The sequence below is a fragment of the Micromonospora sp. NPDC051227 genome, assembly GCF_044455385.1.
Lineage (GTDB): Bacteria > Actinomycetota > Actinomycetes > Mycobacteriales > Micromonosporaceae > Micromonospora.
On sequence record NZ_JBITET010000020.1, the window covers coordinates 1 to 57,089 of the forward strand.

Here is a 57,089-nt window from a genome sequence, read left to right on the forward strand (position 1 = left end):
CGGAGCACCCATGGCCAGATCCCGCCTGCGCGCGGCCGCCCTCGCCGGCGTCACCACGCTCACCCTGCTCACCAGCGCCGCGCCCGCGCTGGCGGGGGGGGGGGGGCCCCCCCCCCCCCCCCCCCCCCCCCCCCCCCCCCCCCCCCGGGCCCGCCGCCCCCCCCCCCCCCCCCCCCCCCCCCCCGGGGCGCCCCCCCGCCCCCACCCACCGCAACCCGGCCCCGAGCGCCCCCACACCCCCCAGAACGAAGTCAGCTCAGCCAACGACGGAGAACAACCGCCGCCGCGCCCCCAGCAACGCGACGGAAGCCAGCACCAGCCCGACCCCCATCGTGACCAGCAGCGGGCTGGGGTCGCCCGGCAGCAGCCCGGCCACCGACCGTGACGCGGTGCCCAGGGCGAGGTAGAGACCGGCCCAGGCGGCCGCGCCGATCGTCGCGCAGCCGAGAAACCGGCGGTACGACATCCGCAGCCCGCCGGCGGCCAGTGGCAGCAGCGCGTTGAAGACCGGCAGGAACGGCGCGACCACCATCATCCGGCCGCCGCCGCGACGCAGGATTCCTTCGGCCGCTGTCCAGCGGGCCTCGCCGATCCAGCCGCCGACGCGGCTGTCGCGCAGTCGGTCGGAGTAGCGACGGCCGACCAGGAAGCTCAGCGACCAACCGGCCAGGCAGCCGATCAGCACCGCGGTGAAGGTGGCCAGCCCGGTGCTCGGGCGGCCGACGCCCACGGCGGCAAGGATCGCGACGTCGCCGGGGATGAGGACACCCAGCAGGGGTACGGCGTCGAAGAGCATGACGAGCCCGAGCGCACCCATCAGCAGCAGAATCGGTAGTTCTCCGATCTGGGCCAGCCATTGCGTCATGCGTCGACGCTATGGCCGTAGCGCCACTTCGGACATCGGGTCGTAGCCCCCAGTGACCCCTGGTATCCGCCTCGGGGTCGCCCCTGAGTCGGGGTCCGCCTCAGTCGGGGCGAAGCACCTGCACGTGGCGTAGCGACGAGTCGACCGACGGTTCGGTGGTGGGCACCGGATAGTCGGCCAGCACGGTCAGGCGGTCCGCCGGTAGGTGTCCGCGGCCCGGGTCGCCGACCAGCACGTCGGCACCTGCGGCGGCGGCCCGCTGCAGGAAGGGCAGCATCCGGTCGGCCATCGCGCGGTCGTAGAAGACGTCTCCGGCGACGACCAGGTCGACCTTCGCTTCGGTGCTGTCGAGCAGGTCGTCCCCGGTGGCGTCGACGGTCACGTGGTTGGCCCGCGCGTTGAGGGTGACGGCGGCGACGGCGTACGGGTCGATGTCGTTGGCGATCACCTCCGCGGCGCCGGCGAGCGCGGCGGCGATGGCTACCAGTCCGGACCCGGCGGCGAGGTCGAGCACCCGGCGGCCGGCGACCAGCTCCGGGTGGTCCAGGAGATGGCGGGCCAGGGCCTGTCCTCCGGCCCAGGCGGACGCCCAGTACGGCGCCGGCAGGGCGTGCCCGACGGCGGCCTCCATCCGGGCCCACCAGACGATCGCGTCCTCGGCCAGGTGCAGCCGCACCTCGGGGACGAACGGGGTGGGCATCAACCGGAGCCGGTCCAGACCGGCACCAGGCGCGTGGATCTCGCGTTCCAGCTCGGTCAGCGCGTCGGCTGCGGCATCTCTCATCGGCGCAAGCATGCCCCAGCGACGGTTGGTCGGGGCGGGTTTCGAATGCCGCCGCGCAGAGTTCACCCGAGTTCAGTCAAATACCTACGGCACTTCGGCCAGCGGATCGGGGTTTTGCCAGTTACTGTCGAACAGGTACGGGCGATCATCGGCCACAGGCCGAGGGTCAGCCGCTTTGAACAGGGAGAGATGCATGGCAACCGGCACGGTTAAGTGGTTCAACTCGGAAAAGGGCTTCGGCTTCATCGAGCAGGACGGTGGAGGGCCGGACGTGTTCGTCCACTACTCCGCCATCGCTTCGAGCGGCTACCGGGAGCTCAACGAGGGCCAGAAGGTCGAGTTCGAGGTGACCCAGGGGCAGAAGGGTCCGCAGGCGGACAACGTCCGCCCGATGTAGCTCCGTGCCGGTGACGGCGGCCGGTCTCCGGCCGCCGTCGCAGTGCACTCAAGACGCCGCCGGGGCGGCGGGCAGGTCCCGCCGCCTCCGGATTGGCCCTACCAGCAGAATCAACGGGGTGAGCGCCAGCCAGGCGGTCATCACGACAATTGCCGTCCTGACGCCGTATCGTGCGCCGAGCGCACCGGCCAGCACGGCCGCCAGCGGGATCGTGCCGTAGTTGAGCAGGTGCATGCTCACCGTCACCCGGCCCAACAGGTGGTGCGGTGTGTAGGTCTGCCGGAAGGCGCCCTTGACCACGTTGCCGATGGCCACTCCCAGGCCGATCAGCAGACCGCCGAGGGCCGGCCAGGCCAGCCCGACGCCGGGTGCGGCGAGCGGGATGAGCAGCGCGGGCGGGCCGGTGAGCGCCGCGGCGATCAGCAGCGCCCGTGCGGTGCCGCAGCGCCGTGCCACAGTGGTGGCGAGCAGCGCGCCGATGATCCCGCCGGCGCTCATCACTCCGACGAGCCCACCCACCAGGCCCGGCTCGAGACGCAGTTCGCGGACCAGGAAGACCACCAGGACGGCCTGGTAGCCGGTCAGCCCGATGTTGCTGGCTGCGCCGAAGACCGTGAGCACCCGCAGGTACGGGTCTCGGGCGACGAAGCGCAGCCCCTCGGCGATGTCGCGGCGCAGTGACCGGGACTGGTCCACTCGGCGAACACGCGGTTCGACGGTGCGGATCCGCAGCAGGCACACCGCGGAGACCAGGAAGCTGATCGCGTCCAGCAGCAGAGCGGTGACCGCACCGATGAGCTGGGCGATCAGACCTGCGACGCCGGGGCCGACGACATAGCTCGCGGTCTGGGCGGCGTGCAGCTTCGCGTTGCCCTCCGGCAGTTGCTCGGGTCGCAGCAGCACCGGCAGGTACACCTGGTCGGCGGTTTCGAAGAAGACGCGGGCGACGCCGGCGCTGAGTGCCACCAGGAGCAGGTGCCAGACGGTGAGCCGGTCGAGTGCGGCGGCGAGCGGCACGCTGAGGAAGAGCAGCGCGCGGAACAGATCGCACGCCACCATCACGGGTCGGCGGGGCAGCCGGTCCACCCACGCGCCGGCGGGCAGGCCGATCAGCAGCCACGGCAGCCAGGCCGCGGCGGTGAGCACCGCCACCTGGAAGGTGCCGGCGTCCAGGACGGCGACCGCGACCAGTGGAAGCGCGACAGTGGTGACGTTGCTGCCGATGCTGCTGACCGTCTGACCGGTCCAGAGCAGCCGGAAGTCGCGGTGCCGCAGCAGCCCGCCGGCCTGGTGCACGGGGGTCGGGTCGCTGCGGGTGGCGGCGGTCACGGTCGCGCCGGCACGCCGTGGACGAACACGAAGACCGGTCGGCGCTCGGCGTCGTCGTCGGGCAGGTCCCGGTTGGCCCAGCGCGAGAGGATGCCGATCATCTCGCGGCTCAGCTCGGCCAGTTCCTCGGGCGTGAGGCGCAGCCAGTGGTCCGTGGAGAACGCGGCGTCGTGCCAGGATGCCTGCTCGGCCTCGTCGGCGGCGTGCCAGGCCCGGGCCAGGGCGACGTGCCGGTCCAGGTTGAGCGAGGTGGCGGCGTCGGCGACCGCCCGGGCGGCCGGGTCGGCGTCGAAGTCGGTGTTGGACCAGCGCAGCCCTCGGGTGACCAGGCGCCACCACCGCTCGCGCCGGTCGCGGGCCAACTCGGGCGCCTCGGTGACCAGGTCCGCGGCGGCGAGGACCTTGAGGTGGTGGCTGACGTTCGCGGGGGCCTGGTCGGTGCGCTCGGCGAGCAGCCCGACGGTGGAGGGCCCGTGCACCTTGAGCACGTCCATCAGCCGGCGGCGCAGCGGGTGGGACATGGCGGCCAGCACCCGGGAGTCGGTGATCTGGCGTACTTCGGAGCTGTCCATGTCCCGAGCGTGACACCCGCAACAGCCATTGCGCAAGAGTTATTGCTCAACAGCTGTTGCGGAATGCGCGGAGAGGGGCGGCCCGGCGGCCTCGGGCCGCCCTCTCGCTCAGGCGACCAGCCGGCGGGCCAACTCGTCGGCGACCTGCTTGGCCATGGTGGGCGGGATGGCCGCGGCGATCTTCTCCGGCGTCAGCGAGGCCAGCACGCCCTGGACGATCGCCGGCTCGTCGGTGAAGTCCCGGTTGGACAGCGCGGTCAGCGCCGTCTGCAACGCGCTGATCTGGGCGCCGAGCGACGTCAGCGTCGGGTGCACCGAGGTGAAGTTCGGGACGGTGGCATCCTCACCCATCGCCATCCGGGTGTAGATCTGCCCGACCGGGTTGCGGCCATCCAGCACGGTGAGGTTCTTGTGGACGGTGGCCAGCCAGTTGTGTTCTTCGGGGGTCATGTCGTCGTCCTCCAGGAGTCCGATGGAGCTGAGGTAGCGGCGAAACAGGGGCCGCTGGTCGCGGCCCGCCTTGATGGCGTCGCGGAAGAAGCTGAAGTGGGTGTGCCAGCGGTGCGAGCTGTCCCCGCTGGTGCGTTTGCCGAGGCGGTCCCACCGCTTCACAGTGCTGCCATCGGGGCTGTAGATGATCTCCCGGATGTCCCGGGTGTCGGCCGCGTTCGCGGCGCACTGCGCGACGCACCAGACCGAGAAGCTGGGCAGCGTGTTCGTACGACCACCGGAGCGGACATCGAACGGGCCGACGTCCAGCGCCGCCGCGTCGAGGGTCAGCCCGGCCCGGTCGCGGGGCGACTCGACCACGGAGTAGTCGTTGGTGACCACCCGGTCCGATCCGCAGTGGTAGCCGCCCCGGTGGGCCGGGTCGCCGACGATGCCGACCTCGCCCGGGTCGAGATCGTCTGGCCCGGGGGCGTTGTCGAGGTGAGTGAGGAGCAGGCTTCGGACGGCCAGAAGATTAGCCGGGGCCCGAGTCATGAGGTCCCCCTTTCCGAGAGGCGGGGACCGGGCACGACGTCACACCGCGTACGCGGTGCTGGGCTTCAGACGAGCCCGGCCTACTGGTGCACGGCGCCGGGCGTTGACCCAACCATAGCCCGCTTCTCAGACAAACGCCCAGCTCAGAGCAGGTCAGTTCAAATTGGAGATTACCGAGGGTCAGAGTGGACGATCGGCAACAGCAGGGCCGAGGGGTGGGCCGGATCGTGCAGAATCTGCCGCCAGCCGGCACGCAGCGTCACCGCCGTGCCGAGGGGTTCCCCGGTGCCGGGGTTGCGGGCCCATCGTGGATGGGCGCCGCCGGAGACCTGCAACCGCAGTCGGTGCCCGGCGGCGAAGCGGTACGCGGTCGGCCAGAGCGGCACCGGAATTCGCAGCGCCCCGGAAGGGTCGGCCGGGAAGCGCTCGGGCGTGACCCGCACCAGCCCGTCGCACACGTTCCACGAACGACCCTTACGGTCCACGTCGCACAGCCGGACGAAGACGTCCAGGTACGGCAGATCGCTGCGGACGTGGATCTCGGCGCGGACCGGGCCGATCACCTCGACCGGCGCGGTCAGTGGGGCGCTGGTGTAGGTCAGGACGTCAGCGCGGGCCTCGACACGCCGGTTGTCGACCGGGCCGGCCCGTTGGGCGACGAGCAGTGGACCGCCCAGCGACGGGGTTGGGTCGGCGGGGTCGTAGCGGAGTGCGTCCGGTGTTGAGGCGACAGGTGGGCGTTCCGCCAGCTCGCCACCGGGTTGCAGGTGCCAGGCGGTCTCGACCGCCGGGGGTGGCCAGTCCGGCAGGTCCCGCCAACCGCCGCCGGCGCCGCCGACGTGGATGCGTACGGGCGGCCGGGCTGGTCCCGCCGGGACGGGCGATCGCGGCGCGGCCGGTAGGTGCTCGTCGAGCCAGGCCAAGCCCTCGCGCAGCGCGGCCACGAACAGTCCGGGGCTGCCGTGCGTCCACGGGCCGATCACCAGGCGCGGCGGTGTGCCGGCGGCGCGCAGAACGGCGTGGTCGTCGAGCTGGGCGGGCAGGAAGATGTCGTGCCAACCGGTGACCATGACCACCGGCGCCCGTACCTTCGCGACCTGGTCGGCGAAGACCCGGGTCCGCCAGTACGCGGCCTGCGGGGTGTGGTGGCGCAGCCACTCCTGGAAGAACGGGATGGTCACGCCGGTGGCCACCCGGTCGGCGTCGGTCAGGGGGAGGTGCTCCAGCGCGGCGGCCAGCCGGGGTTGCCCGCGCTTGAGTTCCCACTGCCGGGCCAGCCACGGCACGGTCTGCGCGTGCAGCAGCTCCGCCCAGGTCAGCACGGTGTCCAGGGCGAAGGACTCCCCCGCGTACGTCGAGTCGCGGGTGGCCGAGGCGGTCACCACGGCGACCATCGCGTGCAGCTCCTCGCCGGCGTCGGCGGCCAGGGCCCACTGGGCGAAGCCCTGGTAGCTGACCCCGAACATGCCGAGTTGCCCGGACCACCAGGGCTGGCGACGCAGCCAGTCCAACGTGTCCGCGCCGTCGTCGCGCTCGTGCACCAGCGGGACGAACGTTCCACCGGAGCCCCCGGTGCCCCGACACGACTGGATCACCGCGTGTCGACCCCGGGCGGCGAGCAGCCGACCGAGCAACCGCAGCGGTCCACCCCGCCCGTAGGGGGTGCGGATCAGCACGGTCGGCGCGCCGCGGACGGCCGGGGCGTAGTGGTCGGTGCGCAGCACCACACCGTCGCGGGCCCGCACCGGGAGGTCACGGCTGACCCGCACCGGGCCGGGGCGGGTCGGTGGCAGGCGCAGCGCGGCGCTGGCGAGGCGGGTGACGAGGTTCGGCACCGCTCAGCCCGTCGGGCGGCGGGGTGACTCCAGCCGGGCGGCGCGCACCGCGTCGCGGTGCCCCCGCAGCGACTCGCTCATCTCCGCCATGAACCGGTGCACCACCTCCAGCTCGTCCTCGCTGAAGCGGGCCATCACCGTGTCGGTACGGGCGCCCAGCGGCCGGAAGAACTCCATGGCCAGGGCGGCGCCCTGGTCGGCGTAGTGCAGCAGCACCTTGCGCCGGTCGACGGTGTCCCGGTCGCGACGGATGTGCCCGGCCCGTTCCAGCCGGTCGATCAGGGCCGTGACCGAGCCGGAGGAGAGGTTCAGCTGCTCGCCGAGACGACCGGGGGTGATCGGGTCACCGAGCAGCTCGGCGTCCATCACCGCGATCAACGCCTGCAGGTCGGTCGGGTTGAGACCGTGCAGGTTGGCGAAGGCGTGGCCGACCTGCTGGGCGTCCACCGCGTACCGCCGGAGGTTGTTGGTGATCTCCGCGACCAGCCGCTCGCGGCGCGTGTCGCGCCGTCGGTACATGCCGTGAGTCGCCACCTCGCGCCGCTCTTCCCATCGTCGGTCCCCCGGGTTGCAGCATAGAACAGCCCCGGATAATCTCGGTTATCAAGATACTCGTCATTCGAAGGACCTTGAGGTCACCTGATGTCTGTGTTCACCAGAGTCGCTCGTGGCCGGCTGGCCGCCTGGCTCACCGTGGCCGCCGCGATCGTCGTGGGCGCGGCCGTCTTCGGGACACCCCAGCCGGACAACCCGGCCCCGGTCTCCGCCACCGGCCTGTCCGTGCGGTGGCAGTCGACCCAGGTGCAACGTCTCCAGGATCAACTGCCCTCGAGCGACGTGCAGCCGGCCATCGTGGTGATCAGTCGTGGTGACGGCGGCCCGCTGAGCGAGACCGACCGGCAGGTCGTCGGCGCGAGCGCCGACGACCTGCGCCGCTTCGCGGTGGATGGGCAGGTCAGCCCCGCCCAGGTCTCCCCGGACGGCGCGGTGGCCCTGGTCGCCGTGCCGCTGGACACCGCCGGCGGGCAGGAGGCCGTCACCGACACGGTGACCCAACTACGCGCCACCCTCGCGGACCTCCCCGACGGGCTGACCGCCAAGGTGACCGGTGCCCCGGCGTTCACCGCCGACCTCTCCTCGGTGTTCGACGGCGCCGACATCACCCTGCTCGTGGTGACCGCCGCCGTGGTCGCGCTGCTCCTGCTGATCACCTACCGCAGCCCGTTCCTGTGGATCGTGCCGCTGGTCGTGGTCGCCGCCACCGAGCAGCTCACCCTGCGCGCGGTGGACGTCATCGTGCCGGGCGTCGGCATCAACCTCCAACAGGGTCAGGTCACCGGCATCGCCAGCGTGCTGGTCTTCGGTGCCGCCACCGACTACGCGCTGCTGCTCATCGCCCGCTACCGGGAGGAGCTGCGCCGCGAGGAGGACCGGTTCGCGGCGATGCGCGCCGCGCTACGCCGCACCGCGGAGCCCATCCTCGCCAGCGGCGGCACCGTCGTGCTCGGCGTCCTCACCCTGCTGCTCAGTGAGCAGGAGACCAACCGGGCACTGGCCGTGGCCTGCGCCACCGGTGTGGTCCTCGCCATGCTCTCGGCCCTGTTCGTGCTCCCCGCCGTGCTGGTGCTCTTCGGTCGCGGCCTGTTCTGGCCGTTCGTACCCCGCGTCGGCGGCCCGGTGCGCGAGGGTCGGCTCTGGGGTCGACTCGGTGCCGCCGTGCAACGCCGCCCGGTGGTGGTCGCGACGCTGGCCACAGTGCTGCTCGGCGGCCTGGCACTGGGTGGGCTCGGCATCCGTACCGGCCTGTCCGAGACCGAACAGTTCCGGGCCGAGCCCGAGGCGGTGACCGGGGCACAGACCCTGGCCAGAGCCTTCCCCGCCGGCAGCACCCAGCCCGTCGCCGTGATCACCAAGCCGGCAGCGGTGCGGGCGGTCACCGACGCCGCCACCGCCGTACCCGGTGTCGCCTCGGCGCGCCCCGGCGACGCCGGCGCGGCCGTCGCCCAGGTCGACGTGGTTCTCGACGCCGAACCCGGCACCACCGCCTCGGACCGCGCGATCGAGGCGCTGCGGGCGGCGGTCGCCGCCGTCCCCGACTCCGCGCCGCTGGCCGCCGCCGGCGCCGACGCCCCGTCCGGGGCGATCGTCGGTGGCTCCGTGGCCGCCACGTACGACTCCGACGAGGCCAACGACCGGGATCTGCGGCTCATCCTGCCGATCATCCTGCTGCTGGTCGGCGCCGTGCTCGTGCTGCTGCTACGCGGTCTGCTCGCGCCGCTGCTGTTGGTGCTCACCGTGATCGCGTCGTACTTCGCCAGCCTCGGCGCGGCCTGGCTGCTCTTCGACCACGTGCTGGGCTTCCCGGCCCTGGACAGCGGTGTGCTGCTGCTCGCCTTCGTGTTCCTGGTGGCGCTCGGGGTGGACTACAACATCTTCCTGGTCACCCGGGCCCGGGAGGACGCCCGCAGCGCCGGCACCCGCGCCGGGATGCTCTCCGCCCTGCGGGTCACCGGCGGTGTGATCACCAGCGCCGGAGTGCTGCTCGCCGCGGTCTTCGCCGTGCTCGGTGTGCTGCCGCTGATCACCCTGACCCAGATCGGGATCATCGTCTGCATCGGTGTCCTGCTCGACACCCTGCTGGTCCGCACGGTCCTGGTGCCGGCGCTGGCGTTCCTGCTCGGCGACCGCTTCTGGTGGCCCGGCCGCATCACGCGCGACCCGGTGCAGGCCACCCCGAGCTGGCCCGAGCCGGTCGCCGCGCACGACTGACCGACTCGTCGGGGCCATGGCGAAGCCGCCACGGCCCCGACGAGGTCAGTACGCCAGGCAGACGCACTCGCTCATCAGCGCCCGCACGTTGCGCACGTACGACGGGTTGGGGATGGCCAGCGGCTTCCCCTCCTGCGCCACCGCACCGTGCCCGAAGTTGTACGCGGCGATGACGGCGTTGAGCAGGCAGGAATCCAGCTCGCTGGTGCACAGTGCCGGGTCGAGCCGGAAGTCGGACTCGAAGTACATGTCGCCGATGTACTTCGTCGCCCAGGCCAGGTAGGTGGCGCCGAGGTAGGCGTTGTCCTGGTAGGCGTCGATCTTGTAGCTCTTCTCGAACCGCTGGTTCATCCAGGTCGCGGTGTCCGGCATCACCTGCAACAGCCCGACCCCACCGTCGCAGGCGTAGATGTTGGACTGCCAGCCGCTCTCCTGCCACGCGGTGGCCTTGAGCAGGTTGAGCGGAATCTTGATGTCCGGTGCGGAGACCGGCCAGTAGGTGCGGTTGGCCGCATTGGTCAGCGCCGTCTTCACCTCGGACCGGGTCGCCTGGCTGCCCTTGTAGGTCGGCTTGCAGGAGCTCGGCGCCGGCTTCGGCGGCGCCGGCGGGACCTCGGTCTCGGTGGGCGGCTTCGCCACCGCACGCGGCTTCGGTGCCGTCCGCGGCGGCTTCTTCGTCGGTTTCGGTTTCGGGGTCGCGCTACGACTCGGCGCGGCGCCCATCGACTCCACGGCGCTCAGCGACGGGCTCGGTTCCCCGTCGACCTCGTCGGACGGGGCATCGGTCGACCCGTCGGTGACGGCGACCGGCGCGGCCAGGCCCGATGGGCTTTCCCCCTTGGCGGCGCAGCCGACCAGCGCGCCCGCCAGCAGAAGCCCGGCGAGCACGGCGGCGCCCAGCCGATCGGTGCGTCGAACCATGCCATTGCCTCCCCCGTGTGATTGTCGCCGCACCCTAACAAGGTTCGACCGGGCGGCGTTGTCCCTGCGACGGCCGCCGGGGGGCCTGGTCCACCGGGGGCTGACCGTTGCCCACCGCCCGGTCCCGGGTCGCCCAGGCGACCATGAACACCACAGTCCAGAGCACCCCGAGCAGCACCGCCGCGGCCGTCCCGCTCGCCGTGTCCAGTCCGAGGTAGAGCCGCGCGCCGCCGACCCCGAGCACCCCCGCCGCCGCGGCGGTCCAGGCGGCCACCGCCACCGGCCAGCGGGCGCTCCGCGACACCAGCCACGCCAGGGTGCAGAAGCTCGCCGCGACCACGGCGTTCTGGGTCGAGAGCGGGGCCGCCTCACCGCCGCCCGGGGCGGTCCCGTTCGGGCCGGTCAGTTCGGCCACCACGGCCAGCACCACCAGCGGCACGAACGCGCCCACCGTGCCGACCACGCTGAGCAGATCCGCCCGCCACGGCCGGTTGCGCCACGCCAGCACCGCCGCCACCAGCGCCACCAACAGGATCAGCACCGACCCGCGTACCACCGACACCACGACCAGTGTGGCGTCCGCGGCGTCCGGGGTACGCCGGGCGGCGAACCACCCCGCGATGGCGCCGTCCAACGCGGCCAGCCCACTGTTGCGGACCGCCACCGCGAGCAGACCGGCGATGGCGAGCCCGGCGGCGAACAGCAGCAGCAGCCCGGCGGCCAGATTGAGCAGCAGCGTCCAGGCCGGGCCGATCCGCATGGCCACCAGGAAGAACAACACCCCGTAGCGGGCGGTGAGCCACCGCACCGGGGGCAGAGCGCCGGCCCGGGACAGCAACGCGCGCACCGGGTCGGGGTTACGGCCCAGCCACCGACCCGCGAGCACCACACCCACCAGGCCGGCCAGCAGCAGGAACGCCACCCCGGTGGCCCTGCCGAGAAGCCGGGAGACCGTGTCGTACGACTCACCGGCCAGGTGACCGAGCAGCACCGAGCCGCCCACCCAGGTCACCACCCCGGCCAGGTTCCAGAGGGCGAACCGCCGGTACGGCATGCCGGCCGCACCGGCCAGCCGGGGCACCAGGGTCCGGGCGAAAGCCACCCATCGGGCGGCGAACACCCCCCGCCCACCCAGGCGGGCGAGCATGGCGTCGGCCCGGGCCCACCGCTGCGGCCCGACCCGGTGCCCCAGCCCGGCGCGCAGCCGGGACCCGTACCGCCGTCCGGCGCGAAAGGCCAGCCCATCGCCGAGAACGGCCGCGACGATCATCGCGAGCAACGCCGGCCCGAGCCGCAAGGTACCGTTGTAGGTGAGGAAGCCGACGAGCAGCAGGGTAGCCTCACCCGGCACGAGCAGGCCGAAGATCACCGCGGTCTCGCCCGCCACGATCAGCGCGGCGACCAGGTAGATCCACAGGGTGGGCAGACCCTGCACCCAGGTCAGCAGGTCGTGCACTCAGGCCCCCGGGACACGGGTGCCAGCATGCCAGCCGGGAGAACAACCGGCACAGCGGTTTCACCATAGATCAGGGGCACCTGGGGGTGACCCCGACGCAGCCTGCGCGAGCGCAGGCGGAAGGATAGAGGGTATGCAGCTTCGCACCGACCTCCGCAACGTCGCCATCATCGCTCACGTCGACCACGGCAAGACCACCCTGGTCGACGCCATGTTGCGGCAGGCCGGCGCGTACGGCGCACGCGGCGAGAACACCGAGCGGGTGATGGACTCCGGTGACCTGGAGCGGGAAAAGGGCATCACGATCCTCGCCAAGAACACCGGCGTGCGTTACCTGCCGGCGGACGGCTCCGACCCGGTCACCATCAACATCATCGACACCCCCGGCCACGCCGACTTCGGCGGCGAGGTGGAGCGCGGCCTGACCATGGTCGACGGTGTGGTGCTGCTCGTCGACGCCAGCGAGGGCCCGCTGCCGCAGACCCGCTTCGTGCTGCGTAAGGCGCTGCGGGCCCGGATGCCGATCATCCTGGTGATCAACAAGGTGGACCGTCCGGACGCCCGGATCAAGGAGGTCGTGGACGACACCTACGAGCTCTTCCTCGACCTGGACGCCGACGAGGAGCAGATCGACTTCCCGATCGTCTACGCCTGCGCCCGCGACGGCATCGCCTCGCTGACCCAGCCCGCCGACGGCTCGGTGCCCGACGACAGCACCTCGCTGGAGCCGCTGTTCCGCACCCTGCTGGACACCATCCCGGCACCCTCGTACGAGGATGGCGCGCCGTTGCAGGCGCACGTCACCAACCTGGACGCCTCGCCGTTCCTCGGCCGGCTCGCGCTGTGCCGGGTCCGCCAGGGCACCATCAACAAGGGTCAGACGGTGGCCTGGTGCCGCACCGACGGCAGCACCCAGCGGGTCCGCATCTCCGAGATGCTGATGACCGAGGGCCTGGAGCGCACGTCGGCCGAGACCGCCGGCCCGGGCGACATCATCGCCGTCGCCGGCATCCCGGAGATCATGATCGGTGAGACCCTCGCCGACGTCGAGAACCCGGTCGCGCTGCCGCTGATCACTGTCGACGAGCCGGCCATCTCGATGACCATCGGCACCAACACCTCGCCGCTGGTCGGCCGGGTCAAGGGCTCCAAGGTCACCGCGCGGATGGTCAAGGACCGGCTCGACAAGGAACTGATCGGCAACGTGTCGCTGCGGGTCCTGCCCACCGAGCGGCCGGACGCCTGGGAGGTGCAGGGCCGCGGCGAGCTGGCGCTGGCCATCCTGGTCGAGCAGATGCGCCGGGAGAGCTACGAGCTGACCGTCGGCAAGCCGCAGGTGGTCACCCGGGAGATCGACGGCAAGACCTGCGAGCCGGTCGAGCGGCTGACCATCGACGCCCCGGAGGAATACCTGGGCGCGATCACCCAGCTCCTCGCCACCCGCAAGGGCCGGATGGAGCAGCTGGTCAACCACGGCACCGGCTGGATCCGGATGGAGTGGCTGGTGCCGGCGCGCGGCCTGATCGGCTTCCGCACCGAGTTCCTCACCGACACCCGGGGCACCGGCATCCTGCACCACGTCTTCGAGTCGTACGAGCCGTGGTTCGGCGAGCTGCGCACCCGCAACAACGGTTCGCTGGTCGCCGACCGGGCCGGCGCGGTCACCGCCTTCGCGATGATCAACCTTCAGGAGCGCGGCCAGCTCTTCGTCGACCCCACCACCGAGGTGTACGAGGGCATGATCGTCGGGGAGAACTCCCGCTCCGACGACATGGACGTCAACATCACCAAGGAGAAGAAGCTCACCAACATGCGGGCGTCGACGTCCGACGAGACGGAGAAGCTGATCCCGCCGCGCAAGCTCTCGCTGGAGCAGGCCCTGGAGTTCTGCCGCGAGGACGAGTGCGTCGAGGTCACTCCGACCGCGGTGCGCATCCGCAAGGTGGTGCTCGACCAGCAACTGCGGGGTCGCGCCGCCGCCCGCCGCAAGCACGCCGGCTGACCCACCAGCCCCGACACCGGGCGCGTCGACCGCTTGCGGCCGGCGCGCCCGTCGTTCTCCCCCCGACGGGTACGCGAGCCCACCCACGCTTGATCCGCTACGGTCACCGGCATGACCTGGGATGATCTCGACGCCCACCTGGACCGGGTACCCGGCACCGTCTCCGCGTACGTGGGGCGGCTCGCCGCGCCGCCCACCTGGACCCGCCACGCGGACGCCGGCCACTACGCCGCGAGCACCATGAAGGTGGCGGTGCTCGCCGCGCTGCACCGCGCCGCCGAGGCCGGCACCCTGGACCTGGACGCCCCGGTCCCGGTCGTCAACGACTTCGATTCCGCCCAGCCCGGCGCACCCCGGTTCGCCAACGCGCAGCCCTACGACAACGACGACGCGGTCTGGGACCGCATCGGCGGCACCGCGACGCTGCGCTGGCTGGCCGACCGGATGATCGTGCGCTCCAGCAACCTCGCCACCAACCTCGTCCTCGGCCACGTCGGGCTGCCCGCCGTCGCCGAGGTCTGGGCGCTCGCCGGTGCCCGCAACAGCGTCACCGGCCGCGGCATCGAGGACTTCGCCGCCCGCGAGGCCGGCATCACCAACACGGTCACCGCGGCCGACCTGGCCGCCCTGCTCGGCACCCTGGCCACCGGGGCCGACACCCCCGGCCCGCTCGCCTCACCGGCCGCCTGCACCACCATGCTGGACGTCCTGCTCGCCCAGGAACACCGCGAGGACCTCGCCGCCGGCCTGCCCGCGGGCACCCGCATCGCGCATAAGAACGGTTGGGTACGCGGCGTGCGCCACGGTGCCGGCGTGGTGCTGCCCGACGACGCCCCGCCGTACCTGATCGCCGTCTGCACCACCACCGAGCTGGCCGGGGGCGACGACCAGGTGGAGGACGACGCCTGCGTGCTGATCGCGCACATCTCGGCGCAGGTCTGGGCCGCCCGCCACCGGCTCTGACCCGACAGTCTCGGCGGCGCGGTCAGCGCCGCCGACTGCGGCTAGGCTGCTCGCACCCCCACCCCGGAGCTGCCGATGCCCCGCAGTCGCACCGTGCTGATCGCCTTCCTCGTCGTGACGGCCGCGAACCTGCTGGCCAACGCCACCGGCGGCGGCCTGGCCTTCCTACTGACCAAGCCGCTGCTGATGCCGCTGCTGGCCGCGTACCTCTGGCGGGTCAGCGCCGAACGCGCGGCCCGACCGGACCGGCTGCTACTCGCCGCGTTGGCCTTCGCCACCGGCGGCGACGTCGCCCTCATGATCGACGGCACCGGCTGGTTCCTCGCCGGCATGGCCTGCTTCCTCGGCACACACATCTGCTACCTCACGGCCTTCACCCGACACGGCGCCGCGACGGCGCTGCGCCGCACGCCGCTGGTCGCCGTCCCCCTGGGGTACGCGGTGCTGACCGTCGTCGCGCTGACCTGGATGTGGGCGGGGCTGACCGACGTCGGGCTGGCCGTACCGGTGGCCGGCTACGCGATCGCGTTGGCCGCCATGGCGAGCACCGCCGCCACCCAGGGCTGGCGGGTGGGTCTCGGCGCCGCGCTCTTCCTCGGCTCCGACCTGCTGATCGCCGCCGGGGTGGCCGAGGTGGCCCAGCCACCCGGCGCGCCGGTGCTGGTCATGGCGACCTACGCCGCCGGTCAGGCACTGATCGTCACCGGCCGCGCCGCCCGCACCGGCACACCCACCGACGCACCGGTCACTCCAGCAACTGCGCCCGCAACGCCCTGAGGTCGGAGTCGGTGAGCCCCAGCCCCTCGCGCAGGTACGCGTCGAACGAGCCGTGCACCCGACGCACCTCGGCGTAACCGGCGTCGAGATACTCGGCGCGGACCTCCAGCACCGGCAACACCGCGTCGACGTCCAACTCGGGATTCCGCCGGCGCATCGCCTCGACGATCACCGCCCGCAGGCTGTCGGTCAGCTCGTTGTTGCGCAGGTAGTCGGCGCGAATGGCCGCCTCGTCCACCCCGAGTGCCGTCAACAGGATGACGGTCAGCCAACCGGTGCGGTCCTTGCCGGCGGAGCAGTGGTAGACCAGCGGCAGATTCTCCGGCTGGGTCGCCAGCCGCACCGCCTCCGCGAAACCGACCCGCGCCGACTCACCGGTGACGAACCAACGGTAGATCGCCGCCATCGCCCCCGCCGTGCCCTGCCGGGCCAGCTCCGCGTACGCGTTCAGGTCGTGGCCGAGCAGCACCGCCGAGACGTACGTGAAGACAGGGTGCTCCGCGTCGTGCACCGGCAGGCGTACCACCCGTGGCTCACCGGCGAACCGGTCCTCCGGCGCGACGGCGATCTCCGAGGCGTCGCGCAGATCGACAACGCACGCCGGCCCCAGCTTCGCCAGCACCGGTAGGTCCTCGTCGGTCAGCCGACCCAGCGCCGGAGTGCGGATCAACTGGCCGACGCGGACCCGCCGCCCGTCCGCGCCGACGAGCCCACCCAGGTCACGTGCGTTCGGTGCACCCACCAGCTCCCAGCCCTGCCCGGTCATCCGGTCTCCCCTCCCGCGGTGAATCTCCGTATAGGGTGCCCCACATGACGATCTCGGCGGTACGCACCCACCGGGTTTCCGCCCCCTTACACACCCCATTCGTCACCGCGCTACGCCGTACCACCACAGTGGACAGCCTTGTCGTCGAACTCGTCGACAGCGACGGCCGGTCCGGCTTCGGCGAGGCCCCCCAGGTCTGGCAGGTCACCGGCGCGTCCGTCGCCGGCGCGCAGGCGTGCGTCCGCGAGTTGCTCGGCCCACAGCTGATCGGTCGTGACCCGGACGACCTGGTGACCCGGTGCGCCGAGGTGCAGCGCGCGGTGGTCGGCAACGAGGCCGCGAAGGCGGCGGTGGACGTCGCCCTGCACGACCTCGCCGCGCGGCGGCTGGGCGTACCCCTGGTGCGGTTGCTCGGGGGCACCACGCTGCGGGTCCCGACGGACGTGACGCTCGCGGCGGGTGACGCGGTGGACCTGGCAACCGCGGCGCGGCAGCGGCAGGCCGACGGCTTCGGCGTGCTCAAGTTGAAGGTCGGCACCGATGCGGCCAGTGACCTGGACCGAGTGCGGGCGGTACGGGCGGCCGTCGGTCCGGGCACCCGGATCCGGCTGGACGCCAACCAGGGCTGGACGCCGCGGGAGGCGGTCCGGGTGATCCGCGGCATCGAGGACGCCGGGCTCGACGTGGAGTTGGTCGAGCAGCCGGTCGTCCGCTGGGACCTGGACGGGCTGGCCTGGGTCAGCGACCGGGTGTCCGTGCCGATCCTGGCCGACGAGGCGGTCTTCGGGGTCCGTGACCTGGTGGAGGTGATCCGCCGCCGGGCCGCCGACCTGATCAACGTGAAGCTGGCCAAGTGCGGTGGGCTGCATCCGGCCCGCACCCTCCTCGACCTGGCCACCGCGCACGGGCTGGGCACTGTGGTCGGCTCGATGATGGAGAGCCAGGTGGGCATCGGGGCGGCGGCGAGCCTGGTCGCCGCGTACGGCACCACCGCTGTCGCCGACCTGGACGCCGCCTGGTGGCTGGCCTGGTCGCCGGTGCAGGGCGGCATCCGCTACGACGGAGCGACAGTGGTGCTGCCGGACGCCCCTGGCCTGGGCATCTCCGGCCTCGCTGAAGCAAAAGTGCAGGCTCGTGGTTGATGGCTGTCGGTTTCTTTCATAAGGTTTCCCTGGACAGCCGACACGATCTGGGGGTTGACGTGGAGCTGCAACCGGGCTGTGAGGCCGTTGTCCGGGTCGCCGTGGCGACGCTGTGGACCTCCCCCGAGGCGGTGCGCCCGGTCGACTGCCCAGCGCTGACCGCCGGTGTCGACATCCCGACCTGGGTCTCCGGACTGGACACCGACCAGCAGGTCGGTGACTGCGTGCTGAGCCAACTCCTGCTCGGCGAACGGGTCCTCGTCAGCGAGCTCCGCCCGGACGGCTGGGCCCGGGTCGTCGCCGTCGAACAACCAGCCGCCAAGCTGGACCCGCGCGGCTACCCGGGTTGGCTCCCCGCCGGGCAGCTGGCCGTTCCCGACCCGGCTCACACCAGCACCGACCGCCCGCTGGTGGTGGTGGACGCCACGGTCACCGGGCTGCACGCCGCCCCGAACGGGCCGGTGGAGTTGCCCGGCGTCGTCGTCGGCACCCGCCTCGTCCCGGCCGGCCCCGCGCTCGACGACTGGCGGCCGGTGCACGTCCCCGGCCGGGCCACGCCGCTCTGGCTGCCGGACGGGCACCTGGTCCCGGCGTCGGCCGCGTCGCCGACCGCCGAGCAGGCGCTCGCGGTGGCGCAGCGACTGCTGGACGTGGTCTACATCTGGGGCGGGCTCTCCGCGCACGGCATCGACTGCTCGGGGCTGGTGCATCTGGCCTGGCGGCGGTTCGGAGTGCTGCTGCCCCGCGACGCCGACGACCAGGCCGTGGCCACCACCCCGCTGTCGTTGGGCGCGGAACGCCCCGGCGATCTCTACTTCTTCGCCCGACCCGGCCGCAAGATCCACCACATCGGCATCGTCACCGCCACCCCCGGCGACGGCGGCCAGCGCCGGATGCTGCACGCCTGCTACCGGCGGCGGCGGGTCATCGAAGAGGAGTTGCCGGCCGACCGGACCGCCACGCTGGTCGGCGCGCACCGGGTCTAGGGCGTGGTTCGAAAGTGTCGGTCGAGCCGAGCCGGAGTCCAGGCGTCGTCCGGCGGCTGGGCCCCGCGCAGGCCGGTCAGCACTTCCGAAACACGGCCTTCGCCGGCCGGGCGCGTGTCCGCACCCGGCCGGTGACCGGTCAGCGTCGGGCGTCGGCCAACTCGCGACGCCGGTCCCGGGAGGACTTGATCAGGCTGGCGGCGGTGGCGATGCCCAGGGTGCCGATGATGACCAGCAGCGACAACCAGATCGGGATGTGCGGTGCCCAGCCGACGTGCTCGCCACCGTTGATGAACGGCAGGTTGTTGTCGGCCAGCGCCTCCAGCACCAGCTTGACCCCGATGAAGCCGAGCACGACGGCCAGGCCGTAGCTCAGGTAGATCAGCCGGTCCAGCAGGCCACCGAGCAGGAAGTAGAGCTGCCGGAGGCCCATCAGCGCGAAGACGTTCGCGGTGAAGACCAGGTACGGCTCCTGGGTGATGCCGAAGATCGCCGGGATCGAGTCCAACGCGAAGATCAGGTCGGTGGTGCCGATCGCGATCATCACGATCAGCATCGGGGTGAACAGCCGCCTGCCGGCCACGTGGGTGGTGAGCTTCGCGCCGTCGTAGTCCTTTGAGATCGGCAGCGCCTTGCGGCTCCACCGGATCAGCACGTTCTCGGAGAACTCGTCCTCGTCTGGCTCACCCTGCCGGGCCAGGTTCACGGCGGTGTAGATCAGGAACGCGCCGAAGATGTAGAAGACCCAGGAGAACTGGGTGATCAGCGCCGCACCGGCGGCGATGAACCCGCCGCGCATCACCAGCGCCAGCACGATGCCGACGAGCAGCACCTTCTGCTGATACTGCCGGGGCACCCCGAACCGAGCCATGATGATCACGAAGACGAAGAGGTTGTCCACCGAGAGGCTGTACTCGGTGAGCCAGCCGGTGTAGAACTGGCCGGCCGCGCTGGCTCCGGAGGTCAACCAGACACCGACGCCGAAGAGCAGGGCGAGACCGACGTAGAAGCCGACCCAGAGGCTCGACTCCCGCACACTCGGCTCGTGCGGGCGCCGACCGATGATCAACAGGTCGACGAGCAGGACCGCAGTCAGTGCGACAAGCGTCCCCGCCCACACCAATCCGGACACGTCCAACGTTTCATTCCTCCGGCAGACACGCGGCGTCGGGCACACCGTACGCCCCTGCGGGGGCCGGCGTGCCGCTGTCGCTCACTCTGGTGACTGTCGGAGGTCTCTTCCGCCGTCGCCCCGGTGCGGGGCGGCGACCTACGGGGCCGGGTCGGGCCGCCGTGGTTCCGGCGATCGACCGTGCTGACGACTCCGTTGCGGGGGAATACTCCCCTCCTCGGTGACCATTGTTGCCCACCACGCCCCGTGATCACACCCCGGGCACCCGGTGGCGCTGGACACCGTTCGACGTGTCACACCGACCAAGGCTTCCTAGGAGGCTAGTGCAGGTCTGGTGCGGCGATCGGGTCGGCGAGCGACCAGCCGGCACCGAGCAGGTCGTCGCAGGCCCGCACCGCCCGGGCCAACCGATCGGCGTGCGACCCGGCCAACTCCACCACCGGCACTCCGCACCCGGTCAGCTCGGCCCGGAAGCGCTCGGTCATCCAGGCCCGCAGGTGCTCACCGTCGCGCAGACCGTCATCGGTGAACGGCACCCCCTGGTGATCGGTGAGCAGATACAGGGCCGGCCGACGCGCCGCCGCCCGTACCTCCTCGGACGTGCTGCCCAGGTAGCGCTCCTCCCACAGCGCCGTCGCCCGCGCGTCGGTGTCGCAGACCAGCAGCGGCCCGCTCGTCCGGGCCGCCGCGTCCTCGGCCGCCTGCTGCTCGCGGACCACCGCTCGGAAGTCGTCCCGGCCCCAGGCGACGTCGAAGACGGTCGCCTCCGGCGTTCGTTCCCGCAGCCGGGCCAGCTTGCGAGCGGTCAACTCCCGGCCGTACTCCGGCACCCAGGAGGTGCCGTAGTGCCCGGCGAGCGCCGCCGCCATCGTCGTGGTCCCGGTCGACTCGGCCCCGACCACCACCACCCGCCGGACGAACCACGCCCGCACCGGCGGGCTCAGCCACCGCCAGTGACCCGCCGGGTCCGCGCGCACCGCCGTTCCGGACACCGGCACGGTCCGCCGGTCCGGATCCACCGACACGGGTACGGCGTGGAAGCGGCGCGCCAGCTCGGCGCCGTAACCCTCGGAGGAGAAGACCGCGTCCACCGACCCCGACCCGATCGCCTCGCGGAACACCGCGCAGTGCGCGTCCCAGACCGCCGGATCGGCGTAGTCCACCGGGTGGTCGTCGTACCGGCCGACGAAACGGACCCACGGCGTGTCCGCGTGCACCTCGCGCAGCCAGTCCAGGCGCAGCGGGAGCGGAATGGACTCCCGACGCGAGGGCGCCACGACGACTGTCACCTCGGCGCAGCGGGCGGCGGCAGCCCGGATCAGTGCGTGGTGGCCGGCGTGCGGTGGATAGAACTTGCCCACCACCATCCCGTGCCCGAACTCCGGGGTCCGGTGCTGTGCCGGTGGACGGTCGGGCAGTTGGGCGTTCACGCGGTGACCGGGGCCGGGCCGGGCGGGACCGCGCTCGGCCGGTCGGCCCGACGCAGGTCGGCGCGCCAGGCCCGCAACCCGAGTACGCACAGGGCGAGGAAGACCAGGTAGAGGACGGCCGTCAGGTGCAGCCCCTTGTACGCGTACAACGGGATGTAGATCAGGTCGGCGGAAATCCAGAGCCACCAACTCTCCACCCGCTTGCGGGTCTGCCCGTACGTGGCCAGCAGGGACAGCGCCGTGGTCAACGCGTCCGGCAGCGGCACTGTCGAGTCGGTGGCCCGGTCCAGCAGTACCCAGAGCGCGCCGGTGAGCAGCAGCCCGACGGCGGCCAGCGCCAGCCACTCCCGCCGCCCCGTTCGACTGACCGTGAGCCGGGTGCGCCGCTCGCCCCCGAACAGCCAGTGCCACCAGCCGTAGCAGCCGAGCGCGACGTAGACGACCTGGAGCCCGGCGTCGGCGTACAGCCCGGCGGTCCAGAACAGCACCATGAGCAGCAGCACGTTGGCGATGCCGATCGGCCAGTTGGCGATCTTCTGCCGGGCCACCAACCACACGTTGAGCACACCGGTCACGAACCCCAGCAGCTCCGCCCAGGTGGTGCCCGTACCGGCCACCCGAAACGCGGTGCCGGTGAGCCAGTCGATGATCACGAGGCCACCCTAGGGTCTGTGTCAACGCCCCCGGTCGAGCCGAGGAGGAGTCCAGGCAGTGGTCTGGCACAGACCCGCGACACCCACTGCCCCGACCGCCGTGGGAGGCTGTCCGACATGGTGCTTGAGGTCGCGCTGATCGACGTACTTCCCGGACACGAGGACGCTTTCGCCGCCGCGTACGCCGAGGGTCACCCGGTGCTCGCCGGAGCGACCGGCTGCCGGTCCGTGCGGATGACCCGAGGAATCGAGTCACCGACCCGCTTCGTGCTGCTCGTCGAATGGGACTCGGTCGAGGCGCACGAGAAGAACTTCCGGGCCACCGAACGGTTCGACGAGTGGCGGGCGCTGATCGGGCCGCACTTCGCGGGACCACCCGTGGTCGAACACTTCCTCGACGTACCGGCCTGAGCCGAGCTGTCGTACCCCACGGTTATCGTGCCGGGCGCACGCGCCGGCCGCCGGTCCCGACGGGCTCGGGGGCGCCGGGCCCGGTGGCCGCGCGGCGCGTCACCGTCGGCACCGGTCAACCGTTACTCGCCGACGCGGCGGGCCAGCATGGTGACCGTCTCCTCCGGTGACAGCGCCGCGGCCAGCAGCGCCGCTGTCATCCGCTCGTAGCGGTCCACGTCGAGCACTGTGGCCAACCGGACGTCGGTGGTCAACGCCTCGAGCATGACGGTGCGCGGGTCCGCCGGGTCGGGAAAGGCGTAGCAGGAATACGGTGTGAGCGGATGCAGCCCGCCACCGGCCGCTCCGCGTGGCAACAGTCGCACCGTGACGTGGGACAGGCCGGTCACCGCGACCAGATGACGCAGCTGTTCACGCCACACCGCCACCGGCAGGTCACCCGGGTCGCAGACGGCCTCGGCGAGCACCGCCGTGTAGCGCGGCGGGTAGGCACGCCGAAGCACCTCCTGCCGCAGTGCCCTCGCGCGTACCTCGGCCTCCACATCGACCTCCGGCGTGAGCTGGACGCCGGCGGTGACCAACACCCGGGCGTACGCGGGCGTCTGGAGCAGCCCCGGCACCACCGACGGCTGGTACTCGACGATGTCGGCGGCACCCGCCTCCAACTCGGCGTAGGTGCGCTGCCGTTCACTCATCTCGCCCAGCGTCTTCCACCAGCCTCGACTGGTCGCCGCGTCCCGGGCGATGACGATCAGCGCCTCCCGGGCGGGCGTGGGCACCTTGTAGATATCCAGCAGATCGAGCACGTCGGCGAGGTCCGGGCGACTCTGACCCAGCTCGATGCGGGACAGCTTCGACGTCGAGGCCCAGCCCAGCCGGTCGCAGACCTGCTCCAGGGTCAGCGACTCGCGCCGACGGAGTTGGCGCAATTCTGCGCCGAGACGTGCACGTCGAATGACAGGACTTGTTGGCAGCGGCATCCCGGCCTCCCCACCGAGGGAGACTACGCAGGACGATCACCCAGTGCAATAGCTCGCTCGCGCACCGCAATCAGGGCATTCGACGCCGCCGGCCGGCCGGGCCAGCCCGAACACACCGTTTCCGCAGGTCAGTGCGGTTTGAAGCCACTGAGGCTGGTCCCGGTCGGCCGCCCGTCCCCAGTCGGCGTGGCGGCTCAGGGTCGATAGGTGCCGAAGGACCACACGTTGCCGACCAGATCGCGGGCTGAATAGTCACGGGAGCCGTAGTCGGTGTCGAACGGCTCACGGATGATCTCGGCGCCGGCCGCGCGGGCCTGGGCGCAGTGAGCGTCGACGTCCGGCACGGCCACGTAGACCGACCAGTCGTCGTCGGCCGGACGGGGCGGGGCGTCGGCCCGAGCACCCAGCATGATCATGCCGGTGTCGAGGACCAGCTCGGCGTGCGCGACCGTACCGTCCGGCGCCTCGTGCACGGCATGCACCCGGAAACCGAAGGCGGCACCGAGCCAGTCGATCGCGGCGCGGGGATCGGGATAACGGAAGATCGGATAGATGGTTCGCATGACCCGATTCTGCGGCCGGCGGCGCGGCTCCGGATTGGACGAATGTGACCTCGGCGGGTCGCCGGCCCGGCTCCGGTCGGCTCGGCGGGTCGCCGGCCCGGCTCGGGTCGGCCGGCGCCTGTCAGCGGCCGGAGAGCAGCGCGGCCGGCGTGGCCCCCGCGAACTCGTGGAAGTCCCGGATCAGGTGGGACTGGTCGTAGTAGCCGCAGCCCGCCGCCACGGCGGCCCAGTCGACTCCCCGCCCGACCCCGCAGGCCTGGGTCGACGCGGCGTAAGCCTGCTGAAAGCGCAGCAGCCGGGCGGCCATCTTGGGCGGCAGCCCGACCTCCTGCCGGAACCGGGACGCGAGGTGCCGGCGGCTCCAGCCCAACTCGTCGGCGAGCACACCGACGCTCCCCCGCCCACCGCTGGCAGCCAGCCACCGCCACGCCCAGTCGAGCCGCGGGTCCACCGGCGGGGACGCCGCCAGCCGCGCGGCGAGCACCCGGTCGAGCAGGTCGAACCGTTCCGACCAGCCGGTGGCCTCGGCGAGCCGGCCGCGCAGCCGATCCAGCCAACGGCCCGGGAGCTGCCCGACGCCGACGGCCCGATTGGTCAGCTCGCTCAGAGGCAGACCGAGAAGCCGGCGGGCGGTCAGCGGGGCGAGCAGCAACTCGACGCCCTCCCCCACGCCCACCGTGCGCGTGGTGCACCAACTGTCGAAGGTGCCGGCCACGAACGAATCGACAGCGGTGACGCCGCGCTGCGCGCTACGCGGGTCGGTCACGTCCAGCGGAGCGCCCCAGCCCAGGATCAGCACCACGAAGACGCCCGCCGACTCCCGGCGGACCAGTGGCACGTCCGCCCCTTCCCGGTAGCCCACGTACCGGTCGACGAACGGACGCAGGCTGGCGTCGGGCACCCCGAGGACCATCTCGCCGATCGGCGCCACCGCCGTCAACCGTGCCCGCCCTTCGCGTGCCCCGGCCGGCCGGCCCCAGCGGTGTGCTGGGCGGGGCCGACCGGGTGGCCGTCACTTCACGCCGGCGGCGTCCATGCCGCGCAGCTCCTTCTTCAGGTCGGAGACCTCGTCGCGGATCCGGGCCGCCAACTCGAACTGAAGCTCGCGTGCGGCGGCCAACATCTGGTCGTTGAGCTCCTGGATGAGCTGGGCGAGGTCGGCGCGGGCCATCCCCTCCCGCGAGGTGGTGCTCGCGGCGGACCGGCCCCGGCTGCGGGTCTCCTTGACCGGTGCCTTGCCTCGGGAAAGCTGACGCACCGCGCCGCCGACCCGGGAGTTTTCGGTGTCCTCCGCCTCGCGGTAGATGTCGTCCAGGATGTCGTGGATCTTCTTACGCAGCGGCTCCGGGCTGATGCCGTGCGCCTCGTTGTGCGCGATCTGCTTGGCCCGACGCCGATCGGTCTCGTCGATCGCCGCCGCCATCGACGGGGTGATCTTGTCGGCGTACATGTGCACCTGGCCGGAGACGTTACGGGCGGCCCGCCCGATGGTCTGGATCAGCGACCGGCCGCTGCGCAGGAAGCCCTCCTTGTCGGCGTCGAGAATCGCCACCAGCGACACCTCGGGCAGGTCCAGACCTTCGCGGAGCAGGTTGATGCCGACGAGCACGTCGTAGTCGCCCTTGCGCAGCTCGCGCAGCAGCTCCACCCGGCGCAACGTGTCGACCTCCGAGTGCAGGTAGCGCACCCGGATGCCGTTCTCCAGGAGGTAGTCGGACAGGTCCTCGGCCATCTTCTTGGTCAGCGTGGTGACCAGCACCCGCTCGTCCCGGTCGGTCCGCAGCTTGATCTCGTGCATCAGGTCGTCGATCTGCCCCTTGGTCGGCTTGATCACGACCTCCGGGTCGACCAGACCGGTGGGTCGGATCACCTGCTCGACGAACTCGCCCTGGGCCTGCTCCATCTCCCAGGTGCCGGGGGTCGCGGAGAGGTAGACCATCTGGCCGACCCGCTCCAGGAACTCGTCGAAGCGCAGCGGCCGGTTGTCGGCCGCGCTGGGCAGCCGGAAGCCGTGGTCGATGAGCATCCGCTTGCGTGACGCGTCGCCCTCGTACATGCCGCCGATCTGCGGGATGGTCACGTGCGACTCGTCGACCACGGTGAGGAAGTCGTCGGGGAAGTAGTCGAGCAGGGCGTGCGGCGGGCTGCCGGGCAGCCGCCCGTCCATGTGCATCGAGTAGTTCTCGATGCCGGAGCAGAAGCCCACCTGCCGCATCATCTCGATGTCGTAGGTGGTGCGCATCCGCAGCCGCTGCGCCTCCAGCAGCTTGCCCTGCCGCTCCAGCTCGGCGAGGCGCTCGGCCAGCTCCACCTCGATGTCACGGATCGCCCGTTCCATCCGCTCCGGACCGGCCGCGTAGTGGGTGGCCGGGAAGATCACCAGTTGGTCGACCTCGCGGACCACATCACCTGTCAACGGGTTGAGGTAGTAGAGCTTCTCCACCTCGTCACCGAACAGCTCGATCCGGATCGCCAGCTCCTCGTACGCCGGGATGATCTCCAGCGTGTCGCCGCGGACCCGGAAGGTGCCCCGCTGGAAGGCCATGTCGTTGCGGGTGTACTGGATGTCGACGAGCCGGCGCAGCAACTGGTCGCGGTCGAGCTCCTGCCCGATCTGCACCTTCACCGCCCGGTTGAGGTACTCCTCCGGAGTGCCCAGGCCGTAGATCGCCGAGACGGTCGCCACCACGATCACGTCGCGGCGGGTGAGCAGCGACATCGTCGCCGAGTGCCGCAGCCGCTCCACCTCCTCGTTGATCGAGGAATCCTTCTCGATGTAGGTGTCGGTCTGCGGGATGTAGGCCTCGGGCTGGTAGTAGTCGTAGTACGAGACGAAGTATTCGACAGCGTTGTGCGGCAGCAGCTCGCTGAACTCCTTGGCCAGCTGCGCGCAGAGCGTCTTGTTCGGGGCGAGCACCAGGGTGGGGCGTTGCAGTCGCTCGATCAGCCACGCCGTGGTGGCGCTCTTGCCGGTGCCGGTCGCGCCTAGCAGCACGGTGTTGCGGTCGCCGCGCCGAACCCGACGCTCAAGCTCATCGATGGCCGCCGGTTGGTCGCCGGCCGGCTGAAACTCACTGACGACCTGGAAGCGGCTGTCCAGCCGGGGAATGTCGAGCGCCATGCCATCAACGGTACGCCGGAGGTCCGACAGGAACGGCCGTCACGCCAGGTACGTGATCAGCTTCAATATTCCCATTGTGTGGCCCATGTCACCGGGACTACCCTCTTCATGTAGGCCGCTCGCGGCGGCCGACCGGGCCGGTGGCCAGGCCAACATCAAGGCCGGTCACCCCCGGCACTGCGGTCGCAGCACCCGGCTCGTCCGGCGTGCGCACCCGTGTGGTCGCGCTCGAGGCGCAGACCGGCCGCCGCGAGCGCCCCTGCTCGTCACCCCGGTGCCTCCCCGCCCGTTTCATCTCCGTGGACACCTCTCCGACCCCGGCGCCCGACACCGCCCGCACCGCCACACCCCGGCCGGACGACCCGAGCACCGCCCGCAGCGGGCGGCACCGCACCGGCCCGGCCGGCAGCGCCTCGGCGGCCAGCCGGACCCCCGGCGACACCGGAGGTAGGCCCACGGCCGGCCAGACCAGCGGCGGCTCGCGCCGAGCCACCGCCGGCCGCAAGACCGACGACACGCGGCGGGCCGTCGCCGAGCGAAGCCTCGCCGGCAACCGCGGGTCCACCCGCCGCGACGACACCCCGGCCACCGCCGACACCACCGAGGCCGCCGACACCACCGGGCCGCCCTCGGCCGGCCGTCGTCGGCGTACGGTGCTGGTGTTGCTCGGTCTGACGGCGGTGACATCCGCGACGGCGCTGGTGCTCGGGCTGTTGAGCTGGGCGCCCGACCCGCCCGAGCCGGCCCGGCCACTGACCCTGGGGGAAGGCGAGCGGCTGGCCGCCGTGCGGGTCACCAACCTGCGGGACCTGCGCGCCGGCGTACGGGTCACGGCCGGCACCGGCGCCGCCCGCATCGAACTGGTCGGCTGGGTGGACTGGTCCCGGTCACTGCTCTACCTCGACGTGGGCGGGCCAGGAGCGGGTGCCGAACGCGGGCTGTTGCAGAAGAGCGGTCCGGTGCTGGTGATCCGGCCCGATCCGGCGGCGGTGCCCACGCCCGCCGCCCCACCACTGATGCCCCCGACGGACCGGTGGCGGCTGCATCGGCTGGCACCCGGGTCGCACCTGGCACCGGTGCTCGACCTGCTCCTCGATCTCGCCGCCGACCGCCCCGACACCACGACCCGGACGGCACCGGCCGACGGGGCGCGCTGGATCGCCCGGGAGACCGTCCCGGGCGGCCCACTGGACGTCATACAGGCACCACTGCCCACCGGCGCGCCAGCCGCCAGCACGGCGATCGGCACCCCCAGCGCCGCGACGCCCGCCCCGGACGGGCAGACCCGGTACTGGCTCGATCAGGACGCCCGGCTGCACAAGCTGGTGACCCTGCTGCCCGACGCCGGTCCGGTCACGGTGATCTTCAACCGAGCGGACCGGCCGACACTACGGCCGGTCGACCTACTCGGCGGCCGCCCCGGTCTGCCCCGCGCGCTGACCGACGCCGAGCAGCGTCGGCTCGACCGGCTGCCGGCCCGGCTTCGCGCCCACGGCGGTGCCACGGTGACGCTGACCGCGCCGATGGGCACGGACACGAACCTGCGGGGTGCCGGCTGGTTGAGCTGGACCGCGCGTACCGCGTACCTCGCGGTCGCCGACCTGGGCGTACCGGACCGCCGGACCCTGCTGCGCCGCGACGCCGCCGGTCTGGCCCGAGCGGACCTGCTGGCGGCCGATGCCGGCGGCGGCACCGCGGAGGCACCGGCCCGGCCGCCGCTGCCGCCCCCGGCCGCCGGATGGCGGGTCTCCCGGCCCGGCCGGGACGACCTGAGCGTGCTGGTCGACGCCGCAGTCGCCGCCGGGTCGGTCGGGCAGCGCGGCGCGGCCGTGCGGGTACGCGAGGACGTCACCGCCGGACGGACCGTGGACGTCATCGAATCGGGTCCGGCCGACGCACGGCTGCGTTACTGGATCGACCGGGACGGGTCGCTCCGCCGGCTCGAGTTGCAGACCGACGCCGACGCGTGGGCACACCTGGATCTCCAGCCCGCCGTCGTGCCCCGACTGGCTGCCAACCCTCGGCCCGCCACCCCTCGACCTTCGGCCCCTCGACCTTCGGCCCCTCGGCCCACTGCCCGCTGACCGATGCCTCAGGGGTGCCAGCCGGTCTGCTCGGCCCACCGCTCGGCACGCAGGTACTCCTCGTCGAACCACGGGTTGCCGGCCGTGCCGGAATCGCCGGCCTCCGGCGCCGCGTCGGCCAGGTCCCGCTTGAACATCAGGTACGCGGCCCGCTGATCCGGGTCGGCACGCAGGTGGTCGCGCATCAGCAGCGCGTACCGCCAGCCCGGCGAATCCGCCAACCGCACGTGCAGACGAACTGGGCGGGCCGGGTCCGCGCTGCCGTGCAGCCGCTTCTCCCACCGGCCCCGGCCGGCCGGGCGCGGGTCGTCCCACCACTGCCCCGGCACCCGTGGGAACCCGGCGTTCGCCAGCCGATCGGCCAACGGCCCGTCGGCGTCGGCGAGACTGGAGACCGCCACCTGCACGTCGATGACGTTCTGGGCGGCCAGGCCGGGCACCGCCGTCGAACCGATGTGATCGATCCGTAGGGCATCCGCGCCGAGCGCGTGCTGGATCCGGGCGGCCAGCCGCGCATACTGCTCCGGCCAACTCGCGTCGGCTCCGGCCAACTCGGCCGCATCCGGCGGGACCACCCGCCGCTGGCGCAGGTTGTCCTCATAGGGCACCAACCGCTGCTTCCAGAGCAGGTCGACGGCGTCGTGCAGCGCCGTCAGGCTCCCGTCGTTGGTCAGCACCACGTCCGCCGCCGCCCGACGACGGGCGTCGTCGGCCTGCGCGGCGATCCTCCGCTCGGCCTCCGCGCGACCCATCCCCCGGTCGCGCGCCAGCCGCTCCAGTCGGGTCGACACGGCCGTCTGCACCACGACCACCAGGTGGTACGTCGGCGCGAGACCCACCTCGACCAGCAGCGGTACGTCGTTGACGACTATCGCGTCGGGTGCCGCCGCGGCCGCCAGCTCCGCGGTGCGGGCCCGGACCCGGGGGTGGGTGATCGCCTCCAGCCGACGGCGGGCGGTCTCGTCGGCGAACACCACCGCTCCCAGTGCGGCACGGTCCAGTGTGCCGTCGGCGTCCACCACCGCGTCGGAGAAGGCGGCGACGATCTCGGCCAGCCCGTCCGTACCCGGCGCCACCACCTCCCGGGCCACCCGGTCGGCGTCGATCAGCACCGCGCCCCGCTCGACGAGCCGCGCGGCCACCGCGCTCTTGCCTGACCCGATCCCGCCGGTCAACCCCACCCTCAGCACCCGAACAGTCAACCGGATCGACAAGCCCGCCGCCAAACCCACCTACGGCCCGGCGACCTCCCAAACCACCCCACCTCGGGCCGCGACCGCCCCCGCGCCCACCGCGCCCGCCACAGCGCCCCGGCCGCCGGCGCGCCGCGCCCGCAACTCGCGCCCCGGGGCACGCCCCGCCCGCGGCTGACGCGGGGCACGGCGGGTACGGCGAGGGCCCCGCCCCCAGCGATCCGGAGATCGCGGGGACGGGGCCCGTCGTCGTTCAGCGGGTCACTTACCGCCGGCGAGCTTCTCCCGCAGTGCGGCGAGCGCCTCGTCGGTGGCCAGCGTGCCGGCCGGCTCCTCGGCCTGCCGGCTCGGGGCCGGGCTGGACGAGGAGGTGGTGCCACCGCCACCGCCGCCGCCAGCGGCCGGAACGGCCGGAGTCGGGTTGGCGGCAGCCTCGGCGTCGGCGGCCCGAGAGGTCTGCACCTGCTTGGTGTGGGCCTCCCAGCGCAGACGAGCCTCGGCGTACTGGTTCTCCCAGGTCTCGCGCTGCTTGTCGTACCCCTCGAGCCACTCGCCCGTCTCCGGGTCGAAGCCCTCGGGGTAGATGTAGTTGCCCTCGGTGTCGTACGTCGCGGCCATGCCGTAGAGGGTCGGGTCGAAGTGCTCCTCGCCCTCGACGAAGCCCTCGTTGGCCTGCTTGAGCGACAGCGAGATCCGGCGGCGCTCCAGGTCGATGTCGATGACCTTGACCATGACCTCGGAGCCAACCTGGACGACCTGCTCCGGGATCTCCACGTGGCGCTCGGCCAGCTCGGAGATGTGGACCAGGCCCTCGATGCCGTCGTCCACACGGACGAACGCACCGAACGGAACCAGCTTGGTGACCTTACCCGGCACGATCTGCTGGATCGCGTGGGTGCGGGCGAACTGGCGCCACGGGTCTTCCTGGGTCGCCTTCAGCGACAGCGAGACCCGCTCGCGGTCCAGGTCGACGTCCAGGACCTCGACCTCGACCTCCTGGCCCACCTCGACGACCTCGGACGGGTGGTCGATGTGCTTCCAGGACAGCTCGGAGACGTGCACCAGACCGTCGACGCCGCCCAGGTCCACGAAGGCGCCGAAGTTGACGATCGAGGACACGACGCCCTTGCGGACCTGGCCCTTCTGCAGCTTGTTGAGGAACTCGGTGCGCACCTCGGACTGCGTCTGCTCCAGCCAGGCCCGGCGGGACAGGACCACGTTGTTGCGGTTCTTGTCCAGCTCGATGATCTTGGCCTCGAGCTCCCGCCCGACGTACGGCTGCAGGTCGCGCACACGACGCATCTCGACCAGGGACGCGGGCAGGAAGCCGCGCAGCCCGATGTCGAGGATGAGGCCGCCCTTGACCACCTCGATGACCGAACCGCGGACGACGCCGTCCTCGTCCTTGATCTTCTCGATCGTGCCCCAGGCCCGCTCGTACTGCGCCCGCTTCTTGGAGAGGATCAGACGACCCTCCTTGTCCTCCTTCTGGAGGACCAGGGCCTCGATGTGGTCGCCAACCGTCACAACCTCGGCGGGGTCCACGTCGTGCTTGATCGACAACTCCCGAGAGGGGATGACACCCTCGGTCTTGTAGCCGATGTCGAGCAGGACCTCGTCCCGATCGACCTTGACGACGGTGCCTTCGACAATGTCGCCGTCGTTGAAGTACTTGATGGTCTCGTCGATCGCGGCGAGGAATGCCTCCTCGGAACCGAGATCGTCGTGGGTGACCCGGGTGGCGCTCGAGGGGGCCTCGATGCTGCTCGTCATGTGGGCGGTTGCTCCGGTCGGTGGGTTGTCACAGCAGGCTGGTGTGTCGCAGTGACCTGTTCGCGCCAGCGGATCCGTCGCCGGGCACACCGAACGATCGCCTAGTGAGATCATGATGTGGCTCCGTCGACCGCGCACCTGCTCCCTGCCGAGGCAACGCGATCCGCGAGCGCATCGTCTAGCCTACCGTGCGCATTACCACAGCGTGCAAGCCCTCCCGGGTTCTCTTCGTGCGATGACCTGCGAAAGCCGAACAATCGCCCGGAAAACACCCCTGCTGTCTCCTGCGTCACAGCAGCCCCTCACGCCCGCCGACGCGCACCACGTGCCGCGCTTGATCGACCCGGCTTCCCGGATGTCGGTGCGGGGCGCCGGCTCCGACACCGCTACCTCACCGAAGACGAGCCGATCAAGCCGGCCCCGCGAGGGGTCGCGCAGCTCGTGGACGCGCGCCGCCGTACCCAATGGGGTGGGTGGGGCCTAGCGTGAGCGCGTGGATGACGACAGCCGGGTTACCCGGCGCCGGGTGGGTGACGCCGAGGCCCGGCGCGCCAACCGCGGCTGGTGGGACACCGACGCCGACGACTACCAGGCCGAACACGGCGCGTTCCTCGGCGACGTGGACTTCGTGTGGTGCCCGGAGGGCCTGCGCGAGGCCGACGCCCGGCTGCTTGGCGACGTGTCGGGGCGAAGGGTGCTGGAGGTGGGCGCCGGCGCCGCGGCCGCCGCCCGCTGGCTCGCCACCCAGGGCGCCCGGCCGGTCGCCTTCGACCTGTCCGCCGGCATGTTGCGGCACGCCGCCGAGGCCGCCGACCGCACGGGGGTACGCGTACCGCTGGTGCAGGCCGACGCGCTCGCCCTGCCGTTCGCCGACCGGTCCTTCGACATCGCCTGCACCGCGTTCGGCGCGATCCCGTTCGTGGACGACTCGGCGGCGCTGCTCGCCGAGGTGCACCGGGTGCTGCGCCCGGGCGGCCGGTGGGTGTTCTCGGTGACCCACCCGATGCGGTGGATCTTCCTGGACGACCCCGGCGAGGGCGGCCTGACGGCGGTGCACTCGTACTTCGACCGCTCCCCGTACGTGGAGCAGGACGAGAGCGGCGTGGCCACCTACGTCGAGCAGCACCGCACCCTCGGCGACCGGATCCGCGAGCTGGTCGGCGCCGGGTTCCGGCTGCTGGACCTGGTGGAGCCGGAGTGGCCGGAGGGACACGAGGGGATCTGGGGGCAGTGGAGCCCGCTGCGCGGACGACTCTTCCCCGGCACCGCCATCTTCGTCACCGAGAAGCCCGCCGGGTGAGCGCGCCGCACCCGTTGTCCGAAGTGCGAGCCATCGATCGCCGGTAGGCTCGGCCCCATGAGGGCCGAGCCCATCCCGACATCACCTGGCCCCTGGTGTCCGGATCCGATGCGGCAGCAGCGTGCCGACTACACGCTGGAGGACCTGCTCGCCCTGCCGGACGACGCCCCCCGCGTCGAACTCGTCGACGGAGTTATCCAGGTGACACCCTCCCCCACCCTGGGCCATCAAGACATCTCGTTCCTCCTACGTCTGTGGCTCCATTCGCATGTGCCGGACCATCTGCGAGTCGCCCAAGCTGTCGGAGTAGGGCTCAGCCACAACACCAGCCGACGACCAGACGTGCTGCTCTGCCGGGCCGGGGTGCCGTCCAACCGGTCCCTCGTGCCGTCGGAGGACGTCGTACTCGCCGTGGAGATCGTTGCGCCGGGAACGCGACGGATCGACCGGTTCGCGAAGCCCGGGGAGTACGCCGCCGCCGGGATCCCGTTCTACTGGCGAATCGAACAGGATCCGGTGCACGTCTACGCGTACCGGATCGGCGACCATGTGGGGCCGGGCGGTGAGCGGCAGTACGAGCTGGTCGCCGACGGCGCCGACCTGATCGAGCTGGCCGAGCCGTTCGACATCAAGCTGCCGGTCGCTGAGATCACCCCGTAGTCGTTTCTCCTCGGCCGGGTCGGGTAGCCGAGGACCATGGCCGAACAGAGATTCCACCAGGGCGATCATGTCTCCTGGTCGGCCCATGGCAGCCGCGCGTACGGCGTGGTGCAGGGCACGATCACCGAACGGACGCGGATCCGTGGGCGGGCCGTGAACGCGGCCCCCGACGACCCGCGGTACCGGGTCCGCAGTGACGGCACGGGCCACGACGTGGCCCACCGCCCCGAGGCGCTGCGCCATGACCAGAGGTGACGATGGCCGGGACACCTACCGAGAGTTCACCGAGGCGGTGAACATGAAGCCCGGTGAGCTGTCCACGTGGCTGGAAACCGACGAGTCGAAGCAGGTCGGCTGGCACAAGGGCGGTCGCGCTGGTGGTGGCGAGTCCGTCGGGCACGAATCCGGCCGGAAGATCATCAACCTGCTCCGCCGCAAACGCGGTGACCTGTCCGAGGGCGACTACAAGCACATGCGCAAGGTGGTCGGCTACGTACGCCGGCACATGGCGCAGCGCCCCTCCGGCAACGTCCGCGACACCAAGTGGCGCTGGTCCCTGATGAACTGGGGCCACGACCCTCTGAAGTAGGAAGCGGCCCGCTCACGCGGCTCCCGCCGCGAGATCCGCACAACTTCGGTGACGTTGCTGCCTCAGAACGCCACGACCGGCACCTTCCCCGAAGTTGCGCAGATCTTGAAACGGTGCGCCTCGATCCGAGTGCCCGGCCCGGTGCACGCCGGGCGGCGTGGGAACGGGCGGCCAGGGGCGGACGGTGCGGGCACGGGCGGTGCCGCGCGGGCACGAGCGGTGCGGGGGTGATCCGCTTGATCTGGCGGCGGCACCCACCACGCCAACGGCCGCAACCAGGACGACCCGGTCAGGGGTTCCGGGGCAGCCCGACCCACGCAGGGATCAAGCCTGACCGCCCGGAGTGGGTCGGGCTGCCCCGGAACCCCCACACCGCAACCACCAAAAACGCAACCAAAGAAACTGATCAGTGATCGGCGCTGTTCCAGTCTCGGCCCAGACCGACCGACACCTCCAGCGGCACCGACAACGGGTAAGCCTCGCCCATCTCCCGCCGGACCAGGGCCTCCAACGACTCCCGCTCACCCGGGGCGACCTCGAAGACCAACTCGTCGTGCACCTGCAACAGCATCCGTGAGCCCAGCCCAGCCTCGCGCAGCGCGGTGTCGACGTGCAGCATCGCCACCTTGATGATGTCGGCGGCGGAGCCCTGGATGGGAGCGTTGAGCGCCATCCGCTCCGCGATGTCACGGCGCTGCCGGTTGTCGCTGACGAGGTCGGGGAGGTAGCGGCGGCGACCCAGGATGGTGGAGGTGTAGCCGTCCTGGCGGGCCCGGGCGACCACCTGTTGGAGGTAGTCGCGCACCCCGCCGAAGCCGGCGAAGTAGTTCTCCATCAGCCCGCGCGCCTCTTCGGTGCTGATGCTGAGCTGTTGGGACAGGCCGAAGGCGCTGAGCCCGTACGCCAGGCCGTAGTTCATTGCCTTGATCTTGCGGCGCTGGTCGGGGGTGACCTCGTCGAGCGGCACCCCGAAGACCGACGAGGCGGTGGCGGCGTGGAAGTCGGCGCCGGAGTTGAACGCGTCGATCAGCGCGTCGTCCGAGCTGAGGTGCGCCATGATGCGCATCTCGATCTGGCTGTAGTCGGCGGTGAGCAGACTCTCGTAGCCCTCCCCCACCACGAAGGCCCGCCGGATCCGACGACCCTCCTCGGTACGGATCGGGATGTTCTGCAGGTTGGGCTCGGTGGAGGAGAGCCGACCGGTGGCCGCCACCGTCTGATTGAAGGTGGTGTGAATCCGCCCGTCGTCGGAGACCGACTTGAGCAGCCCGTCGACTGTCGACTTGAGCTTGGCCACGTCCCGGTGGCGCAGCAGGTGGGCCAGCACCGGATGCGGCTGCTGCACGTAGAGCCACTGCAGGGCATCGGCGTCGGTGGTGTAGCCCGTCTTGATCTTCTTGGTCTTCGGCAGACCCAGCTCGGTGAAGAGGATCTCCTGCAACTGCTTGGGCGAGCCGAGGTTGAACTCCCGACCCACCGCCTCGTACGCGCCCTGAGCGGCGGCCTTCACCTCGGCGGCGAAGTGGGCCTCCAGCTCGGAGAGATAGTGGGTGTCGGCGGCGATGCCGGTGCTCTCCATGGTGGCCAGCACCCGCATCAGCGGCAGCTCCACGCCGGCCATCAGCCGGGCGGACTGCTCGCCGTCGCGGGACAGCTCGGCGTCGATCGCGTCGGCCAGGTCGAGGGTGGCCCGGGCCTGGAGCATCAGGTTCTGCTCGACCACCCCTTCGTCGCCGAGGCCGTCGAGGGTGAGCTGGCCGGACTCGGGGACGTCGACCCGCAGCTCCCGGTGCAGGTAGCGCAGCGCCAGGTCGGTCAGGTCGTAGGACCGCTGGTCGGGGCGGGCCAGGTACGCGGCGATCTGGGTGTCCCGGACGATGCCGGCGAGCTGCCAACCGTGCGCGGCGCAGGCCAGCACGGCCGGCTTGCTGTCATGCAGAACCTTGGGGCGCTGCGCGTCGGCCAACCAGCCCGCCAGGGCGCCCTCGTCGGTCGGGTCGAGCTGCGCCGGGTCGACCCAGGCAGCCGCGCCGCCGGCGGTGGCCAGCGCGAGACCGGTGATCGAGGCGGTGTGCCGGCGGTTGGGGCCGGTGTCGAGTTTGACCGCCAACCCGACCGGGGTGCCGGTCGGAACGTGCGTGGTCAGCCAGCCGGCCAGCGCACCTGGCTCGGTGAGCACCTCGCCGGTGAGGTCGAAGCCGGACTCGGCCTCCGGCTCGACCGCCTCCAGGTACTGGTAGAGACGGTCGCGCAGGATGCGGAACTCCAGGGTGTCGAAGACCTGGTGCACCGCCTCCCGGTCCCAACCCGTCCAGCGGGTCTCCTCCGGGCGCAGCGGCAGCTCCAGGTCGGAGACGAGGCAGTTGATCTCGTAGTTGCGGATCACGTCGGCGAGCCGCTCGCGCAGGCTGTCGCCGGCCTTGCCCTTGATCTCGTCGGCCCGGGCGATCACGCCCTCCACCCCGCCGTACGTGGTGATCCACTTGGCAGCGGTCTTCGGGCCGACGCCCGGGATGCCGGGCAGGTTGTCACTGGTCTCGCCGACCAGCGCGGCGAGGTCCCGGTACTGCTGTGGCGGAACGCCGTACTTCGCCTCGATCGCCGCCGGGTCCATCCGGGCCAGGTCGGAGACGCCCTTACGCGGGTAGAGGACGGTGATCTGATCGTCGACCAGCTGGAACGCGTCGCGGTCACCGCTGCTGATCAGCACCGACATGCCCTGGTCGCGGGCCTGGGAGGCGAGCGTGGCGATGACGTCGTCGGCCTCGAAGCCCTCTTTCTCCACCACCGGGATCTGCAGCGCGGCCAGGACTTCCTTGACCAGGCTGACCTGACCCTTGAAGTCGGTCGGGGTCTCGCTGCGGCCGGCCTTGTACTCCGCGTACTTGTCGGTGCGGAAGGAGTGGCGGGAGACGTCGAAGGCCACGACGATGTGGGTGGGCTGCTCGTCGCGCAGCACGTTGATCAGCATCGAGGTGAAGCCGTACACCGCGTTGGTCGGCTGCCCCGTCGTGGTGGAGAAGTTTTCCACAGGCAGGGCGAAGAAGGCCCGGTATGCCATGGAATGTCCGTCAACGAGAAGCAGGCGCGGTGTCGTAGCTGTCACGGCAGCGACTCTAGCCCGCCGCTACGACAGGACGGGACACCGGCACGACGCCCGGCGCGGCCGTTCGGAACGGCCGCGCCGGGTACCGGCTCAGAGCACCTTGGCCAGGAACGCCTTCGTCCGGTCGTGCCGGGGGTTGGCGATGACCTCGCGCGGCGCACCGGACTCCACCACCACGCCGTCGTCCATGAAGATCAGCGAGTCGCCGACCTCCCGGGCGAAGCCGATCTCATGGGTCACCACGATCATCGTCATGCCGTCGCCGGCCAGATCTTTCATCACGTCGAGCACCTCGCCGACCAGCTCCGGGTCCAGCGCGCTGGTGGGCTCGTCGAAGAGCATCAGCTTCGGCTGCATCGCCAACGCCCGGGCGATGGCCACCCGCTGCTGCTGCCCGCCGGAGAGCTGCCCAGGGTAGTTGCCCAGCTTGTCGCCGAGCCCGACCCGCTGGAGCAGCGCGGCGGCCCGGTCCCGGGCGGCGGCCTTGCGCTCCCGGCCCAACAGCACCGGCGCCTCGGCGACGTTCTGCAAGGCGGTCATGTGCGGAAAGAGGTTGAACCGCTGGAACACCATGCCGATCGCGCGGCGCTGGGTGGCGATCTCCTTCTCCCGCATCTCGTGCAGCTTGCCGCCGCGCTCCCGGTAGCCGATCAGCTCGCCGTCCACCCGGATCCGGCCGGCGTTGATCTTCTCCAGATGGTTGATGCAGCGCAGGAACGTCGACTTGCCCGAGCCGGAGGGCCCGAGCAGACAGCAGACCTCGCCGCTGCGGACCTCCAGGTCGATGCCCTTGAGCACCTCCACCGACCCGAACGACTTGTGCACCTGCTCAGCGCGGACCATCACGCCGTCGCCGGCCGTTCCCCCGGCCCCCGCCGGTGTCGTCACCTGCGTCATCACCGACCCGCCTCGCTCGCGCTACCGCCGGCCTCCGCGGTGATCCCGCGCAGTCTGATCTTCGCTTGGGCGCTCTTGCCGAACCCCTTGGAGAAGTGCCGCTCCAGGTAGTACTGCCCGACGAGCAGCACGCTGGTCAGCAGCAAATACCACAGGCAGGCCGCCACGTACATCGGGAACACCTGGAAGGTCCGGTTACCCACGGCCTTGAGCTGGAAGAACAACTCGGTGGAGACCGGCACGAAGGCCACCAGCGAGGTGTCCTTGAGCATCGCGATGGTCTCGTTGCCGGTTGGCGGGATGATCACCCGCATCGCCTGCGGCAGCACGATGCGGCGCAGGATCTGGTTGCGGCTCAGGCCCAGCGCCTGCGCCGCCTCGGTCTGCCCCTCGTCCACCGACTGGATCCCGGCCCGAACGATCTCGGCCATGTACGCCGCCTCGGAGAGCCCGAGCGCCAGCATGCCGGCGACGAATCCCGTGAGGATCTCCAGCGCGGAGAAGCCGAACAAACGTGCCTCGAAGTCGTCAACGCCGAAGAGCGCCCCGATCTGCCGATCGAACGGGAGCCCGAACTCGATCCGGGCCCAGAGGATGCCGAGGTTGCCGAAGAGGATCGCCAGCACCAGCCGGGGCACCGCTCGGAAGAACCAGGTGTATGCCCAGGAGACGCCCCGCAGGATCGGGTTCTCCGACAACCGCATGATGGCGACGACAACGCCGAGACTGACGCCGATCACCATCGCGAGCACGGTCAGCGCGAGCGTGCCGCGCAGACCCTCCATGATCGGCGGCCGGAACATCTCGTCGACCATGAACGCCCAGTTGAACGCCTTGTTCGTCACCAGCAGGTGGACGAACATGGCCACCAGCACCCCGATAACGGCGACCGCTACCCATCGCCCGGGATGCCGGACGGGCACGGCCTGGATGGGTTCCGGCCGTGCCCGTTCGGTTGTGTCCGTTTCCGACGACATGCGTCAGCTGGCGGGGTTCAGCGCCGAGGAGGTGATCGCGCCGCCCTCGACGCCCCACTTCTTCAAGGCGGTCTGGTACGAGCCGTCAGCGATGACCGCTTGGACGGCCTCCTTGAGCACCTCGGCGAAGACGGTCTGGTCCTTCTTGACGGCGTAGCCGTACGGGGCGGACTCGTAGATGTCGCCGACCAGTTCCAACGAGCCGTTGCTCTGCTTCACCGCGTACGCCCCGACCGGCGAGTCGGCCAACATGGCGTCGTTCTTGCCGCTGAACACGGCGGCCGTGGCGTCGCTCTGCGCCTGGTACTGGTCGATGGTGATCGCCGGCTTGCCGCCGGTGGTGCACTTCTTCGACCGGGCGGTGATGTCGTCGAACTGCACGGTGCCGGTCTGCACGGCGATCTTCTTGCCGCAGGCGTTCTCAATGTCGATCTTGGCCGCGTTGCCGGCCTTGGTCACCCACTGAGTGCCGGCGGAGAAGTAGCTCACCATGTTGACGCTCTTGAGCCGCTCGGCGTTGATCGTGAACGACGACACGCCGATCTCGTACTTGGCAGAGTCGACACCGGGCAGGATCGCGTCGAAGGGCGCCGACTCGTACTCGGCCTTGAGACCGAGCTTCTGCGCCACCGCGTTGAACAGCTCGACGTCGAAGCCGACCACCGTCTTGCCGTCGGCGTCGAGGAACTCCGCCGGGGCGTACGTCGAGTCGGTGCCGACCTTGATCACACCGTCGGCCTTGATGGCGTCGGGCACCTTCCCGGCCAGCGCCGAGTCGGCCGCCGCCGTGACGGTCGGACCGGCACCGGGCGTGCCGCTGTTCTCCTTCTCCCCACACGCCGTCAGCGAGAGGGCGATCAGCGCCGCACTGGCGGCACCGAGCGCCGCCCGACGGGCACCGTTGGTATTGAACATGTCTCTGCACTCCTTGCGTGAGGGGTGTGACGGCCGCTCAGGCCACGCCGAGGTATGCCTCTTTGACCGCCGGGTCGTGCAGCAGCTCGGCGCCGGTTCCGGTCTTGACGATCTTGCCGGTCTCGAGCACGTACGCCCGGTGCGCTCGGGCCAGCGCCTGCTGCGCGTTCTGCTCCACCAGCAGGACGGTGGTGCCCTGCTCGTTGATCTCCTTGATGATGTCGAAGATCTGTTGGATCAGCATTGGCGCCAACCCCATCGAGGGCTCGTCGAGCAACAGCAGCTTGGGCCGGCTCATCAACGCCCTACCGACCGCCAACATCTGCTGCTCGCCGCCGGAAAGGGTACCTCCGGCCTGCTTACGTCGCTCCGCCAGCCTGGGGAAAAGGTCGAGCACCCGGGCCAGGTCCTCGGCGATCCCGGCGCGGTCGCGCCGGGTGTACGCCCCCATGTCCAGATTCTCGAGCACCGACATGCCGGGGAAGATCCCCCGGCCCTCGGGCGCCTGGCAGAGCCCCCGCCGGACCCGCAGGTCCGCCCGGAGCTTGGAGATGTCCTCGCCCTCGAAGCGGATGCTGCCGGTGGCGATCGGCCGAATCCCGGAGATCGCCCGCATGGTGGTCGACTTCCCGGCGCCGTTGGCCCCGATCAGCGCGACGATCTCACCCTCGGCCACGGTCAGGCTGATGCCGTGCAACGCCTGGATCCGCCCGTAGAGCAGGCTCACATCGTCGATCTCAAGCAACATCGTCCGGCACCCCCAGGTACGCCGCGACCACCTTCGGGTTGTCCCGCACCTCGGCGGGCAGCCCCTCGGCGATCTTCTTTCCGAACTCCAGCACGACGATCCGGTCGGTGACGCCCATGACCAGGCGCATGTCGTGCTCGATCAGCAGCACTGTCACGCCGGTGTCCCGGACCTGCCGGATGAGCTGGAGCAGCTCCTCCTTCTCCGCCGGGTTGAAGCCGGCGGCCGGCTCGTCCAGGCAGAGCAGCACCGGATCGGTGGCCAGCGCCCGGGCGATCTCCAACCGCCGCTGCTCCCCGTAGGAGAGGTTGCGGGCGAACTCGTGCATCCGGTGCCGGATGCCGACGAACTCCAGCAGCCGCTCGGCCTTCTCCCGCCCCTCACGCTCCTCGCGCCGGTGCCGGGGCAACCGGAACAGAGCGGAGAGCACGCTGGTCTTGTGGTGCGCGTCCGCGCCGACCTGGACGTTCTCCAGGGCGGTCATCTCCGGGAACAGGCGGATGTTCTGGAACGTCCGGGCCATACCCATTTGAGTGATCTGGTGGCGCTTCTTCCCGCTGATCTTGTCGCCACGGAACCGGATCTCACCCTTGGTGGGCTGGTAGATGCCGGTCATCGCGTTGAAGCAGGTGGTCTTGCCAGCGCCGTTCGGGCCGATCAGCCCGAGGATCTCCCCCTTGTAGAGGGTGAAGTTGACGTTGTCGAGCGCGACCACGCCGCCGAAGCGCAGCGTGACGTCGTCGACCTCCAGCAGCGGCTCCCGGCTGGGGACCGCCTCCATCGCCGGCGCGCCGGCCTGCGCCGGAACAGCCGGCGTCTGATCGGTGTCACTCACCGACGATCACCTCCTTGCGACGGTCTTTGAACTCCGCCGCCCGTCGTCGGTTCGGAATCAGGCCCTCCGGCCGGAAGATCATCATCACCACGAGGACCAGACCGAAGATCAGGAACCGGTACTCGTACAGCTCCACGCCGAACAGCTCGATGCCGCGGAACCGCTCGATCATGTACGCCACCAGACCACCGCCGACGATCGCGCCGACGATGTTGCCCGAACCACCGAAGATCACCGCCGCCAGGATGATGATCGAGTTGAGCAGTTCGAAGTTCTGCGAGTTGACGAAGTTCTGCTTACCCGCGAAGAGTGCGCCGGCCAGGCCGGCGATCGCGGCACCCGAGGCGAACGCCCAGAGCTTGAACTTGAACGTCGGCACACCCATCAGCTGCGCGGCGTCCTCGTCCTCCCGGATCGAGATCCAGGCCCGCCCGACCCGACTGTGCGTCAGGTTCCGCACACCGATCACCACCAGGATGATCAGCGTGAGCACCAGCCAGTAGTACGGCCGGGCGTCCAGCACGCCGAAGAACGGCTTGCCGTCGGCGTACTTGCCGGGCGGGTGCGGGATCTGGTTGAAACCCCGCTGGCCCTTCAGGAACTCCGAGCTGACCGCGGCGATCCGGATCATCTCGGCGAAGCCGAGCGTCACGATCGCCAGGTAGTCACCGCGCAGACGCAGCGTCGGCGTACCGAGCATCACACCCGAGAGCATGGTCAGCCCGATCGCCAGCGGCACCACGAGCAGCCACGGCCAGAGCGTCTTGAGGTTGCTGCTCGGCGAGGTCAGCACCGCGACGGTGTACGCGCCGACGGCGAAGAAGCCGAAGTAGCCCAGGTCGAGCAGGCCGGCGAACCCGACCACGATGTTCAACCCGACGGCCAGCAGCACGTAGATCGAGACGGTGAACAGCACCTGCGTGAAGTTCGCACCGGGGGTCGGGATCGGCCCGAGATACTGGTAGAACTCCCTGTTCGGCAGCGCGTAGAAGAACGCGATCACCGCGACCAGCAGCGCCCAGCGCACCCAGCGCGGAGCGCCACGCCAGCGTTCTCCGGCCGCCTCGCGGCCGGAACGCACCCTCTCCAGGACGGTCGTCATGCCCGTGCCCTCCCCAGCGATTCGCCCAGCAGACCGGTCGGCCGGAACATCAGCAGCACAACCAACACCGCGAAGGCAGCGAAGTCCTTCCACTGACTGCCGAACAGACCGGCGGCGTAGTTCTCCACCACGCCCAGCAGCAGGCCACCGATCAGCGCGCCGCGCAGGTTGCCGATACCACCCAGCACCGCGGCGGTGAAGGCCTTGAGCCCCAGCAGGAAGCCGACGCTGTAGGTCAGGGTCTGGATCCGCACGTCGTAGAGCAGACCGGCCACGCCGGCCATCGCACCACCGGTGATGAAGACCATCAGGATGATCCGGTCCTTGTTCACACCCATCAGCGCAGCGGTGTTGGCGTCCTGGGCCACGGCCCGGATGCCCCGGCCGGTACGGCTGCGGTTGATGAAGAGGTCCAGCAGGACCATCATCAGCAGCGCCGCGCCGATCGTCAGCAGTTGCACCGAGTCGATCGGCACGCCGAAGAGGTGGAACAGCGGTTTGCTGCTCACCAGACTGGGCGCGCCCTCCGGCAGTCGGCGGGTCCAGATGCCGAAGGCCTCGGAGATCGCGATCGAGGCGCCGATCGCGGTGATCAGGAAGGCCAGCGGCGGGGCGTTGCGCTTACGCAACGGCCGGTACGCCACCCGCTCGATCACCGTCGCGGTGCCCGCCGAAGCGATGGCCGCGACGATCATCGCCACCAGCAGGTAGAACAGGATCGATCCAACCCCGCTGACCTGTGAGTTCTGGTCGAGTCCAAAGCCGTTCCAGGTCCAGATCGCCGCGAACGCGCCGGCGATGAAGACCTCGGAGTGAGCGAAGTTGATGAGTCTCAGCACGCCGTAGACCAGCGTGTAGCCGAGCGCGACCAGGGCGTAGATCGCGCCCTGGGTCAGGCCGGTCGTGGTGAGTTCCCCGAAGTTGGAGAACAGTCCATTGAAGTCCAAGGGAGGGACGCTCCATCACGTCTGGAGAGAAAATTGGGGTGCGGCCGGGAGCGAGCAGCTCCCGGCCGCACCCGCGATCACAACTCAATCGCCGAAGCAGCGACCAACATCAGGACTTCGGGATCTCCTGATCCGGGACAACCTTGCCGCCGGTGACCTTGAAGGCCCAGACCTTGACCTGAGCCGGGTCCAGCTCGCCGGTCTCGGTGAACTTGTAGCTCGCCGCGACACCCTCGCCGCTGTAGCCCTTCACGAACTCCAGCAGGCCCTCACGGGTGGTCTTGCCAGCCTTGATACCGGCCAGCAGGATGTTCGCCGCGTCGTAGGCGGTGTCGCTGTAGGTGCCCGGGTCGGTGCCGTTGAGCGCCTTGAACTCCTGCACGAAGGTGCCCCGGGCCTCAGCGGCCGGCTGGCACGGGCAGGTGAGGATGGTGCCCTCGGCCGCCGCCTGACCAGCGGAGGTGATGTACGCACCGTCGTTGACGCCGTCGCCGGCGACCAGCGGCGCGGTGACCCCGGCAGCGGTGAGCTGCTTACGGATCAGGCCGGCCTCCTGGTAGTAACCGCCGTAGAAGATCGCCTTCACGTTGGCGGCCTTGACCTTGGTGACCACGCCGGAGAACTCGGTCTGCTTGCCCTCGCCCTGGACCTTGTCCGAGCCGACAACCGCCGAGCCGAGCACCTTCTTGACCTCGTCGGCCAGGCCGGCGCCGTACGCGGACTGGTCGTCGATGACGTAGACCTTGTCGGCCTTCATCACGTTCTTCATGTAGTTGCCGGCCGCCGGGCCCTGGCTGAAGTCGTTGCCGACCGCGCGGAAGAAGGTCTTCCACTTCTGCTCGGCAAGGCTCGGCCGGGTGGCGGACGGGGTGATGGTGACCAGGCCGGCCTCGTTGAACAGCGGGCCAGCGGCCTCGGACTCACCCGAGTAGGCCGGGCCGACGACGCCGAGGATCTTGGTGTCGTCGATCGCCTTCTGCGCCAGACCAGGTGCCTGGTCGGGGCTGCCCTGCGAGTCCAGGGAGGCCAGCTCGACCTTGCAGTCGGCGTTTTCCTTGTTGTACTTGTCGACGGCGAGCTTGACACCGTTGTTCTCGTTGATGCCGAGCGCGGCCGAGCTGCCGGTCAGCGCGCCGAAGAATGCGATCTTGCTGCCGCAGGCGTCACCGCCCCCGCCTGCCGCATCGTCGCCACTGGAGCATGCGGTTCCGCCGGCGACGAGCGCCATCATGGCGACCCCACCGATAACGCGCGCGAGCTTTTGCCTCAAGGCCCGAACCCTCCTCGTCCCATGGTCCGAACCACCCGCTGGCTATTGGCCCTTGCGGGGGCGGACGAACCAGACCGTCGTCGCCGGTCTGGGGCCGGACGTTATCCCACCGTGGAGCTGTGACGTAAGCCCCAAGCGAGCGGGTTGACCGAACCGTTACACGCCGTGGCCGATTGGAAACGATCCCTGTAAGAACCTTCGGTCGTGAAGCATTTTCACCTTCGTTTCGTCGGCACCGGCCAGCGCGCTTCCGTCAGCTACCGATCGAGGTCTGACACCCCCGCCCACCAGGCACGCGACGTTTTCCCATCGTCCGTTACCAACAGGAGTCGATCTTCCGTCGAGGTCACCGCGACCGCAGTGTCTCCGCTGTCCGGTACCGGCTGCGGCATGGCCATCGCCCGCCATGACTCGCCCATATCGACCGAGAGCCACAGTGCGTGACGGTCCCCGTCCCTCGTCACCGCCACCAACCTCTGCCCCACGGCCACCAGCCCGGCCGCCGACGCCACACCTGGTCCGGCCGCCCCGAATCCGCCCGCCGGCCGCCAGCCCTGCGGGGTCAGCCGCCAACTGCCGAATCCAGCCCGCACCGGCCCGACCGCCACCGGCACGCCGCCAAGCACCGCCACCCGTTGCGCCTGCCCCCGCCCGTCCACCACCGGCAGGGCGGCCCGCTGCCAGTTCCGGCCGTCCGTCGAGGACCAGGCCAGCGGCGCCAGCGCGGTGCCCCCGGGCGGCAGCAGCGCACCCACCATCAGCCAGCCCGACGGCACGGCGACCGCGTCGTACGCCGCCGTCCGCCCCCGCTCGTCACCGGCCAGCTCTGGTGCGCCCTCCACCAGCGCGAACCCGGCCGCGTCCGGGGAGATCCAGACCGCCGCACCGTCGATCCGACTACCGGCGATCAACCAGCCCTGCGGCCCCGCCGCCAGCCGGGCCACGTTGACCGCGCGCGGCCCGGCGAACCGCTCGAAGGGCGCGTCCACCTCGTGCAGCGTGCCGTCCGACGCCTGCCTCCAGGTGCCGGTGCGGGGGTTGCCGTGCGCGCCTCCGCTCTTCGCCCCGACCGCCGCCAGCCGTCCGTCCCGGCAGGCCGCCGCGGAGAGCACGTGCTGCTGGCCGTAGAACGTCACTGGCACCATCGGCAGCGGCACCCAGGAAATGGCGTCCGGGCTGCTCCAGGCGGCCGGGCGGGTCTCCCCGGCCAGATCGACCACGCCGCCGACCACGTACCACCGGCCGGCACAGGCGGTGGCATCGCGCAGCACCGCTCGACCCGGCACACCCGGCGTGTCCGGCAGGACCACCGACCGCCAGGCCGGCCGGACCGGTAGCGGCTGCTCACAGTCGGGACAGGCCGAGGACTCACAGGCGGCCACCAGCACAGCGAGAACGCCGAGCACCGCCCCCACCCGCCGCAGCACGGATCGATGCCGGTCAGGGCGCCGGGAGGGTCACCTCGCCGCCGGCGGTCTCCGCGAGGATCCGCTCGGCAACCTCTTTCATGGTCATCCGGTGGTCCATCGCCGTGCGCTGGATCCACTTGAACGCCTGCGGCTCGGTCATCCCGTACGTGGTCATCAGCGCGCCCTTGGCGCGCTCCACCGACTTACGGATCTCCAGGCGGTCGGTCAGGCTCGCGACCTCCGCCTCCAGGGCCGCGACCTCCGAGTAACGCGACAGCGCGATCTCCACCGCCGGGACCAGGTCGCTCTTCTGGAAGGGCTTCACCAGGTACGCCATCGCGCCCGCCGCCCGCGCCCGCTCCACCAGATCACGCTGGCTGAACGCGGTCAGAATGATCACCGGGGCGATCCGGGCACCGGCGATGCGCTCGGCGGCGGCCAGCCCGTCCATGATCGGCATCTTGATGTCGAGGATGACGAGGTCGGGCTTCAGCTCCTCGGCGAGGCGCACGGCCGTCTCGCCGTCACCGGCCTCCCCCACCACCTCGTAACCCTCTTCGACCAGCATCTCGGCGAGGTCCAGCCGGATCAGCGCCTCGTCCTCGGCGATCAGTACGCGCCTACGCTCGGCATCCGTCGGCATCTCAGCCACCAGCCCTACCCCCACCAGTCATAAGCCGACACCAACCCGACCGGGTGTCGCCGCCCTCAGCGTAGTAGGTAACCTATGGGAGGCCACCAGAGCATTCGGCCAAGCGTCCCCGTATTCCAACCGGCAGAGAAGCGGAGCTCAAACCTCCGACAGTGTGGGTTCGAATCCCACCGGGGGCACCAAACTTGTCGTACGGCTGTTCCAAACTCGTGCTGTGCACCCACCTGAACTGCGCCTACGAGCACGGCAGCAGCACCTCGCCGGCAGCACGGTCGCTGAGGTCGCCCGACGACTGAGGCTTCCCTACCCAACCGTCCGAGTCTGGTGCAGGGAGCAGGCTGAGCCACAACAGCAGGGCACCGAGTCCCGCTGCTTCCGCTGCCGGCCCAACGTCAACATCAAGACAGAGCCGTCTTCATACCTCTACCTGCTTGGCCTCTACCTGGGCGACGGTCATCTCGTCACGTCCGCCCGGGTCCCGGTGCTTCGCATCGCTTGCAGCGACAGCTGGCCAGGCCTGATCGAGGCCTGTGACGCTGCTATGCGAGCAGTGCTCGCCGCGAGGGTGCAACGCGTCCAGCAGGCCGGCTGCGTCAGCGTGCAAAGTTCCGGCAAGCACTGGCCGTGCCTGTTGCCTCAGCACGGCCCAGGCAAGAAGCACGAGCGACCGATCGTCCTAGCCGACTGGCAGCGCGAACTCGTTGCCGCGCAGCCGGGCGACTTCCTGCGTGGACTGTTCCACTCCGACGGCTGTCGGTTCGCCAACCGGGTGACAGTGCGCGGCAAGGCGTACATCTACCCGCGCTACATGTTCGTCAACGAGTCGGCCGACATCATGGAGCTCTGCCAGTGGGGCCTCGACCTGCTCGGCATCGCCTGGCGGATGAACCGGCGCAACTCGCTGTCGGTGGCGCGACGCGACGCGGTCGTGACGCTGGACCGGCACGTCGGCCCGAAGTCCTGACCGCCTGCGCGCCGGTGGGGCGGCTCCCCCGACCGGCTCGGTTGTTCGGAACACCACGCCTTCGAGCAAGATGAGCCGATCAGAGAGACGCCGCAGACGGTGATCGACGACAGGGGTGGGTGCTGATGCGGGTGGTCATCTTCGGTGCGACGGGCATGGTCGGCCAGGGTGTGTTGCGCGAGTGCCTGCTCGCCGATGACGTGCGGGAGGTGCTGACTGTCGGTCGGCGGCCGACTGGTGTGCGGGATCCGAAGCTGCGGGAGCTGACGGTCGCGGACGTGGGCGAGTTGGACGCGGTGCGGCCCGAGTTGACAGGTGTCGACGCGTGCTTCTACTGCCTGGGGGTGTCCTCACTGGGTCTGGACGAGGCCGCGTACACCCGGGTCAGCTACGACTACCCCCTCGCCGCGGCGCGGTTGTTCGCGCAGGTGAGCCCGCAGGTCACCTTCGTCTACGTCTCGGGTCAGGGGACCGATTCGTCGGGGCAGGGTCGGGTGATGTGGGCGCGGGTCAAGGGTCGCGCCGAGAACGCGATCATGGATCTGCTTCCCAACGGTTACGCGGCGCGGCCGGGGTTCATCCAGCCGACGTACGGGGCGGTGTCGAAGACGCGGTGGTACCGGTTCGGGTACGCGGTCACGCGTCCGCTGGTTCCGGTGCTGCGTCGGTTGCTGCCGAATCAGGTCACCACGACCGACGGGATCGGTCGGGCGATGTTGCGGGTGGCTCGGAAGGGTTCGCCGGTGCGGGTGTTGGGCAACCGCGAGCTGCGCTAGGGCGGGTGCCAAAGTCCTCGGTCGAGCCGAGGCGGAGTCCAGGCGGCGGTCTGGCAAGGCGGAGACGGGCCCGGATACCGGTGTTGTATCCGGGCCCGTCTCCAACGCGGCCGGTCGTCGTCTGGGCCCGCCGCAGGCCGGCCGAGGGCTTTGACACCCGCCCTCGGGGTCAGGCGATCGTGTCGAGGGCGTGGGCGAGGTCGGCGCGTAGGTCCTCGGGGTCCTCGAGGCCGACCGAGAGGCGCAGCAGGGCGGCGGCGGGTTTGGCGTCGCCCTCGACCGGCCGGTGGGTGAGTGAGGCGGGGTGCTGGATGAGGGTGTCGACGCCGCCGAGGGACACCGCGTGGGTGATGAGGCGGCAGGCGCCGGCGACTGCGGCTGCGGCGGGCGCTCCGCCGCGCACCTCGAAGGCGAGCAGGCTGCCGGGTCCGGACATCTGCCGCCCGACCAGCGCCGCCGGGTCGTGCACCGAGGGGTGGTGCACCCGGTGTACGGCGGGGTGGTCGGCGAGCCAGCCGGCGAGTTTCTCGGCGGTGGCCTGTTGGGCGCGGACCCGCAGCGGCAGGGTTTGCAGGCCGCGGTGCAGCAGGTAGCCGCCGAGGGGGTGCAGGATCGCGCCGGTGACCGCGCGCACCTGGCGTAGGCGTACGGCCCAGGTGTCGTCGCAGGCGACGACGCCGGCGAGGACGTCGCCGTGTCCGCCGATGCTCTTGGTGGCGCTGTGCAGGACGAGGGTGGCGCCGTGGCGGGCGGGTTGTTGCAGCACGGGGGTGGCGACGGTGTTGTCGACAAGCAGTGGGATGTCGCCGGCCGCGGCGGCGAGGGCGGCGATGTCGACCAGGTCGACTGTGGGGTTGGCGGGTGTCTCGACGATGACCAGTGCGGTGTCGGGGCGGATGGCGGTGGCGACCTCGTCGGGGCGCGACCAGGTGACTGTGGTGCCGAGCAGGCCGGTGGCGAGGACGTGGTCGGTGCCGCCGTAGAGGGGTCGGACGGCGACGACGTGCCGGTGGTCGTCGCGGGCGGCGGCGAGCAGTGTGGCGGTGAGGGCGGCCATTCCGCTGGCGAAGGCGACGGCCTGGGCGGTGCCTTCCAGTTCGGCGAGGGCGGTTTCGAAGCGGGCGACGGTGGGGTTCCAGAGCCGTTGGTAGACGGCGCTGCCGTCGGTGGGGAGGGTGCCGCCGGTGGCGAGTTGCTCGTATGCGGCGCCACCGTCGTCGACGGAGGGCAGCGGGTTGGTGGTCGACAGGTCGATGGGTGGTACGTGCACGCCGAGGGTGCGCAGGTCGTCGCGACCGGCGTGGACGGCCCGGGTGTCCATCGTTGTCATGGCGGTAGCGTCGAACATCTGGCGCTTGGTGGGCAACGGTTCGGCAGATGATTCTGCGAATCGGGGTGGTTTCCGTGTTGAATTCCGGCGAGGATGGCGCAATGCCCCCTGAGCCGAATGATCTGCGGCCGTACCCGGCCCTTGATGAGGTGGACCGCGCGATCCTTACCGAGCTGGCGGCGGACGGCCGGCTGCCGAACAACGCGCTCGCCGAGCGGGTGGGCGTGGCACCGTCGACGTGCCTGACACGTACCCGAGCGCTGCGCGAGCGCGGTGCGATCCGTGGTTTTCACGCCGAGGTGGATCCGGCGGCGCTCGGTCTGCCATTGCAGGCGTTGGTGTCGGTGCGGTTGACAGCGCACGAGCGGGCGGCGGTGGACGCGTTCCGGGCCCGGTCGGTGCGGCTGCCGGGGGTGGTGTCGGTGTTCCACGTGGCCGGTGCGGAGGACTACGTGCTGCATGTGCGGGCGGCGTCCGGCGACGCGTTGCGGGACTTCGTGCTGGACCACCTGGCGGTCGACCCGGTGGTGCAGCACACGCAGACGAGTCTGATCTTCGAACAGGCGCGCGGGATGGGCTGAACGGCGGGTGAGGTGGCCGACGAAAACCCGCATGCTGGAACAAAGCCGGTCGGTGACGGGTTGGCTGACCGTGTGATCACCGTACCGTTGTCTGTTCTTGATCTTGCTCCGGTTGCCAAGGGCACCACCGCTGGCGCGGCGTTGCAGGCCACCACCGAGCTGGCCCGTCGCACCGAGGAGTTGGGCTACCACCGGTTCTGGGTGGCCGAGCACCACAACATGCCAGCGATCGCCAGTTCCGCCCCCGCGGTGCTGCTGGCGCACCTGGCGGCGAACACCTCGACGATCCGACTGGGGTCGGGTGGGGTGATGCTGCCCAACCACGCGCCGCTGGTGGTGGCCGAGCAGTTCGGCACCCTCGAGGCGCTGCACCCCGGTCGGATCGACCTGGGCATCGGGCGGGCGCCGGGCACCGACCAGGTGACGGCGCTGGCGTTGCGGCGCACCATGGAGGGCCTGTCGGCGGAGGGTTTCCCGCGCGAGCTGACGGACCTGATGAACTACTTCAGCGGGGAGAAGCCGGGGCAGATCATCGCCACGCCGGGCCGCGGTGAGCAGCCGGCCGTGTGGCTGCTGGGCTCCAGCGGTTTCAGCGCCCAGCTCGCCGGTCTGCTCGGTCTGCCGTTCTCCTTCGCGCACCACTTCAGCTCGCAGAACACCCTGCCGGCGTTGGCCCTGTACCGGCAGAACTTCCGGCCGTCGCAGTGGCTGGACAAGCCGTACGCGATGGTGGCGGTCAACGCCGTGTGCGCGGAGACCGACGAGCGGGCCGAATGGTTGGCCGGGCCGAGCGCCCTGTCGTTCCTGAAGTTGCGCTCCGGACGGCCGGAGCCTCTGTCCACGCCTGACGAGGCGGCGGCCTACCCGTACTCGGAGATCGAGCGGGATTTCGTCGTGGCGCGCCGTGACGGTCAGGCGATGGGCTCGCCGGAGACGGTGCGTCGGCAGCTGACCGACCTGGTGGAGCGCACCGGCGCGGACGAGCTGATGCTGACCACGCTGGTGTACGACGTGCAGGACCGGGTGCGGTCGTACGAATTGATCGCCGAGCAGGTGGTGGGCGGTCTACGCCAGAGCGCGTGAAACACGATCTTCACGTCAGCGTCACCCCGCCGACCCGGACGGTGCCTAATGTTGGTGCCGGTGGTGGTACGGCATTCCCGGTCGGGACGGGTTGGGAATGCCGCGGTGTGGCGCACCGGGCCGGAGCTGAGCGGATTCCGCGGCTGCGGCCCGGTGCCTGCCACCCTAAGCGACCCCGCTCGGGACCACCAGGGGTTGCATCAACGTAGGTGGATGTCCGGCGTGGGCGGGGTGCCCATTCCGTTGCCGATGAAGAACCCCGGGTGCGGCGGTTGGTTGTAGGCGGTGTTCTGCCACGCGATCGCCACCCGATACTGCGGGTCGTGCATCAGGGTGTAGATCCGGGTGCTGGTCGGGGTGGGTGTGCTGTAGATGCGCAGCGCCCGGCTGTCGGCGGTCCGCCAGATCACCTCCTCGCGCCAGTCGCCCAGGATGTCTCCGGAGAGCGCCGGTGTGGACTTGGTGCCGTTGTTGGACGCCACAGCGCTGCCGTCGAGCAGCCGGGTCTCACCGCCGGTGCCGTACTTGTCGATCTTCGTGCCGTCGAGCAGTTCCCGCACCGGGTCGCCGTCCCACCAGGCGAGGAAGTTGGCCGAGGACGGCTTGCGCCCGACGTTCTGCCCCCTGGTGTTGGCCAGCCCGGCGACCGCTGACGACCACGACTCCGCGCCGGGGCTGCCGGCCCAGATGTCCGCGGAGACACCCCGGCCGTTGTCGCCGGACGCCGCCGTGGACCAGAGGACCTGACCGGTACGGGCGTCAGCGAAGTAGGAGCTGGGCTTGCTGGCGTCCTCGTCGACCTTGAACACCTCCAGGCCGGCGCGGCCCGGGTCCAGGTCCCCCACGTGCAGGGCGTCGCCGTGGCCGTTGCCCGTCGAGTGGAGCAGCCGGCCGTTGTCGTCGATGGTGGCGGCCCCGTACACGATCTCCTGGCGACCGTCGGCGTCGACGTCGGCCACGGAGAGCTGGTGGTTGCCCTGACCGGCGGCGGCGCCGTTGCCGGAAGAGTTCGAGTCGAACGTCCAGCGCTTGGTGAGCGTGCCGTTGCGGAAGTCCCAGGCGGCGATCACCGCGCGGGTGTAGTAACCCCGGGCCATGATCAGCGAGGGGCGCTGCCCGTCCAGGTACGCGGTGCCGGCGAGGAACCGGTCCACCCGGTTGCCGTACGAGTCGCCCCAGGACGACACGGTGCCGCGCGGCGGGTCGTAGTTGACTGTGGAGGCGACCGCGCCGGTCTGCCCGTTGAACATGGTCAGGTACTCCGGGCCGGAGAGCACGTAACCGCTGGAGTTGCGGTGGTCCGCCGACGACGAACCGATGAGCTGACCGGTGCCGGAGCGGGTGCCGTCGGCGGTCTTCATGGCCACCTCGGCGCGGCCGTCGCCGTCGTAGTCGTACACCTGGAACTGGGTGTAGTGGGCGCCGGCCCGGATGTTGCGGCCCAGGTCGACCCGCCACAACCGGGTGCCGGTGAGCGTGTACGCGTCGACGTAGACGTTGCCGGTGTAGCCGGACTGGGAGTTGTCCTTGGCGTTCGACGGTTCCCACTTCAGCACGATCTCGTAGTTGCCGTCGCCGTTGAGGTCACCGACTGAGGCGTCGCTGGCGCTGTACGAGTAGCTCTCGCCGCTGGGGGTGCTGCCCCCGGCCGGGACCTGCAACGGCACGTCCAGGTAGCCCGCGCCGAACTGCAACGCCGGTGGTGACGCCGCCTGCTCGGCGCCGCCCACCACGGCCCGCACTGTGTACGCCGAGCCGGCCGCCGCGCCGCTGTCGAGGTAGTTGGTGGCGCCGGTGATCGGGCTGGCGTTGACCTTGGTGGACCCCCGGTAGAGGTTGAACGCCACCCCGGAGGTTTCGGTGCCGAGCAGCCGCCAGGAGACCAGGTTGCCGCTGCCGGAGCGAACGCTGACCAGCCCTCGGTCCAGCTTCTCCATCTGCACCACCCCGGCCGACGGCGGAGGCGTGGTCGGAGGTGGCGTGGTCGGAGGTGGGGTGGTGGGTGGCGGGGTGGTCGGTGGTGGCGTGGTCGGCTCGTCGGTGGGTGGCGCTCCGGTGCAGGTGGTGCCGTTGAGCGCGAAACTGCCCGGCACCGGGTTGCTGCCGGTCCACGAACCGTTGAAGCCGAACGAGGCGCTGCCGTTCGTGGCGATGGCGGTGTTGTGGTCGACGTTGCGCGCGGTCACCTGGGCGCCGGACTGGGTGACGGCGGCGTTCCACGCCTGAGTGACCTGCTGGCCCGCGGCGTACGACCAGGTGACGGCCCACCCGTTGACCGGGTCGCCGAGGTTGGTGACGGTGACGTTGGCACCGAAGCCGCCCTGCCACTGGTTGGTGATCTGATAGTCGACCCGGCAGCCGACGGCGGCGGCCGAGGCGACGACCGTGCCGAGGGTGCCGGCCACGACGGTGGCCGCCGTCGTGGCGGCGAGCAGGGTCAGCCGATGTCTGGACGGGTGCATGCACTGCCTCCGGGGATCCGGTGATGACCGCTACGACCCACCGGCCCTGCCCGGGAAGCACAGTGGACCGAACCCACCGCGACGGCGGCGGACGGCGATCTGATCGGGGTGAAACGCCCTGGAACTCACGGATCCGACTCATCGCGCATCGTAAGGCAAGCGCTTTCCGCCACGCAACATCGATCATGATCGCTTGGTTGCGCGTCTCGCTCTTGCCTCGGCGGCGTCTCGCTCTTGCCTCGGTGATCGATGCCTGATCAACTCGTCCGGGTGAACCCTCACCACATGGACCCCGCCGAATTCCGTCGCGCCGGCCACGCCGTCGTCGACTGGATCGCCGACTACTGGGAGACAGTGGAGCAACGACCGGTCGCCCCGGCCGACCCCCCGGGCACGGTGGCCGCCGCCCTGCCCAGCGAGCCGCCCACCATCGGCGGCGAACCGGTCGAGGCGATCCTCGCCGACCTGGACTCGATCGTCGTACCGGGGCTGACCCACTGGCAGCACCCGGGCTTCTTCGGCTACTTCCCCGGCAACACCTCCGGCCCGAGCGTGCTCGGCGACCTGGTCAGCTCCGGGCTCGGCGTCCAGGGCATGCTCTGGGCCTCCAGCCCGGCCTGCACCGAGCTGGAGACGGTGATGATGGACTGGCTGGCCCACCTGCTGGACCTGCCACCGCGGTTCCGCTCCACCGGCGCCGGCGGTGGAGTCATCCAGGACTCGGCGTCCTCGGCGACACTGGTGGCCACCCTGACCGCACTGCACCGGGCCAGCGGAGGCCGCTGGCGGCACACTGGCATCGACCGACGCTACCGCGCCTACACCTCCCTCCACGGGCACTCGTCCATCGAGAAGGCGGTACGGATCGCCGGGCTGGGCAGCGACGGAATCCGGTCGATCGAGGTGGACCCGGACACCCAGGCGATGCTGCCAGGCTCGCTGCGGGCCGCCATCGAGGCCGACCTGGCCGCCGGTGACGTGCCGGCCATCGTGGTGGCGACCATCGGCACCACCTCCACCACCGCCGTCGACCCGCTGCCGGAGATCGGGGCCATCTGCGCCGCGTACGGGATCTGGCTGCACGTGGACGCCGCGTACGCGGGCGCCGCCGCCGTCTGCCCCGAACTGCGATGGACGCACGCCGGCCTGGAGTACGCCGACTCCTACTGCTTCGACCCGCACAAGTGGCTGCTCACCGGCTTCGACTGCGACGCGTTCTGGGTGGCCGACCGAGCCGAACTGATCGAGGCGCTGACCGTACTGCCGGAGTTCCTGCGCAACGCGGCTTCCGAATCCGGCGCGGTGATCGACTACCGGGACTGGCAGGTACCGCTGGGCCGGCGGTTCCGGTCCCTCAAGCTGTGGTTCGTGCTGCGCTGGTACGGCGCCGAAGGGCTACGGGCGCACATCCGCTCCGGGGTGGCGCTGGCCGAACGGTTCGCCGAGCGGGTCCGCGCCGACGACCGGTTCGAGTTGGCCGCGGCGCACCCGTTCTCACTGGTCTGCTTCCGACTGCGCGCCGACGACGACACCAACGCGGCATTGCTGGCCTCGGTGAACGCCACCGGACGGGTGCACCTCACGCACACTCGGGTCGCCGGCCGCTACACGCTGCGGCTGGCGGTCGGCTCACCCCAGAGCACCGAAGCGCACATCGACGAAGCCTGGACCCTGCTCTCCGAGGCAGCCAACACCCTGCTTGCCCCCTGACCCGCCGTCGCCCCGCCCCGCTCCCCCGCACCCCACATTCCCCACGCCCTCGCGCCCCGCGCCCCGCGCCCCGCGCCCCGCGCCCCGCGCCCCGCGCCCCGCGCCCCGCGCCCCGCGCCCCGCGCCCCGCGCCAAGATCTGCGCAACTTCCCGGATGTTGCTGCCTCCGACGCGCGAGAGACAGCAACATCCCTGATATTGCGCGGATCTTGACGACGAACACCATGCCCGGCCGACCGGGGGCAGGGTTCAGGGCGCCCACCGCCGCCAAGGTCACGCTCGATCCCGGATGTAGTGGTCACGGAGCACCAGGAAGCCACTACATCCAGGATGTTGCGCGATCTTGGTGACTCGACCTCGGCGATGACGGCGTTTGACCGGGCATCGGCGGGTGGGCTGGCGCATCGGGGGTTCAGCGTGGGGCGGGCGTACCCGTCGCGGCCAGGTCGGCCGGGACCTCGCCGACGGATGCAGCGTCGGAGGCCTCGGAGGGCACACCGGCAGCGGTGGCGGCTTCGGCGGCCCCGGCGCGGGCGCGGCGGGTCCGGCGTAGGGCGCGTACGGCCAACACCAGGGCGGCCAGCCAGCCGACGGCGAGCAGCGCGTACAGGGCGGGGCGGGCCGGACCGTCCAGTTCGGCGGAGCGGATCAGGGTGCGAGCGTTGGTCAGCACGATCACACCGCCGACTGCCGCGCCCAGCAGTTGGGCGGGCACGATTCGCACCAGCCAGGCGGCCAGCGGGGCGGCGATGAGCCCGCCGATGAGCAGCGCCACGACGGTGGGGAGCAGGAATCCCTCCGAGCCCAGCCCGATCAGGAAGCCGATGCTGGCCGCGCCGGCCACGACGAACTCGGAGGTGTCCACGGAGCCGATCACCTTGCGAGGTT

At 71.0% G+C, this 57,089-nt stretch carries 50 protein-coding genes, 1 tRNA gene and 1 pseudogene (1 of these 52 running past the window's edge); 19 read left to right on the forward strand and 33 right to left on the reverse strand.

Annotation, left to right across the window (positions count from 1 at the left end; genetic code table 11):
* Nucleotides 1–256: 256 nt before the first annotated feature.
* Nucleotides 257–865 (reverse strand): DedA family protein, encoded by a 609-nt coding sequence (locus ACIA47_RS30580; RefSeq protein ID WP_091408009.1) that lies wholly within the window; start codon nt 863–865, stop codon nt 257–259.
* Nucleotides 866–965: 100 nt separating this feature from the next.
* On the reverse strand, nt 966–1,649 hold the full coding sequence (locus ACIA47_RS30585) for a class I SAM-dependent methyltransferase (RefSeq protein ID WP_396711751.1): 684 nt from the start codon (nt 1,647–1,649) through the stop codon (nt 966–968).
* 193 nt (nt 1,650–1,842) lie between these two features.
* Between ACIA47_RS30585 and ACIA47_RS30590 the strand changes: the two genes are divergently transcribed.
* Nucleotides 1,843–2,046, forward strand: a complete 204-nt coding sequence (locus ACIA47_RS30590) for a cold-shock protein (protein WP_007462771.1) — start codon at nt 1,843–1,845, stop codon at nt 2,044–2,046.
* Between the two features lie 48 nt (nt 2,047–2,094).
* On the opposite strand, the gene ACIA47_RS30595 is transcribed toward ACIA47_RS30590, so the two are convergent.
* The 5 genes from ACIA47_RS30595 to ACIA47_RS30615 form a co-directional block, all read right to left on the reverse strand.
* A complete protein-coding gene (locus ACIA47_RS30595; protein ID WP_396711753.1) occupies nt 2,095–3,375 on the reverse strand; it encodes an MFS transporter in 1,281 nt (426 codons plus the stop codon).
* Nucleotides 3,372–3,947 (reverse strand): ArsR/SmtB family transcription factor, encoded by a 576-nt coding sequence (locus ACIA47_RS30600; RefSeq protein WP_396711755.1) that lies wholly within the window; start codon nt 3,945–3,947, stop codon nt 3,372–3,374. Before ACIA47_RS30600 ends, ACIA47_RS30595 begins: the two co-directional genes overlap by 4 nt.
* Before the next feature lie 108 nt (nt 3,948–4,055).
* Nucleotides 4,056–4,931, reverse strand: coding sequence for a hypothetical protein (locus tag ACIA47_RS30605; protein ID WP_396711757.1), 876 nt, complete (start codon nt 4,929–4,931; stop codon nt 4,056–4,058).
* Between the two features lie 170 nt (nt 4,932–5,101).
* Nucleotides 5,102–6,766: a CocE/NonD family hydrolase gene (locus tag ACIA47_RS30610; protein WP_396711759.1), complete on the reverse strand. Its 1,665-nt coding sequence runs from the start codon at nt 6,764–6,766 to the stop codon at nt 5,102–5,104.
* A gap of 3 nt (nt 6,767–6,769) precedes the next feature.
* Complete coding sequence (locus ACIA47_RS30615) at nt 6,770–7,285, reverse strand: MarR family winged helix-turn-helix transcriptional regulator (protein WP_396711761.1); 516 nt, start codon at nt 7,283–7,285, stop codon at nt 6,770–6,772.
* 123 nt (nt 7,286–7,408) lie between these two features.
* Here ACIA47_RS30615 and ACIA47_RS30620 point away from each other — a divergent pair, with 123 nt between their 5' ends.
* Nucleotides 7,409–9,535 (forward strand): MMPL family transporter, encoded by a 2,127-nt coding sequence (locus tag ACIA47_RS30620; RefSeq protein WP_396711763.1) that lies wholly within the window; start codon nt 7,409–7,411, stop codon nt 9,533–9,535.
* Between the two features lie 45 nt (nt 9,536–9,580).
* Here ACIA47_RS30620 and ACIA47_RS30625 read toward each other — a convergent pair whose 3' ends face one another.
* Nucleotides 9,581–10,456: a lytic transglycosylase domain-containing protein gene (locus ACIA47_RS30625; RefSeq protein WP_203124509.1), complete on the reverse strand. Its 876-nt coding sequence runs from the start codon at nt 10,454–10,456 to the stop codon at nt 9,581–9,583.
* A 34-nt stretch (nt 10,457–10,490) separates the two neighbouring features.
* Nucleotides 10,491–11,912 (reverse strand): DedA family protein, encoded by a 1,422-nt coding sequence (locus ACIA47_RS30630; RefSeq protein ID WP_396711765.1) that lies wholly within the window; start codon nt 11,910–11,912, stop codon nt 10,491–10,493.
* Nucleotides 11,913–12,045: 133 nt separating this feature from the next.
* On the opposite strand from ACIA47_RS30630, the gene typA reads away from it, so the two are divergent.
* The 3 genes from typA to ACIA47_RS30645 all read left to right on the forward strand — a co-directional run bounded on the left by typA (nt 12,046) and on the right by ACIA47_RS30645 (nt 15,654).
* Nucleotides 12,046–13,914 (forward strand): translational GTPase TypA, encoded by a 1,869-nt coding sequence (typA, locus tag ACIA47_RS30635; RefSeq protein ID WP_124858831.1) that lies wholly within the window; start codon nt 12,046–12,048, stop codon nt 13,912–13,914.
* A gap of 111 nt (nt 13,915–14,025) precedes the next feature.
* Nucleotides 14,026–14,877 (forward strand): serine hydrolase, encoded by an 852-nt coding sequence (locus ACIA47_RS30640; RefSeq protein WP_396711768.1) that lies wholly within the window; start codon nt 14,026–14,028, stop codon nt 14,875–14,877.
* Nucleotides 14,878–14,952: 75 nt separating this feature from the next.
* Complete coding sequence (locus ACIA47_RS30645) at nt 14,953–15,654, forward strand: lysoplasmalogenase (protein ID WP_396711770.1); 702 nt, start codon at nt 14,953–14,955, stop codon at nt 15,652–15,654.
* Here the strand turns inward: ACIA47_RS30645 and ACIA47_RS30650 are convergent.
* A complete protein-coding gene (locus ACIA47_RS30650; RefSeq protein ID WP_396711772.1) occupies nt 15,623–16,420 on the reverse strand; it encodes a tyrosine-protein phosphatase in 798 nt (265 codons plus the stop codon). The two genes, ACIA47_RS30645 and ACIA47_RS30650, sit on opposite strands and share 32 nt — an antisense overlap.
* 44 nt (nt 16,421–16,464) lie before the next feature.
* Here ACIA47_RS30650 and ACIA47_RS30655 point away from each other — a divergent pair, with 44 nt between their 5' ends.
* Nucleotides 16,465–17,562: a mandelate racemase/muconate lactonizing enzyme family protein gene (locus ACIA47_RS30655; protein ID WP_396711774.1), complete on the forward strand. Its 1,098-nt coding sequence runs from the start codon at nt 16,465–16,467 to the stop codon at nt 17,560–17,562.
* On the forward strand, nt 17,562–18,548 hold the full coding sequence (locus tag ACIA47_RS30660; RefSeq protein ID WP_396711776.1) for an NlpC/P60 family protein: 987 nt from the start codon (nt 17,562–17,564) through the stop codon (nt 18,546–18,548). Before ACIA47_RS30655 ends, ACIA47_RS30660 begins: the two co-directional genes overlap by 1 nt.
* A 139-nt stretch (nt 18,549–18,687) precedes the next feature.
* Here the strand turns inward: ACIA47_RS30660 and ACIA47_RS30665 are convergent, their stop codons facing one another.
* The 3 genes from ACIA47_RS30665 to pnuC all read right to left on the reverse strand — a co-directional run bounded on the left by ACIA47_RS30665 (nt 18,688) and on the right by pnuC (nt 21,763).
* A complete protein-coding gene (locus ACIA47_RS30665; protein ID WP_203124516.1) occupies nt 18,688–19,686 on the reverse strand; it encodes a TerC family protein in 999 nt (332 codons plus the stop codon).
* Between the two features lie 314 nt (nt 19,687–20,000).
* Nucleotides 20,001–21,110 carry an AAA family ATPase gene (locus tag ACIA47_RS30670; protein WP_396711778.1) on the reverse strand — a complete coding sequence of 370 codons (1,110 nt, stop codon included), beginning with the start codon at nt 21,108–21,110 and terminating at the stop codon, nt 20,001–20,003.
* Nucleotides 21,107–21,763 carry a nicotinamide riboside transporter PnuC gene (gene pnuC, locus ACIA47_RS30675; protein WP_396711780.1) on the reverse strand — a complete coding sequence of 219 codons (657 nt, stop codon included), beginning with the start codon at nt 21,761–21,763 and terminating at the stop codon, nt 21,107–21,109. The genes ACIA47_RS30670 and pnuC overlap by 4 nt, the downstream gene beginning before the upstream one ends.
* Nucleotides 21,764–21,880: 117 nt before the next feature.
* On the opposite strand from pnuC, the gene ACIA47_RS30680 reads away from it, so the two are divergent.
* Complete coding sequence (locus ACIA47_RS30680) at nt 21,881–22,174, forward strand: antibiotic biosynthesis monooxygenase family protein (RefSeq protein WP_396711782.1); 294 nt, start codon at nt 21,881–21,883, stop codon at nt 22,172–22,174.
* 122 nt (nt 22,175–22,296) lie between these two features.
* On the opposite strand, the gene ACIA47_RS30685 is transcribed toward ACIA47_RS30680, so the two are convergent.
* The 4 genes from ACIA47_RS30685 to uvrB form a co-directional block, all read right to left on the reverse strand.
* Nucleotides 22,297–23,154, reverse strand: coding sequence for a helix-turn-helix transcriptional regulator (locus ACIA47_RS30685; protein WP_203124518.1), 858 nt, complete (start codon nt 23,152–23,154; stop codon nt 22,297–22,299).
* A 194-nt stretch (nt 23,155–23,348) separates the two neighbouring features.
* Nucleotides 23,349–23,717, reverse strand: a complete 369-nt coding sequence (locus ACIA47_RS30690; protein ID WP_203124519.1) for a VOC family protein — start codon at nt 23,715–23,717, stop codon at nt 23,349–23,351.
* Between the two features lie 121 nt (nt 23,718–23,838).
* Complete coding sequence (locus ACIA47_RS30695; RefSeq protein ID WP_396711785.1) at nt 23,839–24,648, reverse strand: helix-turn-helix domain-containing protein; 810 nt, start codon at nt 24,646–24,648, stop codon at nt 23,839–23,841.
* Between the two features lie 81 nt (nt 24,649–24,729).
* Nucleotides 24,730–26,838 (reverse strand): excinuclease ABC subunit UvrB, encoded by a 2,109-nt coding sequence (uvrB, locus tag ACIA47_RS30700; RefSeq protein ID WP_396711787.1) that lies wholly within the window; start codon nt 26,836–26,838, stop codon nt 24,730–24,732.
* Nucleotides 26,839–27,044: 206 nt separating this feature from the next.
* On the opposite strand from uvrB, the gene ACIA47_RS30705 reads away from it, so the two are divergent.
* Nucleotides 27,045–28,922 (forward strand): hypothetical protein, encoded by a 1,878-nt coding sequence (locus tag ACIA47_RS30705; protein ID WP_396711788.1) that lies wholly within the window; start codon nt 27,045–27,047, stop codon nt 28,920–28,922.
* Nucleotides 28,923–28,930: 8 nt separating this feature from the next.
* Here the strand turns inward: ACIA47_RS30705 and coaE are convergent, their stop codons facing one another.
* Together coaE and rpsA are read right to left on the reverse strand one after the other, a co-directional pair.
* Nucleotides 28,931–30,112 carry a dephospho-CoA kinase gene (gene coaE / locus ACIA47_RS30710; protein WP_396711790.1) on the reverse strand — a complete coding sequence of 394 codons (1,182 nt, stop codon included), beginning with the start codon at nt 30,110–30,112 and terminating at the stop codon, nt 28,931–28,933.
* Between the two features lie 264 nt (nt 30,113–30,376).
* Entirely contained in the window at nt 30,377–31,888 is a 1,512-nt protein-coding gene (gene rpsA, locus ACIA47_RS30715) for a 30S ribosomal protein S1 (protein ID WP_112582670.1), read from the reverse strand.
* A 493-nt stretch (nt 31,889–32,381) separates the two neighbouring features.
* Between rpsA and ACIA47_RS30720 the strand changes: the two genes are divergently transcribed.
* From ACIA47_RS30720 to ACIA47_RS30735, 4 genes and pseudogenes are all read left to right on the forward strand, one after another.
* Nucleotides 32,382–33,188 (forward strand): class I SAM-dependent methyltransferase, encoded by an 807-nt coding sequence (locus ACIA47_RS30720; RefSeq protein WP_396711793.1) that lies wholly within the window; start codon nt 32,382–32,384, stop codon nt 33,186–33,188.
* Between the two features lie 108 nt (nt 33,189–33,296).
* Nucleotides 33,297–33,848 (forward strand): Uma2 family endonuclease, encoded by a 552-nt coding sequence (locus ACIA47_RS30725; RefSeq protein ID WP_396711795.1) that lies wholly within the window; start codon nt 33,297–33,299, stop codon nt 33,846–33,848.
* A 36-nt stretch (nt 33,849–33,884) separates the two neighbouring features.
* A complete protein-coding gene (locus tag ACIA47_RS30730) occupies nt 33,885–34,103 on the forward strand; it encodes a DUF2945 domain-containing protein (RefSeq protein ID WP_396711797.1) in 219 nt (72 codons plus the stop codon).
* Nucleotides 34,090–34,434, forward strand: a pseudogene (locus ACIA47_RS30735) (DUF3140 domain-containing protein); the annotation flags it as partial. The gene ACIA47_RS30730 and the pseudogene ACIA47_RS30735, both read left to right, overlap by 14 nt.
* 409 nt (nt 34,435–34,843) lie before the next feature.
* Here ACIA47_RS30735 and polA read toward each other — a convergent pair.
* From polA to ACIA47_RS30790, 11 genes are all read right to left on the reverse strand, one after another.
* Entirely contained in the window at nt 34,844–37,543 is a 2,700-nt protein-coding gene (polA, locus tag ACIA47_RS30740; RefSeq protein ID WP_396711799.1) for a DNA polymerase I, read from the reverse strand.
* A gap of 90 nt (nt 37,544–37,633) precedes the next feature.
* Nucleotides 37,634–38,386 (reverse strand): amino acid ABC transporter ATP-binding protein, encoded by a 753-nt coding sequence (locus ACIA47_RS30745; RefSeq protein ID WP_396711841.1) that lies wholly within the window; start codon nt 38,384–38,386, stop codon nt 37,634–37,636.
* A gap of 53 nt (nt 38,387–38,439) precedes the next feature.
* Nucleotides 38,440–39,417, reverse strand: a complete 978-nt coding sequence (locus tag ACIA47_RS30750; protein WP_396711801.1) for an amino acid ABC transporter permease — start codon at nt 39,415–39,417, stop codon at nt 38,440–38,442.
* A gap of 3 nt (nt 39,418–39,420) precedes the next feature.
* On the reverse strand, nt 39,421–40,332 hold the full coding sequence (locus ACIA47_RS30755) for an ABC transporter substrate-binding protein (protein ID WP_396711803.1): 912 nt from the start codon (nt 40,330–40,332) through the stop codon (nt 39,421–39,423).
* A gap of 37 nt (nt 40,333–40,369) precedes the next feature.
* The gene (locus ACIA47_RS30760) at nt 40,370–41,080 is read right to left on the reverse strand and encodes an ABC transporter ATP-binding protein (protein WP_091407914.1); all 711 of its coding nucleotides are present in this window, start codon (nt 41,078–41,080) and stop codon (nt 40,370–40,372) included.
* Nucleotides 41,070–41,861, reverse strand: a complete 792-nt coding sequence (locus tag ACIA47_RS30765) for an ABC transporter ATP-binding protein (RefSeq protein WP_203121417.1) — start codon at nt 41,859–41,861, stop codon at nt 41,070–41,072. Before ACIA47_RS30765 ends, ACIA47_RS30760 begins: the two co-directional genes overlap by 11 nt.
* Before the next feature lie 46 nt (nt 41,862–41,907).
* Nucleotides 41,908–43,017, reverse strand: a complete 1,110-nt coding sequence (locus tag ACIA47_RS30770; protein ID WP_091407909.1) for a branched-chain amino acid ABC transporter permease — start codon at nt 43,015–43,017, stop codon at nt 41,908–41,910.
* Nucleotides 43,014–43,964: a branched-chain amino acid ABC transporter permease gene (locus ACIA47_RS30775; RefSeq protein ID WP_112582681.1), complete on the reverse strand. Its 951-nt coding sequence runs from the start codon at nt 43,962–43,964 to the stop codon at nt 43,014–43,016. Before ACIA47_RS30775 ends, ACIA47_RS30770 begins: the two co-directional genes overlap by 4 nt.
* 109 nt (nt 43,965–44,073) lie before the next feature.
* Complete coding sequence (locus ACIA47_RS30780; protein WP_396711806.1) at nt 44,074–45,234, reverse strand: branched-chain amino acid ABC transporter substrate-binding protein; 1,161 nt, start codon at nt 45,232–45,234, stop codon at nt 44,074–44,076.
* A gap of 257 nt (nt 45,235–45,491) precedes the next feature.
* Nucleotides 45,492–46,661: a hypothetical protein gene (locus ACIA47_RS30785; protein WP_396711808.1), complete on the reverse strand. Its 1,170-nt coding sequence runs from the start codon at nt 46,659–46,661 to the stop codon at nt 45,492–45,494.
* A 13-nt stretch (nt 46,662–46,674) separates the two neighbouring features.
* Nucleotides 46,675–47,295: an ANTAR domain-containing response regulator gene (locus ACIA47_RS30790; protein WP_112582684.1), complete on the reverse strand. Its 621-nt coding sequence runs from the start codon at nt 47,293–47,295 to the stop codon at nt 46,675–46,677.
* A 105-nt stretch (nt 47,296–47,400) separates the two neighbouring features.
* Here ACIA47_RS30790 and ACIA47_RS30795 point away from each other — a divergent pair.
* The 3 genes from ACIA47_RS30795 to ACIA47_RS30805 all read left to right on the forward strand — a co-directional run bounded on the left by ACIA47_RS30795 (nt 47,401) and on the right by ACIA47_RS30805 (nt 49,035).
* Nucleotides 47,401–47,477: transfer RNA gene (locus ACIA47_RS30795), tRNA-Leu, on the forward strand.
* A gap of 359 nt (nt 47,478–47,836) precedes the next feature.
* The gene (locus tag ACIA47_RS30800) at nt 47,837–48,259 is read left to right on the forward strand and encodes a hypothetical protein (RefSeq protein WP_396711809.1); all 423 of its coding nucleotides are present in this window, start codon (nt 47,837–47,839) and stop codon (nt 48,257–48,259) included.
* Nucleotides 48,260–48,384: 125 nt separating this feature from the next.
* On the forward strand, nt 48,385–49,035 hold the full coding sequence (locus tag ACIA47_RS30805; RefSeq protein ID WP_396711811.1) for an epimerase: 651 nt from the start codon (nt 48,385–48,387) through the stop codon (nt 49,033–49,035).
* A gap of 169 nt (nt 49,036–49,204) precedes the next feature.
* On the opposite strand, the gene ACIA47_RS30810 is transcribed toward ACIA47_RS30805, so the two are convergent.
* The gene (locus tag ACIA47_RS30810; protein WP_396711813.1) at nt 49,205–50,383 is read right to left on the reverse strand and encodes a trans-sulfuration enzyme family protein; all 1,179 of its coding nucleotides are present in this window, start codon (nt 50,381–50,383) and stop codon (nt 49,205–49,207) included.
* 83 nt (nt 50,384–50,466) lie between these two features.
* On the opposite strand from ACIA47_RS30810, the gene ACIA47_RS30815 reads away from it, so the two are divergent.
* Nucleotides 50,467–50,946 (forward strand): Lrp/AsnC family transcriptional regulator, encoded by a 480-nt coding sequence (locus ACIA47_RS30815; RefSeq protein WP_112582687.1) that lies wholly within the window; start codon nt 50,467–50,469, stop codon nt 50,944–50,946.
* Between the two features lie 72 nt (nt 50,947–51,018).
* Nucleotides 51,019–52,029 carry an LLM class flavin-dependent oxidoreductase gene (locus ACIA47_RS30820; RefSeq protein ID WP_396711814.1) on the forward strand — a complete coding sequence of 337 codons (1,011 nt, stop codon included), beginning with the start codon at nt 51,019–51,021 and terminating at the stop codon, nt 52,027–52,029.
* Between the two features lie 200 nt (nt 52,030–52,229).
* On the opposite strand, the gene ACIA47_RS30825 is transcribed toward ACIA47_RS30820, so the two are convergent.
* Entirely contained in the window at nt 52,230–54,491 is a 2,262-nt protein-coding gene (locus ACIA47_RS30825) for a cellulose binding domain-containing protein (protein WP_396711816.1), read from the reverse strand.
* A 285-nt stretch (nt 54,492–54,776) separates the two neighbouring features.
* Between ACIA47_RS30825 and ACIA47_RS30830 the strand changes: the two genes are divergently transcribed.
* Nucleotides 54,777–56,201, forward strand: coding sequence for a pyridoxal-dependent decarboxylase (locus ACIA47_RS30830; RefSeq protein ID WP_396711817.1), 1,425 nt, complete (start codon nt 54,777–54,779; stop codon nt 56,199–56,201).
* Nucleotides 56,202–56,613: 412 nt separating this feature from the next.
* Here the strand turns inward: ACIA47_RS30830 and ACIA47_RS30835 are convergent, their stop codons facing one another.
* Nucleotides 56,614–57,089: the 3' portion of a sulfite exporter TauE/SafE family protein gene (locus ACIA47_RS30835; RefSeq protein ID WP_396711844.1), read on the reverse strand. Its footprint extends 505 nt past the window's final position; 476 of the gene's 981 nt are visible here — the last part of the coding sequence; its start codon lies off the right edge, out of view; it ends in the stop codon at nt 56,614–56,616.

Excerpts from the sequence above, each read along its gene's own strand:
- ACIA47_RS30580 (WP_091408009.1), bottom strand. The coding sequence starts at position 865 with ATGACGCAATGGCTGGCCCAGATCGGAGAACTACCGATTCTGCTGCTG.
- ACIA47_RS30585 (WP_396711751.1), bottom strand. The coding sequence starts at position 1,649 with ATGAGAGATGCCGCAGCCGACGCGCTGACCGAGCTGGAACGCGAGATC.
- ACIA47_RS30590 (WP_007462771.1), top strand. The coding sequence starts at position 1,843 with ATGGCAACCGGCACGGTTAAGTGGTTCAACTCGGAAAAGGGCTTCGGC.
- ACIA47_RS30600 (WP_396711755.1), bottom strand. The coding sequence starts at position 3,947 with ATGGACAGCTCCGAAGTACGCCAGATCACCGACTCCCGGGTGCTGGCC.
- ACIA47_RS30605 (WP_396711757.1), bottom strand. The coding sequence starts at position 4,931 with ATGACTCGGGCCCCGGCTAATCTTCTGGCCGTCCGAAGCCTGCTCCTC.
- ACIA47_RS30615 (WP_396711761.1), bottom strand. The coding sequence starts at position 7,285 with ATGTACCGACGGCGCGACACGCGCCGCGAGCGGCTGGTCGCGGAGATC.
- ACIA47_RS30620 (WP_396711763.1), top strand. The coding sequence starts at position 7,409 with ATGTCTGTGTTCACCAGAGTCGCTCGTGGCCGGCTGGCCGCCTGGCTC.
- ACIA47_RS30625 (WP_203124509.1), bottom strand. The coding sequence starts at position 10,456 with ATGGTTCGACGCACCGATCGGCTGGGCGCCGCCGTGCTCGCCGGGCTT.
- typA (WP_124858831.1), top strand. The coding sequence starts at position 12,046 with ATGCAGCTTCGCACCGACCTCCGCAACGTCGCCATCATCGCTCACGTC.
- ACIA47_RS30640 (WP_396711768.1), top strand. The coding sequence starts at position 14,026 with ATGACCTGGGATGATCTCGACGCCCACCTGGACCGGGTACCCGGCACC.
- ACIA47_RS30645 (WP_396711770.1), top strand. The coding sequence starts at position 14,953 with ATGCCCCGCAGTCGCACCGTGCTGATCGCCTTCCTCGTCGTGACGGCC.
- ACIA47_RS30650 (WP_396711772.1), bottom strand. The coding sequence starts at position 16,420 with ATGACCGGGCAGGGCTGGGAGCTGGTGGGTGCACCGAACGCACGTGAC.
- ACIA47_RS30655 (WP_396711774.1), top strand. The coding sequence starts at position 16,465 with ATGACGATCTCGGCGGTACGCACCCACCGGGTTTCCGCCCCCTTACAC.
- ACIA47_RS30660 (WP_396711776.1), top strand. The coding sequence starts at position 17,562 with ATGGCTGTCGGTTTCTTTCATAAGGTTTCCCTGGACAGCCGACACGAT.
- ACIA47_RS30680 (WP_396711782.1), top strand. The coding sequence starts at position 21,881 with ATGGTGCTTGAGGTCGCGCTGATCGACGTACTTCCCGGACACGAGGAC.
- ACIA47_RS30685 (WP_203124518.1), bottom strand. The coding sequence starts at position 23,154 with ATGCCGCTGCCAACAAGTCCTGTCATTCGACGTGCACGTCTCGGCGCA.
- ACIA47_RS30690 (WP_203124519.1), bottom strand. The coding sequence starts at position 23,717 with ATGCGAACCATCTATCCGATCTTCCGTTATCCCGATCCCCGCGCCGCG.
- uvrB (WP_396711787.1), bottom strand. The coding sequence starts at position 26,838 with ATGGCGCTCGACATTCCCCGGCTGGACAGCCGCTTCCAGGTCGTCAGT.
- rpsA (WP_112582670.1), bottom strand. The coding sequence starts at position 31,888 with ATGACGAGCAGCATCGAGGCCCCCTCGAGCGCCACCCGGGTCACCCAC.
- ACIA47_RS30725 (WP_396711795.1), top strand. The coding sequence starts at position 33,297 with ATGCGGCAGCAGCGTGCCGACTACACGCTGGAGGACCTGCTCGCCCTG.
- ACIA47_RS30730 (WP_396711797.1), top strand. The coding sequence starts at position 33,885 with ATGGCCGAACAGAGATTCCACCAGGGCGATCATGTCTCCTGGTCGGCC.
- ACIA47_RS30745 (WP_396711841.1), bottom strand. The coding sequence starts at position 38,386 with ATGGTCCGCGCTGAGCAGGTGCACAAGTCGTTCGGGTCGGTGGAGGTG.
- ACIA47_RS30750 (WP_396711801.1), bottom strand. The coding sequence starts at position 39,417 with ATGTCGTCGGAAACGGACACAACCGAACGGGCACGGCCGGAACCCATC.
- ACIA47_RS30755 (WP_396711803.1), bottom strand. The coding sequence starts at position 40,332 with ATGTTCAATACCAACGGTGCCCGTCGGGCGGCGCTCGGTGCCGCCAGT.
- ACIA47_RS30760 (WP_091407914.1), bottom strand. The coding sequence starts at position 41,080 with ATGTTGCTTGAGATCGACGATGTGAGCCTGCTCTACGGGCGGATCCAG.
- ACIA47_RS30765 (WP_203121417.1), bottom strand. The coding sequence starts at position 41,861 with ATGGAGGCGGTCCCCAGCCGGGAGCCGCTGCTGGAGGTCGACGACGTC.
- ACIA47_RS30770 (WP_091407909.1), bottom strand. The coding sequence starts at position 43,017 with ATGACGACCGTCCTGGAGAGGGTGCGTTCCGGCCGCGAGGCGGCCGGA.
- ACIA47_RS30800 (WP_396711809.1), top strand. The coding sequence starts at position 47,837 with ATGCGAGCAGTGCTCGCCGCGAGGGTGCAACGCGTCCAGCAGGCCGGC.
- ACIA47_RS30805 (WP_396711811.1), top strand. The coding sequence starts at position 48,385 with ATGCGGGTGGTCATCTTCGGTGCGACGGGCATGGTCGGCCAGGGTGTG.
- ACIA47_RS30810 (WP_396711813.1), bottom strand. The coding sequence starts at position 50,383 with ATGTTCGACGCTACCGCCATGACAACGATGGACACCCGGGCCGTCCAC.
- ACIA47_RS30815 (WP_112582687.1), top strand. The coding sequence starts at position 50,467 with ATGCCCCCTGAGCCGAATGATCTGCGGCCGTACCCGGCCCTTGATGAG.
- ACIA47_RS30825 (WP_396711816.1), bottom strand. The coding sequence starts at position 54,491 with ATGCACCCGTCCAGACATCGGCTGACCCTGCTCGCCGCCACGACGGCG.
- ACIA47_RS30830 (WP_396711817.1), top strand. The coding sequence starts at position 54,777 with ATGGACCCCGCCGAATTCCGTCGCGCCGGCCACGCCGTCGTCGACTGG.